37 protein-coding genes, 2 pseudogenes and 1 riboswitch are annotated in these 57,671 nt (G+C 72.5%); of the genes and pseudogenes, 20 read left to right on the forward strand and 19 right to left on the reverse strand.

Translation table 11 applies throughout. From position 1 onward, the window contains the following. Positions 1-182: 182 nt before the first annotated feature. The 5 genes from AC07GB_RS00980 to AC07GB_RS01000 form a co-directional block, all read right to left on the reverse strand. Positions 183-1,955 carry an ABC transporter substrate-binding protein gene (locus tag AC07GB_RS00980; RefSeq protein WP_478841093.1) on the reverse strand — a complete coding sequence of 591 codons (1,773 nt, stop codon included), beginning with the start codon at positions 1,953-1,955 and terminating at the stop codon, positions 183-185. A 101-nt stretch (positions 1,956-2,056) separates the two neighbouring features. Then, the gene (locus AC07GB_RS00985) at positions 2,057-3,061 is read right to left on the reverse strand and encodes an ABC transporter permease (RefSeq protein WP_478841094.1); all 1,005 of its coding nucleotides are present in this window, start codon (positions 3,059-3,061) and stop codon (positions 2,057-2,059) included. A gap of 392 nt (positions 3,062-3,453) precedes the next feature. Next, a complete protein-coding gene (locus AC07GB_RS00990; protein ID WP_478841095.1) occupies positions 3,454-4,230 on the reverse strand; it encodes an enhanced serine sensitivity protein SseB C-terminal domain-containing protein in 777 nt (258 codons plus the stop codon). Positions 4,231-4,455: 225 nt separating this feature from the next. Next, positions 4,456-5,241: an enhanced serine sensitivity protein SseB gene (locus AC07GB_RS00995; protein ID WP_478841096.1), complete on the reverse strand. Its 786-nt coding sequence runs from the start codon at positions 5,239-5,241 to the stop codon at positions 4,456-4,458. 71 nt (positions 5,242-5,312) lie between these two features. After that, the gene (locus AC07GB_RS01000; protein WP_478841097.1) at positions 5,313-6,077 is read right to left on the reverse strand and encodes an AAA family ATPase; all 765 of its coding nucleotides are present in this window, start codon (positions 6,075-6,077) and stop codon (positions 5,313-5,315) included. A 134-nt stretch (positions 6,078-6,211) separates the two neighbouring features. Continuing rightward, positions 6,212-6,314: riboswitch (glycine riboswitch) on the forward strand. A gap of 175 nt (positions 6,315-6,489) precedes the next feature. Between AC07GB_RS01000 and gcvT the strand changes: the two genes are divergently transcribed. The 4 genes from gcvT to AC07GB_RS01020 all read left to right on the forward strand — a co-directional run bounded on the left by gcvT (position 6,490) and on the right by AC07GB_RS01020 (position 10,989). Beyond that, positions 6,490-7,632 (forward strand): glycine cleavage system aminomethyltransferase GcvT, encoded by a 1,143-nt coding sequence (gene gcvT, locus AC07GB_RS01005; RefSeq protein ID WP_478841098.1) that lies wholly within the window; start codon positions 6,490-6,492, stop codon positions 7,630-7,632. Positions 7,633-7,768: 136 nt separating this feature from the next. Beyond that, positions 7,769-8,146, forward strand: coding sequence for a glycine cleavage system protein GcvH (gene gcvH, locus AC07GB_RS01010; protein ID WP_478841099.1), 378 nt, complete (start codon positions 7,769-7,771; stop codon positions 8,144-8,146). 25 nt (positions 8,147-8,171) lie between these two features. Next, positions 8,172-9,434 carry a serine hydroxymethyltransferase gene (gene glyA, locus AC07GB_RS01015; protein ID WP_478841100.1) on the forward strand — a complete coding sequence of 421 codons (1,263 nt, stop codon included), beginning with the start codon at positions 8,172-8,174 and terminating at the stop codon, positions 9,432-9,434. Positions 9,435-9,618: 184 nt separating this feature from the next. After that, positions 9,619-10,989, forward strand: coding sequence for an L-serine ammonia-lyase (locus AC07GB_RS01020; RefSeq protein WP_478841101.1), 1,371 nt, complete (start codon positions 9,619-9,621; stop codon positions 10,987-10,989). A gap of 30 nt (positions 10,990-11,019) precedes the next feature. Here AC07GB_RS01020 and AC07GB_RS01025 read toward each other — a convergent pair whose 3' ends face one another. Then, positions 11,020-11,895 (reverse strand): phosphatidylinositol-specific phospholipase C, encoded by an 876-nt coding sequence (locus AC07GB_RS01025; RefSeq protein WP_478841102.1) that lies wholly within the window; start codon positions 11,893-11,895, stop codon positions 11,020-11,022. A gap of 230 nt (positions 11,896-12,125) precedes the next feature. On the opposite strand from AC07GB_RS01025, the gene AC07GB_RS01030 reads away from it, so the two are divergent. After that, positions 12,126-12,677, forward strand: coding sequence for a glycoside hydrolase family 25 protein (locus tag AC07GB_RS01030; RefSeq protein ID WP_478841103.1), 552 nt, complete (start codon positions 12,126-12,128; stop codon positions 12,675-12,677). A 64-nt stretch (positions 12,678-12,741) separates the two neighbouring features. Here AC07GB_RS01030 and AC07GB_RS01035 read toward each other — a convergent pair whose 3' ends face one another. Then, entirely contained in the window at positions 12,742-12,957 is a 216-nt protein-coding gene (locus AC07GB_RS01035) for an EF-hand domain-containing protein (RefSeq protein WP_478841104.1), read from the reverse strand. Between the two features lie 81 nt (positions 12,958-13,038). Between AC07GB_RS01035 and AC07GB_RS01040 the strand changes: the two genes are divergently transcribed. Next, positions 13,039-13,698, forward strand: coding sequence for a GNAT family N-acetyltransferase (locus AC07GB_RS01040; protein ID WP_478841105.1), 660 nt, complete (start codon positions 13,039-13,041; stop codon positions 13,696-13,698). A 56-nt stretch (positions 13,699-13,754) separates the two neighbouring features. Here AC07GB_RS01040 and AC07GB_RS01045 read toward each other — a convergent pair whose 3' ends face one another. From AC07GB_RS01045 to AC07GB_RS01070, 6 genes are all read right to left on the reverse strand, one after another. Next, positions 13,755-14,942, reverse strand: coding sequence for a YncE family protein (locus AC07GB_RS01045; protein ID WP_478841106.1), 1,188 nt, complete (start codon positions 14,940-14,942; stop codon positions 13,755-13,757). Then, positions 14,942-15,721 (reverse strand): polysaccharide deacetylase family protein, encoded by a 780-nt coding sequence (locus tag AC07GB_RS01050; protein WP_478841107.1) that lies wholly within the window; start codon positions 15,719-15,721, stop codon positions 14,942-14,944. Before AC07GB_RS01050 ends, AC07GB_RS01045 begins: the two co-directional genes overlap by 1 nt. 567 nt (positions 15,722-16,288) lie before the next feature. Further along, the gene (locus tag AC07GB_RS01055; protein WP_030676216.1) at positions 16,289-16,792 is read right to left on the reverse strand and encodes an ATP-binding protein; all 504 of its coding nucleotides are present in this window, start codon (positions 16,790-16,792) and stop codon (positions 16,289-16,291) included. 264 nt (positions 16,793-17,056) lie between these two features. Continuing rightward, on the reverse strand, positions 17,057-17,827 hold the full coding sequence (locus AC07GB_RS01060) for an enoyl-CoA hydratase/isomerase family protein (RefSeq protein WP_478841108.1): 771 nt from the start codon (positions 17,825-17,827) through the stop codon (positions 17,057-17,059). Positions 17,828-17,972: 145 nt separating this feature from the next. After that, positions 17,973-19,214: a L,D-transpeptidase gene (locus tag AC07GB_RS01065; RefSeq protein ID WP_478841109.1), complete on the reverse strand. Its 1,242-nt coding sequence runs from the start codon at positions 19,212-19,214 to the stop codon at positions 17,973-17,975. A gap of 177 nt (positions 19,215-19,391) precedes the next feature. Then, entirely contained in the window at positions 19,392-20,663 is a 1,272-nt protein-coding gene (locus tag AC07GB_RS01070; RefSeq protein ID WP_478841110.1) for a L,D-transpeptidase, read from the reverse strand. A gap of 154 nt (positions 20,664-20,817) precedes the next feature. Between AC07GB_RS01070 and glgX the strand changes: the two genes are divergently transcribed. From glgX to AC07GB_RS01105, 7 genes and pseudogenes are all read left to right on the forward strand, one after another. Then, positions 20,818-23,130 carry a glycogen debranching protein GlgX gene (gene glgX, locus AC07GB_RS01075; protein WP_478841111.1) on the forward strand — a complete coding sequence of 771 codons (2,313 nt, stop codon included), beginning with the start codon at positions 20,818-20,820 and terminating at the stop codon, positions 23,128-23,130. 102 nt (positions 23,131-23,232) lie between these two features. Further along, positions 23,233-24,186, forward strand: a complete 954-nt coding sequence (locus AC07GB_RS01080; protein ID WP_478841112.1) for a LysR family transcriptional regulator — start codon at positions 23,233-23,235, stop codon at positions 24,184-24,186. A 193-nt stretch (positions 24,187-24,379) separates the two neighbouring features. Next, positions 24,380-25,768 (forward strand): carbohydrate-binding protein, encoded by a 1,389-nt coding sequence (locus AC07GB_RS01085; RefSeq protein WP_478841113.1) that lies wholly within the window; start codon positions 24,380-24,382, stop codon positions 25,766-25,768. 348 nt (positions 25,769-26,116) lie between these two features. Further along, positions 26,117-27,904, forward strand: coding sequence for an ABC transporter ATP-binding protein (locus AC07GB_RS01090; protein WP_478841114.1), 1,788 nt, complete (start codon positions 26,117-26,119; stop codon positions 27,902-27,904). Continuing rightward, positions 27,877-29,724: an ABC transporter ATP-binding protein gene (locus AC07GB_RS01095; protein WP_478841115.1), complete on the forward strand. Its 1,848-nt coding sequence runs from the start codon at positions 27,877-27,879 to the stop codon at positions 29,722-29,724. Before AC07GB_RS01090 ends, AC07GB_RS01095 begins: the two co-directional genes overlap by 28 nt. A gap of 373 nt (positions 29,725-30,097) precedes the next feature. Further along, positions 30,098-31,783: pseudogene (locus tag AC07GB_RS01100) on the forward strand (M4 family metallopeptidase); the annotation flags it as partial. A 290-nt stretch (positions 31,784-32,073) separates the two neighbouring features. Further along, on the forward strand, positions 32,074-33,720 hold the full coding sequence (locus tag AC07GB_RS01105; RefSeq protein ID WP_478841116.1) for a M4 family metallopeptidase: 1,647 nt from the start codon (positions 32,074-32,076) through the stop codon (positions 33,718-33,720). Positions 33,721-33,781: 61 nt separating this feature from the next. Here the strand turns inward: AC07GB_RS01105 and glgP are convergent, their stop codons facing one another. From glgP to AC07GB_RS01130, 5 genes are all read right to left on the reverse strand, one after another. Further along, positions 33,782-36,424 (reverse strand): alpha-glucan family phosphorylase, encoded by a 2,643-nt coding sequence (glgP, locus tag AC07GB_RS01110; protein WP_478841117.1) that lies wholly within the window; start codon positions 36,422-36,424, stop codon positions 33,782-33,784. Positions 36,425-36,548: 124 nt separating this feature from the next. Then, positions 36,549-38,903 carry a protein kinase domain-containing protein gene (locus tag AC07GB_RS01115; RefSeq protein ID WP_478841118.1) on the reverse strand — a complete coding sequence of 785 codons (2,355 nt, stop codon included), beginning with the start codon at positions 38,901-38,903 and terminating at the stop codon, positions 36,549-36,551. 45 nt (positions 38,904-38,948) lie between these two features. Then, a complete protein-coding gene (locus tag AC07GB_RS01120; protein WP_478841119.1) occupies positions 38,949-41,639 on the reverse strand; it encodes a serine/threonine-protein kinase in 2,691 nt (896 codons plus the stop codon). Between the two features lie 89 nt (positions 41,640-41,728). Beyond that, entirely contained in the window at positions 41,729-42,238 is a 510-nt protein-coding gene (locus AC07GB_RS01125) for a hemerythrin domain-containing protein (protein ID WP_478841120.1), read from the reverse strand. Positions 42,239-42,574: 336 nt separating this feature from the next. Continuing rightward, the gene (locus AC07GB_RS01130; RefSeq protein ID WP_478841121.1) at positions 42,575-43,033 is read right to left on the reverse strand and encodes a nuclear transport factor 2 family protein; all 459 of its coding nucleotides are present in this window, start codon (positions 43,031-43,033) and stop codon (positions 42,575-42,577) included. A 395-nt stretch (positions 43,034-43,428) separates the two neighbouring features. Between AC07GB_RS01130 and AC07GB_RS01135 the strand changes: the two genes are divergently transcribed. The 7 genes and pseudogenes from AC07GB_RS01135 (at position 43,429) to AC07GB_RS01165 (ending at position 55,220) form a co-directional block, all read left to right on the forward strand. Beyond that, complete coding sequence (locus tag AC07GB_RS01135; RefSeq protein ID WP_478841122.1) at positions 43,429-44,625, forward strand: S8 family peptidase; 1,197 nt, start codon at positions 43,429-43,431, stop codon at positions 44,623-44,625. Positions 44,626-44,934: 309 nt separating this feature from the next. After that, a complete protein-coding gene (locus AC07GB_RS01140) occupies positions 44,935-46,104 on the forward strand; it encodes a S8 family peptidase (protein WP_478841123.1) in 1,170 nt (389 codons plus the stop codon). 279 nt (positions 46,105-46,383) lie between these two features. Then, positions 46,384-48,422, forward strand: a pseudogene (locus AC07GB_RS01145) (alpha-1,4-glucan--maltose-1-phosphate maltosyltransferase); the annotation flags it as partial. A gap of 1 nt (position 48,423) precedes the next feature. Then, positions 48,424-50,160, forward strand: a complete 1,737-nt coding sequence (treS, locus tag AC07GB_RS01150) for a maltose alpha-D-glucosyltransferase (RefSeq protein ID WP_478841124.1) — start codon at positions 48,424-48,426, stop codon at positions 50,158-50,160. Positions 50,161-50,306: 146 nt separating this feature from the next. Further along, positions 50,307-51,758 (forward strand): maltokinase N-terminal cap-like domain-containing protein, encoded by a 1,452-nt coding sequence (locus AC07GB_RS01155; RefSeq protein ID WP_478841125.1) that lies wholly within the window; start codon positions 50,307-50,309, stop codon positions 51,756-51,758. Between the two features lie 37 nt (positions 51,759-51,795). Then, entirely contained in the window at positions 51,796-54,201 is a 2,406-nt protein-coding gene (glgB, locus tag AC07GB_RS01160; RefSeq protein ID WP_478841126.1) for a 1,4-alpha-glucan branching enzyme, read from the forward strand. Between the two features lie 92 nt (positions 54,202-54,293). Then, positions 54,294-55,220: a PIG-L deacetylase family protein gene (locus tag AC07GB_RS01165; protein WP_478841127.1), complete on the forward strand. Its 927-nt coding sequence runs from the start codon at positions 54,294-54,296 to the stop codon at positions 55,218-55,220. 55 nt (positions 55,221-55,275) lie between these two features. Here the strand turns inward: AC07GB_RS01165 and AC07GB_RS01170 are convergent, their stop codons facing one another. Beyond that, positions 55,276-57,528, reverse strand: coding sequence for a HelD family protein (locus AC07GB_RS01170; RefSeq protein WP_478841128.1), 2,253 nt, complete (start codon positions 57,526-57,528; stop codon positions 55,276-55,278). Positions 57,529-57,671 lie beyond the last annotated feature (143 nt).

Below are 57,671 nucleotides of genomic sequence, written 5' to 3' on the forward strand. Positions count from 1 at the left end.
AGAACAACAAAACCCCCCCCCCCCCCCCCCCTGCCCCCCCCCCCCCCCCCCCCCCGCCGCCCCCCCCCCCCCCCCGCCCGGGGCCATCACCTGCCCTTCGGACTGGCGGATATCGGCGGCGGTGTGACGATCGATCGACTACGGGTGCCACGGCGGGGGACGCCCGCCGTGGCGGTGCGGCGCTACTTGCTGCTGACGCCGAGCGACACGTAGTCGTACCGGCCGTTGTAGGCGTCGGACATGTAGGCGTTGGTCAGCCGCGGTCCGCGCCAGGTGATGTTCTTCTCGTACAGGAACGGCATCCAGTCGGCGTCGTCCAGGATGCGCTTGTCGAGCTGCTTGTAGATCTCACCGGCCTTGACCGGGTCGGTCTCCGCGATCGCCTTGTCGAAGAGCCCGTCGATCTTCTTGTCCTTGATCTGCGACTCGTTGTAGTTGCCGTTCTCGACCAGGAAGCGGGAGTCGAACAGCGGCTGCGCGTAGCCCTGGCCGGACGGGAAGTCGGGGCCCCAGCCGGACATCTGCATGCTGTAGCCGCGCTTCTTCACCACGGAGGGCGAACCGGTGATGCTGGCCGAGTCGGCGCCGTCGAGGGACTCGACCTCGACGTTGATGTTGGCCTTCTTCAGCTGGGCCTGGAGGGCCTCGGCGGTGTCGACCTCACCCGGGTTGTTGTTGCGGGCGGTCAGCTTGGCGCTGAAGCCGTTCGGCTTGTCGCACTTCTTCAGCTCGTCCTTGGCCTTGGCCAGGTCCGGCTTGCCCTTGCGCGCGAGGACGCCGTACGGGTCGTAGTCGCTGTAGCCCGGGATCGCCTTGGGGAAGGTGCTGTTGGCGATGTCACCGGCGGCGAGCTTGCCGCCGCGGGTCTGCTGGAGGCTCGCGAAGTCCGTGGCGTAGAAGACGGCCTTGCGGCAGTGGACGTTGTCGAACGGCTTCGCGGTGTGGATCAGGGCGACGTAGCGCACGAAGGACGTGTGCATGTTGTCGACGCTGTCGCGGTGCTTCTGGACGGCGGTGACGCGACCGGACTGGGTCATGCCGGTGCCGTTGAGGTCGACGTCGTAGTCGCCGGCCATCAGGCGCTTGTCGTTCTCCTCCAGGTTGGCGGAGATGGTGACGTCGATCTTGTCCGGGAGCGCCGGGCGGATCGGGTCCGAGTCCTTCTTCCACTTGTCGTTGCGCACGAGCACGATCTTCTTGCCGGGCTTGTACGAGTCGAACTTGTACGGGCCCGAGGAGAACGGCCGCGAGGTGTACTTCGCCTTGGTGTCCTTCGCCGCCTTCACCGGGGAGCCGGAGGGCATCGCGAGGAACTGCTCGAAGTCACCGTTGCGCTTGGGCAGCTTGAAGATGATGGTCTTGTCGTTCGGCGTCTCGATCGCCTTCAGACCGAGCTTGTCCTTCGACTTGTCCTTGTACGGGCCCGGGTACTCGCCCTTGGGGTCGAGCGCCTGGCGCAGATAGCCGGGGCCACCGGTGATGGTGTCCTTGGCCCAGATGCGCTCGATCCCGTACTTGATGTCCTTGGAGGTCAGCGGCGAGCCGTCCTCCCAGGTGAGGCCGTCACGCAGCTCGTACGTGTAGGTCTTGCCGTCGTCCGAGATCTTCGCGGTGGCCTTGGCGAGGTCCGGCACCAGCTTCGTGCCCGCCTTGCCCGGCTTGGTGTCGTACGACACCAGCTGGCGCGTGTAGAAGCGCATGAAGTCCCAGGACATGCCGTAGTACGCGCGCTGCGGGTCCGCCGAGTCCAGGTCCTGCTTGCCGACCATGCGCAGGGTGCCGCCGGTCTTCTTGGACGGCTTGGCGACCTTGTTCAGGGCGGCGTTGTAGCCCGCGCCCTTGCCGTCGCCGTCGCCGTCACCGTCGCCACCGCCGCAGGCCGTGGTGGTCACCAGGGCCGCGACGACGAGGGCCGCGCCCGCGGCGAGCCGCCTTTTCGGGGGAAGTGTGGGCATTTTCTCGCAACCTTCCAGATTCGCGGTCCCTGGCTTATCGCTGCCGAAGAACCATGGAAAGAGCCACCTGACCAGCGGCAGGGGCAAGTCAGTGGGGACTGCTAGCGGGTTCCCTTGGGGTCGAGCGCGTCGCGCAGTCCGTCCCCGAAGAGGTTGAAGGCGAGCACGGTGATGAAGATCGTGACACCGGGGAAGACCATGAACATCGGGTCGTGCTCGTACGTTTCGAGGGCGTCCCGCAGCATGCCGCCCCAGGAGGCGGTCGGCGGCTTGACACCCGCGCCCAGGAAGCTGAGGGCGGCCTCCGTGAGGATGTTCGTGGGGATCATCAGCGTCGCGTAGACGGTGATGGGGGCCACGAGGTTCGGCAGCAGCTCACGGAACAGGATGTGGCGCCGGCCGCCGCCGAGGCTCTTGGCGGCCTCCACGTACTCGCGCTCCCTGAGCGAGAGCGTCTGGCCGCGCACGATGCGCCCGATGTACGGCCAGCCGAAGAAGCCGATGACCAGGACGAGGATCGCGACGCGCACGCTCGTCCCCTCGAGCCCGAGGAAGTCGTCGGGAAGGACCGAGACCAGGGAGATGATGAACAGCAGCTGCGGGAAGGAGAGCAGCACGTCCATCACGCGGCTGATCAGGGCGTCGACCCAGCCGCCGAAGTAGCCGGCGATGATCCCGAAGAGGGTGCCGAGGACGACGGCGACGATCGCGGCGAGGAAGGCCACGAGCAGCGAGATGCGCGCTCCGTAGACGATCCGGCTGAACACGTCGCGGCCCTTGTTCGGCTCGACCCCGAAGAGGTAGTCGCTGCTCACGCCGCCGAACGAGCCCTGGGGCAGGTTGGTCAGCGGGTCCAGCTTCTCCTGGTGGAAGTCGTTCGGCGGGTGTCCGAGCACGCTGACGATCAGGGGTGCGAAGACCGCCACGAGGACCAGGAGGACCACCGTGATGCCGCCCGCGAGGGCGACCTTGTCGCGCTTGAGCCGGTTCCAGGCGATCTGTGTGAGGGACCGCCCTTCGACCTTCTTCCCCCCTGCACCAGCTGCGGGGGCGACTTCCTCCGTGGGTTTCGCGTCCGCAGGTGTGTCATGCAATGGCGCCGTCATCGTGGCAGGGACCCCTCTCAACCGGCGGTGACCGGCCCGCACTTGCCGCTGTAGCGACGTGATCAGTCCGTCGTACACAGGGGCGAAGGCCCCTTGGAGCGGGAGTCTTCAACGGGGTCGTGATCTGTTACCAGACTTGTCGGGGAATGGATGCGCAACCGTGATGCTGATCGAGGTGTTCCGTTATCCGGACGTCACTGAACGCCGGGCGAACACGGGGCAGTTGGGGGCACAGGCACCACGCACGTCCATACGTTCACTCCTGCCCCAGAAGGGGACATCGCGCACGTCGACGCTGTTCAGGCCACCGACGGGAAGCGGAATCCGGCCACCGTCTTGATCATGGGAGAGGGGTGCGGGGCGGGATTGCTACGCCTTTTGCACGAGATGTGTCAGTATGCGGCCGGATAGCCGTATCCGCCCGCGGCGGGAGCCGGGGCCCCCTGCGCGTCGCGGTCGTAGAACGGCCGGGCGTTGGCACGCAGCCACAGCGCCACCGGGTCGTGCGGGTCGGCCATCGCGACGGTCGACACGGGCAGGCCCTCGGGGACGGCCCCGATGGACTGCTGCATCATCGCGCGCACCGAGTCGACGGACGCGGGCGACGTGTCGTACACGTCCAGGCCGATGGCCAGGTAGGGCGCGCCGAGCACGGGCTGCACCCAGGCTCTGCGCAGCGCGCGGACGGCCGGGGTGCGGTGCGCGTTCTGGGTCAGCAACGCGTAGAACTGCGGGAGTTCGATGGCCGGTTCGGCGAGGCGCAGCGGGCCCGCGGGCTGGGTGGCGAGGCCGCTCGCGATGCGCCGCAGATCGAGCCAGGGGACGCCGACGCCGCCGCCCGGGGCGTGCGGGTTGAGCCACAGGCCGTAGTGGTCCGGGTACAGCGAGCGGGCCACGTCGAGGCCGCCCACCACTTCGTAGCCCCGGTTCCAGCCGCTCGCGGACAGCTCCTGGGCCGAGGTCACGCACGGCGCGTAGCCGTACCCCTCCACCTCCATGTTTCCGTACTGGGCGTCGGGGGATCCGGCCTGGCCGTGCCAGAGCAGCATCCACACCTTGCCGTCGGCGAGGGCGTGCAGGAGCGCCTCGTACGCGTCATAGCGCCCCGGCGTCACCTGGCGCAGCGTGTGCTCGACCTGTCCGGCCGCAGCGGTGCCCGACGCGCTCACCCGTAACCGCCCCTTCGCGACGTGCCCTGCGCGGTCGTCACCCCGACCGCGTCACCGGGCACCAGCTTAAGCGGGGCGTGGCGACTTAGCGCTTGAACAGGTTTGCCTTGCTGGGCCTTGCTGTGCCGTCTGGTGTCTGCGGGCTTCGTTGTGGCTGGTCGCGCAGTTCCCCGCGCCCCTTCGGGGCGCTGGTCCCTCGGGGCGCTGGTCCCTCGGAGCGCTGTTCTAGTGGGCGGTGAAGAACGGGCGGAGTCTGGTCTTCATCCAGTCGCCCACCGGGTCCTGGGCCACGTCCAGGAGGACCAGGTTCACCGGCCACGGCACGGGGGCGAGGCCGAGGGCGCGACCGAGGGCCTGCATGGGCAGGTCGCGGGCGTCGCCCTCCCAGGAGGCCAGCTCGACACCGACGAAGAGGGTGGGGGCCTCGGTCTCGACGGCGGCGAGGCAGCGCCGCGCGCTGAGCACCGCGCCCGTGGCCTCGAACTCCCGGGACGCGGCGGTCAGGAAGTCCACCGGGTCGTCCTGCCAGTCGGGCTCGAAGAGCCGGACCCGGCCGCCGCTCGCGGGCCCGTCCAGCTCCGTCCGCCCCACCTGGCAAAGGGCGGCCACCGCGGCGGGCGGCAGCGGCACCGCCACCGTGCCCTCCGGGTTCAGCGCGATGCCCAGCTCCGGCGCCAGGCCGCGCGCGAACTCCACCGCGGGCGCCACCGTGCAGCTCATCCGCCCGCCCGTGGCCTGCTGGAACTCCTGCTCCGACGTGAAGACGGGCACGAACGCCTGCCCGTCAAGCTCCAGGGTCGGCAGGTCGAGCGTGGCGCTCTCGGGCCCGCCCCCGTTCGGCAGCGGGATCCACAGCCTGCTGCGGCCGAGCACCTCCACTATGCGGGCGCCCGTCGCCTCCGACGGCGGCGCTCCGAGCGAGGCGGCGAGCACCTCCTCCAGTTCGTTGGCGGGCCAGCCGCCGTAGGGATGGGCGTGCGCCTGTACCGGTACGTCCCCCGGAAAGTCCATCTGTCTCGACCCCTGCTCTGCGTGCTGTCCTGCGGCCCGACCCTAACGCCGCCCGGCAGGCGCGCCCCGCCCTACCCGTCCAGAGCCTCGAAGCCCAGCTCACGCAGGGCTCCCGCCGCCTCCCGGTCGAGCAGCACCGCCGAGCCGCAGCCGCGCGGCAGGAGCCCGCTCTCGGCGTCCCGGACCAGGCGCCCGACCGTCCTGCGGTGCCGCGCGAAGGCGTACCGGGAGACGCCGCGGCCGCGGGCGCGCTGGCCGTCGAGGGCGAGGGGCGCGGGCACGTCGAGGAGCAGCAGGTGCAGCGTGGCCCCGCGGCGGGCGGCCGCGCGGGCGAGCCAGCGGCGCACCCACGGCTGCGTGCCGCAGTCGTGGACGACGACGCCGGTGCCCGCGCGCAGCGTCCGGCGCAGGTGGGCGTAGTGCGCGAGGCGGACCAAGGGGCGGTAGAGCGCGTACGGGACGCGGCGCGGCACGCGGGCCGCCCAGCGGTCGCGGGTGTCCTGGGAGTCCACGCGCGGGCCCGCGACGGCGCGCCGCATCAGCGTGGACTTGCCGCTGCCGGGAAGCCCGGAGACCACCACGACGTCACCGGCGGCGAACATCAGGCGGCGCGGACCGGGCCGCGGCCGGTCCCTGAGGTCGCGCACCACGGCGCGGGGGACGCCGGTGACGGCCTCCCGCGCCGGACCGGCCGGGGCGCCCGGCTGCGGCGGCAGCGCGACGCCCGCGCCGGGCAGCACTGCCCCCGCCTTGGGCAGCGAGACACCCGTGGTCGTCGCATAAGCACTGCTCCTGCGCACCGTGATCGGCCTCCCCATGCTCATCACGTCACTCATCCCCAGTACTTCTCCGTCGAGTGTAAAGAGAAGGTAATGCCCTACGAAGACGACGGCGGGGGACTCCCTGGTTGCGGCTGTTGTGAAGCGGGGGCGCGTGCAATGATGTGCGCGCCAACTCCATACCGGCCGCTTGAATCCGCGCGGGAGAGTCCCCGGCGGCGCGTGAGCGTCGCGGGGCGCCGAAGGAGCAAGTTCCTCCCTTGAATCTCTCAGGCCCCGTACCGCGCGGGCGAGGCACATCTGAAAAGCGAGCCGCTCCCCCGGCAGGGCCGTCCGGCCCGATCAGCGGGGCGGCTCCACCCAAGGTGCAAGTCATGCTCCGTTATACGCGCGGTGCGTGGTGAACCTCTCAGGTTTATGACAGATGGGGAGGACAGACCTCGCCCGTCATGCCCTGGAGCCAGTACTGATGAGTCAGACCGCAAGCGCCCCACGTCAGACCGCCCTCGACGCCCTGCACCGCTCGCTGGGCGCCACCATGACCGACTTCGCGGGCTGGGACATGCCGCTGCGGTACGGCAGCGAGCGCGACGAGCACAACGCCGTGCGCACCAAGGCCGGCCTCTTCGACCTCTCCCACATGGGCGAGATCACCGTGACCGGCGCCCAGGCCGTGGACCTGCTGAACTTCGCACTGGTCGGCAACATCGGCTCCGTCTCCGTGGGCCGCGCCCGGTACACCATGATCTGCCGGCCGGACGGCGGGATCCTGGACGACCTGATCGTCTACCGCCTGGCCGAGACCGAGTACATGGTCGTGGCCAACGCCTCCAACGCCCAGACGGTCCTGGACGCCCTCACCGAGCGCGCCGCCGGCTTCGACGCCGAGGTCCGTGACGACCGCGACGCCTACGCCCTGATCGCGGTGCAGGGCCCGGAGTCCCCCGGCATCCTGAAGTCGCTCACGGACGCCGACCTGGACGGCCTGAAGTACTACGCGGGCCTGCCGGGCACCGTGGCGGGCGTGCCCGCCCTGATCGCCCGCACGGGCTACACCGGCGAGGACGGCTTCGAGCTGTTCGTGGAGCCGCAGCACGCCGAGAAGCTCTGGCGGGCGCTCACCGACGCGGGTACCCCCGTCGGGCTCGTGCCATGCGGCCTGTCCTGCCGCGACACGCTCCGCCTGGAGGCGGGCATGCCGCTGTACGGCAACGAGCTGACGACGTCGCTCACCCCCTTCGACGCGGGCCTGGGCCGGGTCGTGAAGTTCGACAAGACGAGTCACGCGGACGATTTCGTGGGCCGTGACGCCCTGAAGGCCGCCGCCGAGCGGGCCGAGAGCGCGCCGCCGCGCAAGCTCGTCGGCCTGGTCGCCGAGGGCCGCAGGGTCCCGCGCGCGGGCATGGACGTCGTGGCGAACGGCCAGGTCATCGGCCAGGTCACCTCCGGCGCCCCGTCGCCGACGCTCGGCAAGCCGATCGCGATGGCGTACGTCGACCCGGCCCACGCCGAGCCGGGCACCGCTTCGTCGACGGGGGTGGGCGTGGACATCCGCGGTACCCACGAGCCGTACGAGGTCGTGGCGCTGCCCTTCTACAAGCGCCAGAAGTAGACGCGCGCACCGGGCCGGGAGCGGACGCGCCGGGGTCCGGTCCGTCCGGCGGCGCCCCGTCCGTCCCGTCTCACTCCGTAAGACTGCACATCCCCGCGTTCATCAGCACACGCCCGCGTACAGGAGAATTCACGCCATGAGCAACCCCCAGCAGCTGCGTTACAGCAAGGAGCACGAGTGGCTGTCGGCCACCGAGGACGGTGTGGCGAAGGTCGGCATCACCGAGTTCGCGGCCAACGCGCTCGGTGACGTCGTCTACGCCGACCTGCCGTCGGTCGGCGACTCCGTCACCGCGGGTGAGACCTGCGGTGAGCTGGAGTCGACGAAGTCGGTCAGCGACCTGTACTCGCCGGTTTCCGGTGAGGTCGTCGAGGCCAACCAGGACGTGGTGGACGACCCGTCCCTGGTGAACTCGGCCCCCTTCGAGGGCGGCTGGCTGTTCAAGGTGCGCGTCGCCGAGGAGCCGGGCGACCTGCTCTCCGCCGACGAGTACACCGCGTTCGCAGGCAGCTGACCACGGCGTAAGGACTGATCTTCCGATGTCGCTTCTGAACACCCCCCTCCACCAGCTCGACCCGGACGTCGCCGCGGCCGTCGACGCCGAGCTGAACCGCCAGCAGTCCACCCTGGAAATGATCGCCTCGGAGAACTTCGCTCCGGTCGCCGTCATGGAGGCCCAGGGCACGGTCCTCACCAACAAGTACGCCGAGGGCTACCCCGGCCGCCGCTACTACGGCGGCTGCGAGCACGTCGACGTGGCCGAGCAGATCGCGATCGACCGGGTCAAGGAGCTGTTCGGCGCCGAGTACGCCAACGTCCAGCCGCACTCCGGCGCCTCCGCCAACCAGGCCGCGCTCTTCGCCATCGCCAAGCCCGGCGACACGATCCTCGGCCTGGACCTGGCGCACGGCGGCCACCTCACCCACGGCATGCGCCTGAACTTCTCCGGCAAGCAGTTCAACGTGGTCCCGTACCACGTGGACGAGGCCGGCCTGGTCGACATGGCCGAGGTCGAGCGCCTGGCCAAGGAGAACAGCCCCAAGGTGATCATCGCGGGCTGGTCGGCCTACCCGCGTCAGCTGGACTTCGCCGAGTTCCGCCGGATCGCCGACGAGGTCGGCGCGTACCTGTGGGTCGACATGGCGCACTTCGCCGGCCTCGTCGCCGCGGGCCTGCACCCGAACCCGGTGCCGTTCGCGGACGTGGTGACCTCCACCACGCACAAGACGCTCGGCGGCCCGCGCGGCGGCATCATCCTGGCCCGCAGCAAGGACTTCGCGAAGAAGCTGAACTCCGCGGTCTTCCCCGGTTTCCAGGGCGGCCCCCTGGAGCACGTGATCGCGGCCAAGGCCGTCTCCTTCAAGGTCGCGGCGTCGGAGGAGTTCAAGGAGCGCCAGCAGCGGACCCTGGACGGCGCCCGCATCCTGGCCGAGCGCCTGGTCCAGGAGGACGCCAAGGCCGTCGGCGTGGACGTCCTCTCGGGCGGCACGGACGTGCACCTGGTCCTGGTGGACCTGCGCAACTCCGAGCTGGACGGCCAGCAGGCCGAGGACCGCCTCCACGAGGTCGGCATCACGGTCAACCGCAACGCGGTCCCGAACGACCCGCGCCCGCCGATGGTCACCTCCGGCCTGCGCATCGGCACCCCGGCCCTGGCCACCCGCGGCTTCGGCGCCGAGGACTTCCGCGAGGTCGCCGACGTCATCGCGGAGGCGCTGAAGCCCGGCTTCGACGCCGAGTCCCTGCGGGGCCGCGTGTCCGCTCTGGCCGCGAAGCACCCGCTGTACCCCGGCCTGAAGTAGTTTCGTACGCTTTTATTGGCACGGACTTCCGGGGCACCGCGCACACTGGACATGAGGACGGTGTACGCGGTGCCCCGCACCGCGTCCCCGACCAGCAGTCCCGTAAGCCCGCCGAGCCCGCGCAGCACCGCCCTCGCACGACCGGCAGACAACGGCGTCTACCACCCACCATTGGAGTTCTCTCGTGGCCATCTCGGTCTTCGACCTGTTCTCGATCGGCATCGGCCCGTCCAGCTCCCACACGGTCGGCCCGATGCGCGCGGCGCGCATGTTCGCCCGCCGCCTCAAGAACGAGGGCCTGCTGGCCCACACCACGGCCGTACGCGCCGAGCTGTACGGCTCCCTCGGCGCCACGGGCCACGGCCACGGCACGCCCAAGGCCGTCCTGCTCGGCCTGGAGGGCGAGTCCCCGCGCACGGTGAACGTGGAGACGGCCGACGACCGCGTCGAGGAGATCAAGACCTCGCGGCGCCTGAACGTCCTCGGCATGCACGAGATCGACTTCGACTTCGACGAGGACCTGGTCCTGCACCGCCGCAAGGCGCTGCCGTACCACGCGAACGGCATGACGATCTTCGCGTACGACCGCGAGGGCGGCCTCGTCCTGGAGAAGACGTACTACTCGGTCGGCGGCGGCTTCGTCGTCGACGAGGCGGCCGTCGAGGGCCAGAACCCGATCGTGCCCGACGACACGGTCCTGAAGTACCCCTTCCGCACCGGTGACGAGCTGCTCCGCCTCTCCGCCGAGACCGGCCTCTCCATCTCCGCGATGATGCTGGAGAACGAGAAGGCCTGGCGCACCGAGGACGAGATCCGCGAGGGCCTGCTCGACATCTGGCGCGTGATGCAGGCCTGCGTCTCGCGCGGCATGTCCCGCGAGGGCATCCTGCCCGGCGGCCTGAAGGTCCGCCGCCGCGCCGCCCACTCCGCGCGCCAGCTGCGCGCCGAGGGCGACCCGCAGGCCCGCGCGATGGAGTGGATCACGCTGTACGCGATGGCGGTGAACGAGGAGAACGCCGCGGGCGGCCGCGTCGTGACCGCCCCGACGAACGGCGCCGCGGGCATCATCCCCGCGGTCCTGCACTACTACATGAACTTCGTGCCCGGCGCCGACGAGGAGGGCGTGGTCCGCTTCCTGCTCGCGGCCGGCGCGATCGGCATGCTCTTCAAGGAGAACGCCTCGATCTCCGGCGCCGAGGTCGGCTGCCAGGGCGAGGTCGGCTCCGCCTGCTCGATGGCGGCGGGCGCCCTCGCCGAGGTCCTCGGCGGCTCCCCGGAGCAGGTGGAGAACGCCGCCGAGATCGGCATGGAGCACAACCTGGGCCTGACCTGCGACCCGGTCGGCGGCCTCGTCCAGATCCCGTGCATCGAGCGCAACGGCATGGCCGCGGTGAAGGCCGTCACCGCCGCCCGCATGGCCATGCGCGGCGACGGCTCCCACAAGGTGTCCCTCGACAAGGTCATCAAGACCATGAAGGAGACCGGCGCCGACATGAGCGTGAAGTACAAGGAGACGGCACGCGGCGGCCTCGCCGTGAACATCATCGAGTGCTGAGCCCGGAGCCCCTCCGGAGCCCCTCCGGGCTCAGTTGTGGGCGATGAGTGACTCCACCAGGCCGGCGCGGGTGTTCGGGTAGTCCATCGGGACGATCCCGAGCCCGCGCCAGGCCCGCCCCTCGGCACTGTCGAGGACGGCGTGCGCCCGGGGGTTCAGGCCGTCGGAGTTCCAGCGCGGCGGAAGCCCGGCCGCCGTGCTCACGAAGTTGACGTACTGCTTGCCGGGCTGGGCCACCGCCTTGCGGAAGTGGGCCTCGATCTTCGGGTACTTCGCGGCCGGGGCGGCGTTCCAGTCGTCCTGGATGTCGAAGGTCCCCGTGTCCCCCCAGCGGATGCCGCCGGGAAGCCCGCCGTTGTCGGCGATGAGGACGACGCGGCCGCGGACGTCGCCGAGGCGCGGCCAGGTCTGCCCGATGTGGAAGAGGGACCGCCAGCCCCGTCGGCCCAGATAATCGTCGAAGATCGCGCGGAACGCGCTGTCGCTCTCCTGCGAGTACTCCTGCTTGACCCGCATCAGGACGGTCTCCGACGGCCGGGCGGCGAGGAGGTCCCGGCAGGCACCGAGCACGTCGTCGAAGTTCAGATTCTGGTAGAACGCCGCGTGGTGGATGGTGAAGGAGCCCTCGAAGGCCCGGCACCGGATGTCCAGGAACCGTATGCCGGACGCCAGTTGCTGCCCGAGCGTGGTGTTCTGGCACTCCACCCACCAGCCGCCGAACCGGGCGCCGGAGTCGTGCGTACCGGGAATCGTGAGGCGCTCAAGGGGCGTCGAGGCGTCGATCCCCGCCAGCCAGTCGCGGCCGTCGAGGGGGCGGGCGACGGCCCGTGCGGCGGACGTGCCGACGAGGGCGGCGGAGGCGGTGGCGCCCGCGGCGGTGAGGAAGGTGCGACGGCTGAGGGCCATGTGGGTTCCCGTGGGGGTGGGGGGTGTGGGAAGGGCCCTCAGTATGGATGGGAACGCCTGTAGCGGGGAACGGTCAATCCACAGTCAACAGTTCACGTTTCACTGACCGCCGGGGCGAACCCCCCACGCCCCTCGTTCCCCGGCAGCGACCCGCCTCGTCTCCCCTCTCTTCCTCTCCCTTGCTCTCCCTTGCTCTCCCTTCCTCCCTCCCCTACGCCCGGAGGTCATCCATGCTGCGCGGCATCGACGTCAGTTCCCACCAGTCGTCCTTCTCGACCGAAGGCGTCTCCTTCGTGATCGTGAAGGCCACCGAGGGCCGCTCCTACATCAACCCACGCCTGTCGGCCCAGACGGGACAGGCCCGGGACGCCGGCTGCGTCGTGGGCTTCTACCACTTCCTCTGGCCGGGCAACATCACGGCCCAGGCGGAGTACTTCGTCGCCAAGGCCCCGGAGAGAGCGGGCGAGTTCCTGGCCGTGGACTGGGAGTGGACCGGTGACCACACGGCGGCGACGAACGCGGAGAAGGACCGCTTCATCAAGGAGGTGAAACGCCTGCGCCCGCACCACCGGACCCTGCTGTACACCAACCGCGACTTCTGGCTGAACCGGGACACGACGTCGTACGCGGGCGACGGCCTCTGGATCGCCGACTACGTGACGGCGGGCAAGCCCCGCATCCGCGCCACGTGGCGCATCCACCAGTACACCTCGACCCCGCTGGACAAGAACGTGGCGGACTTCCCCGACAAGGCCGCGATGCGGGCCTGGGCCACGCCCTAGCGCGGGGCGGTGGAACGGCGGACGGGCCAGGGGAGCCCTGGCCCGTCCGGTGGTCCGGGTGCGCTCAGGCGCGGTTCAGGCTCGCCCAGAACTCGTCGAAGGAGAGCAGCTTGTCGCCGTTCTGATCCTTGGACTTGATGATGGCCTCGGCCACCGACTCGGTGACGTTCCAGTCCCCCATCTGTGCCATGGCGGTCTTGTACTCCGCCGCCGTGATGTAGCCGTCGCCGTCCGCGTCGAACCGGTCGAACTGCTTGCGTGCTTCCTCGATGTCCGCCACCGGGTCCGCCCCTTCTTCGTGTCCTACTGACGGGGGTTAGGGTAACGGCCGGTCCGGGTGACGATTGCAGGGAGTACGGCCATGGCCAGCGCATCGACGACGCTCGACGGCATTCTCGCCTCCGCCGCCCGCGGGGTGTTCCCGCCCCCGGACGGCAGCACCACTGTCGTACCGCAGCCGTCGCCGCGCGACGCCGGGGTGATGTCGTTCACAGCGCACTCCGTCGTCTTCACGGACGAGGACCCGGAGTGGGTACGTGCCGCCGTGGCCGGGGCGGGCTGCGACCCGCTGGCCGCGACGATGAGCCCGGGCTTCCTCGCCGCCTTCGGGCAGCGGACCGGGCTCGCCGTGGACACCATCGACCTCGTCACCGTGGCGTCCGCCGTGCCCGGCCCGCCCGATGCGGCCCTCGGCCTGCGCGAGTTGACCGACCCCGACCACCCCCGGGTGGCCCGGGCCCTCAAGCGGCGCGACGACGTGCGGGTGTGGGCGTCCGGCGGGGGCGGCGTCGTCGTCCTCGGGCGCGGGGTCGCGGGGCGCTGGGAGGTGTCCGTGGAGGTCGACGAGCCGGCGCGCCACCGGGGGCTCGGGCGTGCGCTCGCCTCGGCGGCCCGGGCCCTCGTGCCGGGCGGCGCCATGGTGTGGGCCCAGCAGGCCCCGGGCAACGCCCGCAGCGTCCGGGCCTTCCAGGCGGCGGGGTTCCGCCCCGTGGGCGCGGAGGCCCTCTTCCACGCCCGCTGAAAGGTCACCGCCCGCGCGCCGTCGTCACCCGCCCGCCTGCCCGGAGCAGGCGCGGGTCAGCGGAAGATGCCGGTGTGCCCCAGCGAGTAGCGGCCCGGCTGGGGGTAGACGGCCAGGCCGTGGGGGCCTCCGCCGACGGGGATGCGGGCGACCTGGACGCCGGTCCGGGTGTCGATCGCGTAGACCTCGGAGTCGTACCGGCCGGAGAGCCACAGCGTGTGGCCGTCGGCGGAGACGCCGCCCATGTCGGGGCTGCCGCCGTCGGGCAGGCGCCACTTCTTGGTGAGCTTGTCCCGGTGGAAGTCGAAGACGGAGACCGTGCCCTCGCCCCGGTTCGACACGTACATCTCGCGGGAGTCGCGGCTGACGTACAGGCCGTGGCAGCCCTTGCCGGTGGGCAGGAGCTTCGGCTTGTCGAACTTGTCGCCGTCCAGGACCCACATGCCGTCGGCCATCATGTCGGCGACGTAGAACTTCTTGCCGTCGGGCGACACCTTCACGTCCTGCGGCATGGCCCCGTCGAAGGGCAGCTTCTGCTGGCCGACGACCTTCATGTCCTCCGTGTCGACCTTCAGCAGCTCACCGCTGAACTCGCAGGAGACGATGAAGTAGCGGCCGTCGAGGGAGAAGTCGGCGTGGTTGACGCCGTAACAGGTCACCGGGACGGTCTTCTTCCGCTTCATGGTGTGCGGATCGCGGAAGACCAGCTCGCGGTCCATGGAGGCCATGACCACGGCGTACTTGCCGTGGGGCGTGAAGTAGAGGTTGTACGGGTCGTGGACCTCGACCGGCTTGCCCGCGTCGCCGGTCTTGGGGTCGATGGGCGTCAGGGTGTGGCCGCGGTTGTTGTTGACCCAGAGCGTCTTCATGTCCCAGGAGGGGACGACGTGCTGGGGCTGGACGCCGACCGGGATCGTGTCGATGACCTTGTACGTCGCCGGGTCGATCACGGAGACCGTGTTGGAGTTGGTGTTGGGGACGTACACGCGGGACGGGAAGTCCTTGACGGCCGGGGAGAGCTTGTTCGGGCGGTCGGCGGCGTAGACGTCCTGGGGGTCGAGGACGGGCGGCATCCCGGGCAGGCCCTTGACCTGCTTCGGCTCGGCGGGCCTGACGGGCGCCTTGCTCGCGAGGGCTTTGTTCTCGCGGCCCCCGCGCTCGGTGCCGCAGCCCGCGAGGGCGGTGAGGACGGCCGCGCTCGCGAGCAGGGCGGCGGCGCGCGTGGCCAGGGTCAGGTTGCGCATCAGGTGAGCAGCTCCGTGGTCGTGACGGCGCGCAGGCCGCGGCGGTGGAGTTCGTCCAGGACGGCGGGGAGCGCGGCGACCGTGTCCGCGTACCCGAAGTGCAGGCTCACCACGGAGCCCGCACGGACCTCGGCGGCGACCTTACGAGTGACGGCCCGGGCGCCGGGCGAGGTGAAGTCGAGGGAGTCGACGTCGTACGACAGGACGTGCGGGTAGCCCGCGCGGCGGGCCAGACGGGCGACGAGCGGGGTCGCGCGCACGGCCCGCGAGGGGCGGAACCAGTTGCCGATCCCGCCGGTGAGGCGGCGGAGCCGGTCCGCGCAGCCGGTGATCTCGGCGTAGGCCTCGGCTTCGGGGAGGCTGTTGATGCCGCGGTGGTTCAGGGTGTGGTTGCCCAGGTCGTGGCCGCCGTCGAGGACGCGCCGTGCCAGGGCGGGGTGCTCGTCGAGCCAGGTGCCCACGGCGAGGACGGTGACGCGGGCGCCGGCCCGCTCGGCCTCGCCGAGCAGCGCGCGGGCGGTGGCGGGATCGCCCTGGCCGTGGAAGGTGAGCGCGACCTCGCGCCGTCCGCGCGGGCTGTGCGCGATCTGCGCGGGCAGTCCGGGAAAGGCGCGGGGCCCGGGCGCGGGCGCCCGGTGGGAGGGGTGCGCGGGGCGGTGGGCGGGGCGGGACTCCCGGCCCGCCGACGTGGCGCACCCCGTGGAGAGGGTGAGGGCGAGGGCGAGCCCGGCGCCGGCGCGCAGCGCACCGCGGCGGTCGGTCGAAGTCACGCGACCCATTTATAGGGCGGCGACCCCCGAAAGCGGTTGATTGACATGACGGGCGGCGCTGATTGACATGCCGGGTGGTACCGATTGGCATGACGGGCGGTAGCGATTTCCATGACGGGCGGTACCGATGTACACGACGGGCGGTCCAGACCAACGGACACTCCCCCGCCCCGCCGAAGACCCCCCACAGGTGCCGTTTAACCATCGTTTACAAGGCGAGTGCTCTAACTCACCAAGGATTCACCTCTAAACTGTCCAAGAATGACCGCATATGCCCGGTTAGTGACTTTTGGATCGGAGGCCCCCGTCTGCCATAGTCGACGACAGCGACACTCATTGACCCGAGCACGTCGTTCTTCGCGGTCGCGAGCCACACCCACTCCGGTTCGCACCGCCGCTCGAAGGCCCCCGACAGCGCCGCCACCCAACGGCCCCGGGGGCTTTCGCGTACTCAGCGGTCATGCCCAAGTCCGCTGCGGCCCGGGGGCGCCCCGAAGGGGCGCGGGGAACTGCGCGACCAGCCACGACGGACCCGCAGGCGGTCGACGGCTCATCGCGGTAATTGCAGCGAAGCGCTCAGCGGTCGGTGATGCGCATCTCGAACCACGTCGTCTTGCCGCGCGGCAACAGGTCCACACCCCAGCGATCGGCGAGCTTGTCGACGAGGAACAGGCCGCGTCCGCTGATGTCCAGCTCATGGACGGGCATCAGGCACGGCAGGCCGCGCGAGGGGTCGCGGACCTCGACCCGGATCCAGCCGCGCCGCCGGTGCGTGCGCAGGCCGAAGACGCGGGCGCCGGTGTGCCGCACGGCGTTGCCGACCAGCTCGGAGACGAGGAGCACCACGTCCTCGGTGAGCTTGGGCGAAAGGCCCCAGTGGCGCAGGACGACGACCTGGGCGAGGCGGCGGGCGATGGCGGCGGACTCGGGGCGGGACGGCAGCTGGACCTCGGCGTCGGTGGGGTTGCCGAACAACTCCAGGGCCTTCAGGGCGTGTTCGTCCTCGACCGCGGGCGACCAGCGCGCCGCGGTGGCGCCCGCGCGCCGCCGCGACTGTTCAAAGCCCTCCTGCCCCGCCATGCCCCCCATCATGGCCGCCTCCGGACCCCATTGGGGCCGTTCCGGCGGAATGAGCCCCCCGGAAGCTTCCGTTCCAGGGGGCGGGCAGGTCATATGCCATGGGCAGTTAGAGGCCCCGCACAGCATGGCTGACCTGCGGTGACTTCTCGCTCACGGGAGATCACCGAGCGCGGCGGACGCGGTCGGCTTAAGGCTCTCTTAAGCCTGTGATAATCCGCCCCTTCGGGGGAAACTTTGGCTGACGAGACCTCAACTGGCCGGATATCAGAGGAACTTCGCCTTGCCAGGGCCGTCCTCCACGAAGCTGCGCATGCCGCGCTCGCGGTCCTCGGTGGCGAAGAGGCCGGCGAACCAGGTGCGTTCCACGGCGAGCCCGGTGTCGATGCCCGTCTCCAGGCCCTGGTCGATCGCCTCCTTCGCGGCGCGCAGCGCGAGCGCGGGACCGCGCGCGAGCCGCGCCGCCCACGCGTGGGCCTCCGTGTACACGTCGGCGGCGGGCACCACGCGGTCCACCAGGCCGATGGCGAGGGCCTCGTCGGCCTTGACCTGACGGCCGGTGAAGATGAGGTCCTTCGCCGTGGAGGGGCCGACCAGGCGCGGCAGGCGCTGGGTGCCGCCCGCGCCCGGGATCAGGCCGAGCAGGATCTCCGGCTGGCCGAGCTTGGCGTTGTCGGCGGCGACGCGGAAGTCGGCGCAGAGCGCCAGCTCGCAGCCGCCGCCGAGGGCGTAGCCGGTGACGGCGGCGACGACGGGCTTGGGGATGCGGCTCACCGCGGTGAAGGCGTCCTGGAGGGCCTGGGAGCGCAGCACCATGGCCCGGTGGTCCATGTCCTGCATCTCCTTGATGTCCGCGCCGGCCGCGAACACCTTCTCGCCGCCGTAGAGGACGACGGCCCGTACGTCGTCGCGGCCGGTGGCCTCGGCCGCGAGGTCCTTCAGGCGGTCCTGGAGCTCGATGTCCAGGGCGTTCATCGGCGGGCGGTCGAGGCGGATCGTACCGACGCCTTCGGCGACTTCGAGATGCACAGTTGTCATGACGGGCACGTTAGCGCTCGTTCATGCAAAAGGGAGGGGCGGCCCGGAGGGCCTTCCTCGGAAGGGCGGTGGCGGGTGACGGGCGGGCTCGGTGCACTTGGTCACAGCGTGCACCGAGCCCTTCCGGGAGCAAGGGGTGTCCGGCTCAGGCCTTCCACTTCTCCCAGGACATGTTCCAGCCGCTGTAGCCGTTGTCCGGCGCGATGACCTTGTCGTTGGAGTTCTTGACGACCACCACGTCACCGACCATCGAGCGGTCGAAGAACCAGGCCGCGGAGACGTTCTTGTCGTAGCCGCCGCGCACGTCGCGCAGGCCGATGCAGCCGTGCGAGGCGTTGTAGTTGCCGAAGGCGCCGCCGCCCCAGTAGTTGCCGTGGATGAAGGTGCCGGAGGTGGACAGGCGCTGGGCGTGCGGCACGTCCTTGATGTCGTACTCGCCGCCGTAGCCCACCGTCTCGCCGTTCATGCGGGTGACCTTGAGGCGCTCGCTGATGACCATCTGGCCGTTCCACGTCTCGTACCCGGGCTTGCCGGTGGTGACGGGGATCTTCTTGATGACCTTGCCGTCGCGCTTGACGGTCATCTGCTTGGTCTTGACGTCGACGACGGAGACCTGGCTGCGGCCGATCTCGAAGCGCAGGGTCTTGGCCTGCTTGCCGTAGACGCCCGGGCGCCCCTCCACCCCGTCGAGGTTCAGCTTGACGGTGACCTTGGTGCCCGGCTTCCAGTATTTCTCCGGGCGGAAGTCCAGGCGGTCGTTGCCGAACCAGTGGCCCTCGACCGGGACCGACGGCTCGGTCTTGATGTCGATGGCCTTCTCCACGGCGTCCGGCGCGGTGATGCCGCGCGTGAAGCGCACCGAGAACGGCATGCCGACGCCGACCTTCGTGCCGTCCTCCGGCGTGAACTGGCCGACGAAGGTGTTCTTCGGCACGAGCGTCGTGAACGACGAGTCCTTGGCCGCGACGCGTCCGTCGGCGTCCTTCGCGATCGCGTGGACCTTGTACTTGGTGCCGGACGCGAGATGCCGTTCGGGGGACCATTTCGAGCCACCCGCAACGATCCTTCCGGGCACCGGCTTGCCCTTGGGGTCCTTGACCGTGACGTCGGTCAGCTTGCCCTTGGCGGCCGTTATCCGCAGCGCCCCGTCGGTCGCCACGGCGTCCGCGCCGTCCTTGGGGGCGATGGTCACGACGGCCCGGGACGGCTTGTCCGCGTCCGCGCCGCCCTTGCCGCCGCCCTTGTCCCCCGAGTCCGAGCCGCCTCCGCAGGCGGCCACGAGCAGCAGCGTCGCCCCCGACGCCACCGCGGTCAGTCCTCTGGCGCCCCGCCGCCCCGCGCGCTTTCGCGCATGGGCCGACGCCCCCGATATCGGTCGCCCGTTCACGATGTTTCTCCCCTCGCACGGCCCCGACAGGCCCGCACTCATCCGTCGCCGCGCGACCGGGAATGACCATCCGTCTCGCGCACTGCGCTAGATAACCACACGGCCCGCACCGATGACTCCCCGCCAAATGTCACCGTTCAGTTCCAACTACGACCTTCGTGCGGGCCGGTGGTGGCATCAGCGGCTTGAGCGCTCCTTCTTGTCCGCCTTGGTGGGCTTATGCACCTGCCCTGGCTTCTTCCCGGTCCGCCATTCCTCCCACCCCATGTTCCAGCCTCCGAGGCCGTTGTCAGGAGCGACTTTCTTGTCATGGCTGTTGACGACCTCGACGACGTCGCCGATGAGGCTGCGGTCGAAGAACCAGCCCGCCGGGGTCTTGGAGCTGCCGCCCTTCACGTCGCGCAGGCCCACGCAGCCGTGGCTGACGTTGGTGTTGCCGGGCGCGTCCGGCGCCCAGTAGTTGCCGTGCAGGAAGGTGCCCGAGGTGGTCAGGCGCATGGCGTGCGGCACGTCCGGGATGTCGTACTCGCCGCCGAAGCCGACCGTGCGGCTGTTCATGCGGGTCACCTCCAGCATCTCGGTGATGACCATCTTGCCGTTGTACGTCGTGGTCTTCGGGGCGCCCGCGGTGATCGGCACGGTGGAGATCAGCTTCCCGTCGCGGCGCACCTGCATGGTGTGCGCGGCGGCGTCGACGAGGCTCACCTGGCTGCGGCCCACGGTGAAGGAGAAGGACTTCTCCTGGAGGCCGTAGACGCCGGGCGCGGCCTCGACGTCACGCAGCCGCAGGGCGACGGTGACCTTGGTGCCGGGCTTCCAGTAGTGCTCGGGGCGGAAGTCGACGCGCGTGGTGCCGAACCAGTGCGGGCGGATCTCCACGGCGGGTTCGGCCGTGACGCGGATGGCGCGCTGCACGGCGGCCCGGTCGGTGATCTCGCGGTTGAACTCCAGGGAGACGATCATGCCGGTGCCGACCGTGGAGCGGTGCTCCGGCGTGACGTACCCGATGAAGCGCTCCTCGGGGACGTACGTGGTGAACGTGGTGTGGCGGGCGGAGCGGCGGCCGTGGCCGTCGAGCGCGACGGCGTCCACCGTGTACTTGGCGGCGAGCGCCAGCTTCCTGTCCCCTCCCAGGGGGCGCCAGCTCGTGCCGTCGGCCGACATACGGCCCTTCACCTCGGTCTCCTGGGCGTCCTGGGACTTGACCACGCGCACCGACTCCAGGCGTCCGTCCGGCACCTCCACCTCGAGGTCCTTCTCGGGCCTCACCCCCTTCTTCCCGTCGCCGGGGGTGATCCGGATCGCGTCGGCGGGCGAGCGGGGGCGGCCCAGCACCCCGTCGAGCGCCGTGCCGGAGCAGCCCGTGGCCGCGCATACCAGTCCGGTCCATGCCACCGCGAGCCTCAGCGCGGTCCGTGCGCGCCGAGCGCGCCTCGTTGCCTGTCTCACGTCGGGCCCAACGAGGCTGCCCCGTCCCGGGAAACGTGAGTGCGACGCGCCCGCTGGGCAGAACAGGGGGAAGGACGTCGGCCGGGGAGCCGCGGCCGGGACGCCGCATGCCCCGACCGCACGCCGACGGGGCCGAGCCGCGGGAGGCTGACAGGTGTCGAGTGCACCCGAGCAGGGGGCGGTCAAGGGGGCGCGTGCCGTGGACCGGGTCCGGCCCGGCGGCGCGGCGGCCGAGCGCAACGGCGGGCGCGGCGGCAGGGTCCGCCCCGCCCCCACGCGCCCGGTGTGGCCGGGGGCGCCGACGCCGCTCGGCGCCCGCTTCCGGGTGGGTCCGGACGGGGTCGCGGGCACGAACTTCGCGCTGTGGGCGGGCGGCGCCGACGCTGTGGACCTGTGCCTCTTCGACGCGGACGGCACCGAGACGCGCTGCCCGCTGACCGAGCTGACGCACGAGATCTGGCACGGCTTCGTGCCCGGCGCGCTCCCCGGGCAGCGGTACGGCTACCGCGTGCACGGCCGCTGGGACCCGTGGACGGGCGCCCGCTTCAACCCGGCGAAGCTGCTCCTCGACCCGTACGCGCGCGCGGTCGACGCGGGCCCCGGCCAGGACTACGGTTCGCTGCCGCCCGAGGTGTACGGCCATGTGCGGGACTGGCCGCAGCAGCACGTGGCGGACACCGTGCGCGACGAGCGGGACTCGGCGCCGTTCGTGCCGAAGGGCGTCGTCGTGCACGACGACGCCCCGGACGACGAGTGGGCCGACGACCGCCGCCCCAAGACCCCGTGGGCGGACTCCGTCATCTACGAACTGCACGTGCGCGGCTTCACCATGCGCCACCCGGACGTGCCGGAGCGGCTGCGCGGCACCTACGCGGGGCTCGCGCACCCGGCGGCCATAGACCACCTCGTACGCCTGGGGGTGACGGCGGTCGAGCTGCTTCCGGTGCACCAGTTCGCGCACGAGGACCACCTGCTGCGGCGGGGCCTGCGCAACTACTGGGGGTACAACTCGATCGGCTACTTCGCCCCGCACGCGGCGTACGCGGCGTCCGGCACCACCGGGCAGCAGGTCGGCGAGTTCCGGGGGATGGTGCGGGCACTGCACGAGGCCGGGATCGAGGTGATCCTGGACGTCGTCTACAACCACACGGCGGAAGCCGGCGAGATGGGCCCGACGCTCTCCCTCAAGGGCGTCGACAACCACGCCTACTACCACCTCCAGCAGGACGCCCGGCGGTACGCCGACTACACCGGCTGCGGCAACACCCTGCACGTGGTGCGGCCGCAGGTCCTCAGGCTCATCACGGACTCGCTGCGCTACTGGGTGAGCGAGATGGGCGTGGACGGCTTCCGCTTCGACCTGGCGGCGGCGCTCGCGCGCTCCTTCCACGACGTCGACATGCTCTCGCCGTTCCTCGCGGTGATCGCGCAGGACCCGGTGCTCCGGCGCGTGAAGCTGATCGCCGAGCCGTGGGACGTGGGCTCGGGCGGCTATCAGGTCGGGGCGTTCCCCCCGCTGTGGACCGAGTGGAACGACCGCTACCGGGACGCAGTGCGGGACTTCTGGCGGGGCGCCCTGCCGGACGTGCGGGACCTCGGCTACCGCCTGTCCGGGTCGAGCGACCTGTACGCGTGGGGCGGGCGGCGCCCGTACGCGTCGGTGAACTTCGTGACCGCCCACGACGGCTTCACGCTCCGGGACCTGGTGAGCTACGAGCGCAAGCACAACGAGGCCAACGGCGAGGGCAACCGCGACGGCGCGGACGACAACCGCGCGTGGAACTGCGGCGCCGAGGGCGAGACGGACGACCCGGACGTGCGAGCCCTGCGCCTGCGCCAGCTGCGCAACCTGCTGACCACGCTGCTGCTCTCCACCGGCGTGCCGATGCTGGTCGCGGGCGACGAGATGGGCCGCACCCAGGGCGGCAACAACAACGCGTACTGCCAGGACAACGAGATCAGCTGGGTGGACTGGGAGCTGCGCGACGACCCCGGCTGGGGCGGGCTCCTCGCGCTCGCGCGCCGCCTCATCGCGCTGCGCCACCGGCACCCGGTCCTCAGGCGCCGCGCCTTCTTCTCCGGCCGTGCCCACTCGGCGGACGGCCTGCGGGACCTGGCGTGGTTCACCGCGCGCGGCACGGAGATGACGGAGGCCGACTGGTACGCGCCCGCGGCGACGCTCGGCATGTATCTGTCGGGGCGCGACATACCGGGCCGGGACGCGCGCGGGGCGCAGGTGAGGGACGACAGCTTCCTCGCGGTCCTGCACGGCGCGGACCGGGCGGTGGGCTTCACCCTGCCGGGGCCGCCGTGGGCGGACGCGTACGAGGTGGTGGTGGACACCGCGCGCGAGGAGCAGCGCGAGGCCCCGGGCACGCTGCTCGCCGCGGGCACGGAGGTGACCGTGGAGGCGCGCTCCGCGCTGCTGCTCAGGGCGGTGCCCGCGCCCGGCGCGGGGCAGGCCTGAGCGGGCCCCCCGCCAACGTGCCTGCTGTCGGCGGGCCGTGACGGTGCTTCAGGTCCGTACCAAAGTATTGCCCCAGGCCCGGAGGCCGACGAAGCTCACCGCATGGACCTGGAGTTGCGGCACCTGAAGACGATCCGGGCGATCGCCGACGCGGGCAGCCTGACCAAGGCCGCCACCGCGCTCGGCCTCGCGCAGCCCGCGCTCAGCGCCCAGCTGAAGCGGATCGAAAGGGCCCTGGGCGGCGCGCTGTTCGAGCGCGGCAGGTCCGGGGTGCGGCCCACTCCCCTCGGTGAGTTCGTGCTCGCGCGCGCCCGGATCGTGCTGCCCGCCGTCAGCGAACTCCAGGAGGAGGCCGAGCGGTTCACCCGCGGCTGGCAGGACCGGCGCGGCTTCCGGCTCGGCGGCACCCACGGGCCGCTGCTCGGCGGCCTGGTGGACCGGCTCGCCGCCGCGCACCCCGAGCAGTCCGTGTCCACGTACACCTCCTGGTCCGAGCGGGAGATCGCCGCGCAGGTCGCCGACGGGCGCCTTGACTTCGCGCTCGTCGGCACGTGCGGGGCGGCCGCGCCGCCGGAGCGGGAGCGGCTCGTGTGGCGGGAGGTGGCGCGGGACCCGGTGTTCGTCATGCTCGCCACCGAGCACCGGCTCGCCGGGGAGCCGCAGATCGACCTCGCGGACCTCGCGGACGAGGCGTGGACGGACGTGCCGGGGGACGGCTGCTTCGGGGACTGCTTCACCGCGGCGTGCGCGCGGGCGGGGTTCACGCCGTCGTCGGTGTACGAGACCGACACCGCGTCGTGCGTGCACCTGGTGCAGGTGGGGCGGGCCGTCGGGCTGTGCCGCGCGACGTTCCCGCCGACGGGCGGGATGGTGACCCGCCCCCTCGCGGGCACGCCGCTGTACTGGCGGCATCTGCTGGGGTGGCACCCCGAGACGTACGCGCACGACACCGCGGCGGCGGTGTTCGCGCACGCGCGGGCCGCGCACGCGGAGGCCGCCGCGCGCAGCGAGAGCTACTCGGCGTGGCTGGCCTCGCCCGGGGCGGACGTGGGCTAGCCGCTCCCGGCCGCGTCGGGCCGGTCCTGATGAACGGCAGGTGGCGGGGGCCATAACGCGGGGCCAGGGGGGTAACTGGCATCTATTGGGCGCCTGTTGAGGCTTCTACGGTGTGGGCGACCGGAGAGAGGGCGGATCCCGCTTCCCCGCTCTACGGATCCCCCCTCCCCGATGACACACCGAGGAGACCCCCATGCAGCTCAAAGATGCCTCCCCGTTCCCCAGGAAACGTCCCGAACGCCGCGGCCTGGCCGCGGCCGGCGCCGCGTTCGTGGCCACCGGCGCCCTCGTCTTCGCCTCGATCCCCGGCTCCGCCCACGCCGACTCCCCGTCCCCCGCCGACACCGCCGCCGTGGCCGAGACGTCGCCCGCGGTGCTCAAGGCGATGCAGCGCGACCTCGGCCTCACCCCCGCCCAGGCCGAGGCGCGGCTCGTCAACGAGGCGGAGGCCGGCGCCGTCGCGGGCTCGCTGCGCAACGCTCTCGGCCGTGACTTCGCGGGCGCCTGGGTCCAGGGCGCCACCTCGGGCACGCTCACGGTCGCGACGACCGACGAGAAGGACGTCCCCGTCATCACCGCCAAGGGCGCGAAGGCCCGGGTCGTCGACCACGCCGTCGCCCGGCTCGACGCGGCCAAGGCGGCCCTCGACCGGGCCGCGAAGAAGGCGAAGAAGACCACGACGCGGGACGCCCCGGTCTGGTACGTCGACGTCAGGACCAACGCGGTCGTGGTGAACGCCGTGCACGCCTCCGCCGCCCACGAGCTGGTGGCCGCCGCCGGCGTGGACCGCGACCTGGTGCGCGTGGTGAAGACCAAGGACCGGCCGAAGCCGCTGTACGACATCGTCGGCGGCGACGCGTACTACATGGGCGGCCGCTGCTCGGTCGGCTTCTCGGTCACGCAGGGTTCGACGCAGGGCTTCGCCACGGCGGGCCACTGCGGTCGCGTCGGCACGGCCACGCAGGGCTACAACCGGGTCGCCCAGGGCACCTTCCGCGGCTCGATCTTCCCGGGCCGCGACATGGCGTGGGTGGCCACGAACGCACAGTGGACGGCGACCCCGTACGTCAAGGGCCAGGGCGGCACGCGCGTGGGCGTCGCGGGCTCGACGCAGTCGCCGGTGGGCGCCTCCATCTGCCGCTCCGGCTCGACCACCGGATGGCACTGCGGCACGATCTCGCAGCACAACACCAGCGTCACCTACCCCGAGGGCACCATCAACGGCGTGACCCGCACGACGGTGTGCGCCGAGCCCGGCGACTCCGGCGGCTCGTACATCTCCGGCAGCCAGGCGCAGGGCGTCACCTCGGGCGGTTCTGGCAACTGCCGCTCCGGCGGCACCACGTTCCACCAGCCGATCAATCCGCTGCTCCAGCAGTTCCAGCTGACGCTGCGGACCACGGGCGGCGAGGACCCGGGGCCCGGCCCCGGCGACCCGAACGGCAGCTGGGCGGCGGGCTCCGTGTACGAGACCGGTGACACGGTCACGTACGGCGGCGAGACCTTCCGCTGCCTCCAGCCGCACCAGGCACAGGAGGGCTGGGAGCCCCCGAACACCCCCGCGTTGTGGGAGCGCGGGTAAGGACCCAGGGCTGAGCGGGCCGCGCCCCGGGGGGTGCGCGGCCGGCGAGGACCGGATTCCGGTCCCGGCGGGTCCCGTGCTACGGGGGGCCCGCCGAGGGTGCCGCGGCGGTGCGCCTCCGATACGGCCGCGGCCCGGTCCTCGACGCCCGACTTGCCGGACATCCAGGTGAGATGGGTCTTGTGCCCCCGGTGACGAGTACGAGCGCTTCCCGTTCGCGGGAGCGCGGCGGCTCGTCACCGGGGGCACGTGCGCGTGCCGCCGAGCGGGACCTAGGACCAGCGGAGGACGGCGTACGGGACGAAACTCGGTGGGCCCTGTCAGTGGTGAAACGTAGGCTCGCCCCTGATGTCCACCACACTCGAATCCGCCGGCGGCGGCCGGTCGGCCGTCCGGACGCTCACGCGCCTGTGGCCGTACGTCCGCCCTGTCCGAAAGCGCCTGTTCTGGGCGGCCCTTGTGGCCGTCGTGGCCTCCTGTACGAGCCTCGTCTTCCCGCTGATCCTGAAGTGGATGGTGGACGGGCCGGTGGCCGACGGGGACACGGCGGGGGTCTGGCTCGGGGCGCTGCTCCTGCTCGGCCTCGGCGTGGCGGAGGCGCTGCTCTTCGGCTTCCGGCGGTGGCTGGTGGCGCGGCCGCTCGCGGGTGTCGAGGCGTCGATGCGGGCGGACCTTTTCCGGCACCTCCAGCGGCTGCCGGTGGCGTTCCACGACCGGTGGGCCTCGGGCCAGCTGCTCTCGCGCGGCACGACGGACCTGATGCTGATCCGCCTGTTCCTCGCCTTCCCGCTGACCTTCATGGTGGTGAACGGCGCGACGATTCTCGTGGGTGTCGCCCTCCTCCTCGCCCAGGACTGGTCGCTCGGCCTGGTGCTGCTCGCGCCGGTGGTACCGCTGGTGGTCCTGGTGTCGTACTGCGAGTCGCGGTTCGCCGACGTGGCGCGGCGCGCGCAGGACCAGGTCGGGGATCTGACGACGGTCGTCGAGGAGAGCGTGCTCGGCATCCGCATCATCAAGGGCTTCGGCCGGCACCGCAGCCAGGCGCGGGCCTTCCGCGAGCTTTCGCGGACCCTGCGCGGCACGGAGCTGGCCAAGGCACGCCTTCTCGCCGCGATCTGGGGGATCATCACGACCCTGCCGGAGCTGGCCATCGGGGCGGCGCTCGTGCTCGGCTCCGTGCAGGTCGCCGACGGCGGCCTGTCGGCGGGCACGCTCGTGGCGTTCCTGTCCACGGCGCTCGCGCTGCGCTGGCCGGTGGAGTCGATGGGCTTCCTGCTCGCGATGAGCCAGGAGGCGGCCACGGCGACGGAGCGGTACTTCGAAGTGCTCGACGCGGCGCCGGAGTCCGACGCGGGGGCCGCGTCCGGGAGCGGCCCTGAGGCAGCCGACGGGATGCGCTCCGACGGGATGCGCTTCGAGGGGGTGTCCTTCCGCTACCCCGACGCGGACGACGACACGCCCGCGATCCTGTCCGGCATCGACCTGCACATCCGTACGGGCGAGACGATGGCCCTGGTGGGCGCCACCGGCAGCGGCAAGACGACGCTCACCGCCCTGGTGCCCCGGCTGCACGACGTCAGCGGCGGCCGCATCACGCTCGACGGCGAGGACATCGCGGCCCTGCCCCGGCAGCGGGTGCGGGAGCTGGTCGCGGTGGCCTTCGAGGAGCCCACCCTGTTCTCGGCGTCCGTCGGGGAGAACGTCCTCATGGGGGCGGGCCCGGACGCCGGGGAGCGGGAGCTGGACCACGCCCTGTCGGTCGCGCAGGCCGGCTTCGTGCACGAGCTGCCGCAGGGCGCGGACACCCAGGTCGGCGAGCAGGGCCTGAGCCTGTCCGGCGGCCAGCGGCAGCGGCTCGCCCTCGCCCGCGCGGTGGTGGGGCGGCCGAGGTTCCTCGTCCTGGACGACCCGCTGTCGGCCCTTGACGTCCACACGGAGGCCATGGTCGAGGCGGCGCTGCGGCGGGTCCTGAAGGACACCACGGCCCTCGTGGTGGCCCACCGCCCCTCGACGGTGCTGCTCGCCGACCGCGTCGCCCTGCTCTCCGGGGGCCGCATCGCCGCCGTGGGCACACACCAGGAACTGCTGCGGGACAACGCGGAGTACGCGTGGCTGATGTCGGGGGGATCCCAGTGAGTACGCAAAGCCCCGCCGGCCGCGACGACTTCGACCAGGACACGCTGCCCACGGCGCCCGGCGCGACCCGGCGGCTGCTGCGGTCGCTGCTCGCGCCACGGCGCGGCCGGGTCACGCTGGCCGCCGTGCTGCTGCTCCTCCAGCAGGCCGCGGTCCAGGCGGGCCCGCTGCTCGCGGCGTACGCCATCGACTCGGCCGTGCCCGCCGTGCGGAAGGACGACTACGGCCCGCTGATCGCCGTGGGTGTCGGCTACGCGCTCTCGGCGGCGCTGTCCGGCGCGCTCCAGTACGCCTTCATCCTGGCCTCGGCGCGCGTCAACCAGGACGTGCTGCTCGACCTGCGCGGGCGGATCTTCCGGCACGCGCAGGCGCTCAGCGTGGACTTCCACGAGCGGTACACCTCGGGGCGGCTGATCTCCCGGTCCACCACGGACGTCGAGTCGCTGCGCGAGCTGCTCAGCGAGGGCCTCCAGGAACTGCTCACGGTCATCCTGTCGTTCGTGTACATCGCGGCGCTGCTGCTCTGGCTCGACCTGGGCCTCGGCGGGGTCGCGGTGGCGTCGTTCGTGCCGCTGTACCTGCTGATCCGGCTCTTCCAGCGCCGCGCGGCCAAGGTGTACCGGGTGCGCTCCACGGCCATCGCCGCCGTGATCGTGAAGTTCACGGAGACGATGAACGGCATCCGCCCGGTGCGGGCGTTCCGGCGCGAGCGGGCCAACGACGAGCGCTTCGCCGCCCTGAACCGCGAGCACGAGCGCGTGAACGGCGACGCGCTCCTGGAGATGGCCCGGTACGTGGTGGGCTCGCGGCTCGTCGCGAACACCTCGGTGGCCGGAATCGTCCTGTGGGGTGCCCACCGCGTCGCGGAGGGCACCCTCGCCCTCGGTGTCCTCGCGGCGGCCGTGCTGTATCTGCGGCGCCTGTACGACCCGATCGACCGGCTCGGGATGTTCCTGAACTCGTACCAGTCGGCGGCGGCCTCCCTGGAGAAGATCGCGGGGCTGCTCGCGCAGACGCCGACCGTGCCGGAGCCGGAGCAGTCCGCCGCGCGCCCGCTGCCGGAACTGGCCTCCGAGCACCCGGGCCGCACGGTCGTCTTCGACGGCGTGCGGTTCGCGTACCGGACGGGCGGCGAGGTCCTGCCGCGCTTCGACCTCACACTGCCCGCCGGGCAGACCGTCGCCGTCGTCGGCTCCACGGGCGCGGGCAAGTCGACGCTCGCCAAGCTCCTCGCCCGGTTCTACGACCCCACGGAGGGCCGCGTCCTGCTCGACGGCGTCGACCTGCGCGAGCTTGCGACGGCCGACCTCAGACGCGGCGTCGTGATGGTCACCCAGGAGGCCTTCCTGTTCTCCGGCACGGTCGCGGAGAACATCGCGATCGGCCGCCCGGAGGCCACCCGCGAGGAGATCGAAAGGGCCGCGAAGGCGATCGGCGCCCATGACTTCATCGCGTCCCTGCCCGACGGCTACGACACGGACGTGCGCAAGCGCGGCGGGCGCATCTCGGCAGGGCAGCGCCAACTGGTGGCGTTCGCCCGCGCGCTGCTCGCCGACCCGGCGGTGCTGATCCTGGACGAGGCCACCAGCTCCCTGGACATCCCCGGGGAGCGGGCCGTGCAGCGCGCGATGGACACGGTGCTGCGCGGCCGCACGGCGGTCGTGATCGCCCACCGCCTGTCCACGGTGGAGATCGCCGACCGGGTCCTGGTCATGGAGCACGGCCGGATCGTCGAGGACGGCACCCCCACCGACCTGATCGCGACCACAGGCCCCTACGCCCAACTCCACAAGGCCTGGCGATCCAGCGTAGTGAGCTGAGCCGCACGGGGGGCGGCCCCGCCCGGGGGCGCCCCAAAGGGGCGCGGGGAACTGCGCGCCCAGCCCCCGACAACGGGCAGGTAAACAATCAACGGCAACCCCCCGATGCGCCGCATAACGGACGCCCGAACCCCCGCAGCGGACGTATTCCAGCCAAAGTACGCCAACTGAATGACATGTACCTGTCTCGAATGGCACTCTTCCCCTCACCAGTCGCCCAGGGGCCCAACCCCCGGCGGCTCCCGCGCGCGGCACGCGGCCAAGGCGGCGCGGCGCGCGCCAGGCACCACGTACTGCCCTGCTCTGCCCGGCCGGTCACCCGCCGCCGGGTCGCCACAGGCCGCGCACCCCCGCGGCCGCGCAGAAGGAGTCCGTGTTGAGCACATCCCCCACATCCCCCACAGCACGCAGAACCCCTGCCCGTAGGCGCGCCACCGCCGTCGGAGCCTTCGTCGCCGCCGCGGCGCTGCTCGGCGTGACCGTCCAGGCCACCACCGCGTCGGCCGACCCGGGGACGGTCGGCACCAAGGCCGACGCGGGCGCCCTGCCGCAGCAGCTCTCCCCCTCGCAGCGGGCCGAGCTGATCCGCGCGGCGGACGCCTCCACCGCCGCCACCGCCGAGCGCATCGGCCTGGGCGCGAAGGAGAAGCTGGTCGTCCGCGACGTCATCAAGGACCGGGACGGCACCACGCACACGCGCTACGAGCGCACCTACGCGGGCCTCCCCGTCCTCGGCGGCGACCTCGTCGTCGCCACCGACAAGGCAGGCCGGGTCACGGACGTCAACCGTGCCTCCAAGGCCCGCCTCACGGGCACCGGCACGAGCGCCGACGTCAAGGCGGCGAGCGCCGAGAAGCAGGCGCTGAGCGCGTCGAAGGCGGACGGCTCCACCAAGCTCAAGGCCCAGAAGCCGCGCAAGGTCGTCTGGCTCGCCGACAGCAAGGGCGGCGCCCCGAAGCTCGCGTACGAGACGGTGGTCGGCGGCCTCCAGGAGGACGGCACGCCGAACGAGCTGCACGTGGTGACCGACGCAAGGACCGGCAAGAAGCTCGGCGAGTGGCAGGGCGTCCACGAGGGCACCGGCAACACGCAGTACAGCGGCCAGGTCCCGCTCACCACACAGCAGTCGGGCTCGCAGTACACGCTCACCGACACCGCGCGCGGCAACCACCAGACGCGCAACCTGAACCGCGGCACCTCCGGCTCGGGCACCCTCTTCACGGGCCCGGACGACGTCTGGGGCAACGGCCAGGCCTCCAACGCCGAGACCGCGGGCGCGGACGCCCACTACGGCGCGGCCCTGACCTGGGACTACTACAAGAACGTGCACGGCCGCAACGGCATCAGGAACGACGGCCGCGGCGCCACCTCACGCGTGCACTACGGCAACAACTACGTCAACGCGTTCTGGCAGGACTCCTGCTTCTGCATGACGTACGGCGACGGCTCGGGCAACGCCAAGCCGCTGACGTCCATCGACGTGGCCGCCCACGAGATGACCCACGGCGTCACCTCCGCGACCGGCAACATGACGTACAGCCGCGAGCCCGGCGGCCTGAACGAGGCGACCAGCGATATCTTCGCCGCCGCCGTCGAGTTCAACGCCAAGAACGCGAACGACGTGGGCGACTACCTCGTCGGCGAGAAGATCGACATCCGCGGCAACGGCACCCCGCTGCGCTACATGGACAAGCCCTCCAAGGACGGCTCGTCCCTCGACTACTGGCGCAGCACCGCCGGGAACGTGGACGTCCACTACTCCTCCGGCATCGCCAACCACTTCTTCTACCTGCTGAGCGAGGGCAGCGGCGCGAAGGTCATCAACGGCGTCTCGTACAACTCGCCGACGTATGACAACAAGCCCGTGACCGGAATCGGTATCGACAAGGCCGCCAAGATCTGGTTCCGGGCCCTCACCACGAAGTTCACCACGACCACGAACTACGCGGCGGCGCGCACCGGCACGCTGGCCGCCGCCGGCGAGCTGTACGGCACCACGAGCGCCGAGTACACCGCGGTCGCCAACGCCTGGGCGGCCGTCAACGTCGGCGCACGCCCCTAGCCGGCGCCGACCGGCGCCGCTCCGGGAGCCCGGAACCGCCAACCCCCGGGGCGGCGCCACCGTTCACCGCGTGATCGACTTCGGCCCTTCCGTTCACACGGTGTTCGCATGACGGACCTTGACCATCGGCCAACGGACGCAATCTGGCCAACATTCAATCAAGGTCCTGACATGTACCTGGCTCAAATGGCACGCTGCTCACGCACGGCACACAAGTTCTCCCGCACAGCACCAGTTCGGCCCGGGTGGTCCCCCATGCCATCCGGGCCTTCACACAAGGAGCATGCGTGACCCCCCACATATCGAAGCGTTCCACCCTGGCCATCGCCACCGCCGTCGCCGCCGGAGCGCTGCTCACCGCCGGAATGACCACCGGCGCATCCGCACAGCCCGACACCAACAGATCCGCCGCCCCGGCCGCCGCCCCCGCCGCGGCGCCCGCCCCGCTCTCCGCCTCCGCCCGCGCCGGCCTGCTCCAGGGCGCAGCGGACAAGGCCGCGGCGACCGCCGACCGCATCGGCCTCGGCGCCAAGGAGAAGCTCGTCGTCCGTGACGTCGTCAAGGACCGGGACGGCACCACGCACACGCGTTACGAGCGCACCTACGCCGGCCTTCCCGTCCTCGGCGGCGACCTCGTCGTGCACACGGCGAAGGACGGCTCGGTCAGCGGCGTCAGCAAGGCGACCAAGGCCACCATCAAGGTCGCCTCGACCGACGCGAAGCTGGCCCCGAAGGCCGTGGCCGCCGCCGCCAAGTCGACGGCCGCGAAGACCGGCGACACCGCGAAGGCCGACCCGCGCGCGCCGCGCAAGGTCGTCTGGGCCGCCGAGGGCAAGCCCACCCTCGCCTACGAAACCGTCGTCACCGGCGTGCAGAAGGACGGCACGCCGAGCGAGCTGCACGTCATCACCGACGCGGCCACCGGCGAGAAGCTGTACCAGCACCAGGCCGTCGAGACCGGCACCGGCAACAGCCAGTACAGCGGCAAGGTCACGGTCGGCTCCGTCAAGAGCGGCAGCACCTACCAGCTGACCGACTCCGGGCGCGGCAACCACAAGACGGTCGACCTGAACCACGGCTCCAGCGGCGGCAAGCTCTACACCGACGCCGACGACGTCTGGGGCACCGGCAAGCCCACCAACACCCAGACCGCCGCCGTCGACGCCGCCTACGGCGCGGGCCTGACCTGGGACTACTACAAGAACGTGCACGGCCGCAGCGGCATCAAGGGCGACGGCAAGGGCGCCACGTCCCGCGTGCACTACGGCAACGCCTACGTCAACGCCTTCTGGCAGGACTCCTGCTTCTGCATGACCTACGGCGACGGCGAGGGCAACGCCAAGCCCCTCACTTCCATCGACGTGGCCGCCCACGAGATGACCCACGGCGTCACCTCGGCCACCGGCAACATGGAGTACAGCGGTGAGTCCGGCGGCCTGAACGAGGCCACCAGCGATATCTTCGCCGCCGCCGTCGAGTTCAAGGCCAACAACGGCCTGGACAAGGGCGACTACCTCGTCGGCGAGAAGATCGACATCAACGGCGACGGCACCCCGCTGCGCTACATGGACAAGCCCTCCAAGGACGGCTCGTCCCTCGACTACTGGAGCAGCAACGCCGGCAACGTCGACGTCCACTACTCCTCCGGCATCGCCAACCACTTCTTCTACCTGCTGAGCGAGGGCAGCGGCAAGAAGACGATCAACGGTGTGGCGTACGACAGCCCGACCAAGGACGGCTCCAAGGTCACCGGCATCGGGCGCGACAAGGCCGAGAAGATCTGGTTCAAGGCCCTCACGTCGTACTTCACCTCGACGACGAACTACGCGCAGGCCCGCAAGGACACGGTGAAGGCTGCCACCGACCTCTACGGCGCCAACTCCGCCGAGGCGAAGGCGGTTGCCGCCGCCTGGACCGGTGTGAACGTCAAGTAACCCGCTGAACCGGGCGGCACTCGGGGAGACCCCCCGGGTGCCGCCCGCACCACGTCCGGGGCTAGCGCATCAGGACCCCCGCCGCCTCCCCCGTCGCCTCCGAAGGCACTGCCACCAGGCCCAGTTCCGCGCCGTTCGCCAAGAGGCGGTGGGCGGGCAGGACGCGGACGGTGTAGCCGAAGGGGCCGGTGCGGTCCAGGGCCAGGGGGCCTTCGTAGCGGAGGCGGCCCTCGCCGTCCGGGGGTCCTGCGGGCTTCAGCGGCACCGGCGTGGCGTCGGTGATGTGGTCCTCGGGGTCGACGCGGCCCGCGATGGCCTGCACCTCGACGTCGTCGCAGGACAGCTCGCCGAGCCGTACGCGCACCCGCAGGGCGAGGGTCGCGCCCAGCTCCGCGGTGGTGCCCACGGCCGTGGCCTCGACGTGGTCGACGGCGACGCCCTGCCAGGCCGCGCGGACGCGGTTCTTCCACGCGGCGAACCCCGTGGCGGCGTCCGCGGTGAGCACCCGGTGGGAGCGCGCGGCGGGCACGTACAGGCGCTCCACGTACTCCCGCACCATGCGCCCGGCCAGGACCTTCGGGCCGAGCCGGGTCAGGGTGCGCCGGACCATCTCGATCCACCGGTCGGGCAGCCCTTCGGGCCCGTTCTCGTAGAAGCGCGGGGTGACGCGCCGCTCCAGGAGGTCGTACAGGGCGGCCGCCTCCAGCTCGTCGCGGCGGTGGTCGTCGGTGGCCGCGCCGTCGGCCGTGGGGATCGCCCAGCCGAAGTCCGGCTCGAACCATTCGTCCCACCAGCCGTCAAGGACCGACAGGTTGAGGCAGCCGTTCAGCGCGGCCTTCATGCCGGAGGTGCCGCACGCCTCCAGGGGGCGCAGCGGGTTGTTCAGCCATACGTCGCAGCCCGCGTACAGCTTCTGGGCCATCGCCATGCCGTAGTCGGGCAGGAACACGATCCGGTGCCGCACCCGCGGGTCGTCGGTGAAGCGCACCAGGTCCTGGATGAGCCGCTTGCCGCCGTCGTCGGCCGGGTGCGCCTTGCCGGCGACGACGATCTGCACGGGCCGCTCGGGGTGCGTGAGCAGCTCCAGGAGCCGGTCCTGGTCGCGCAGCATCAGCGTCAGTCGCTTGTACGAGGGCACGCGCCGGGCGAAGCCGATGGTGAGGACGTCCGGGTCGAGGACCTCGTCGATCCAGCCCAGCTCGGCGGTGGCGGCGCCGCGCTGCCGCCAGGACACGTGCAGCCGGCTGCGCACCTCGCGCACCAGCTGGGCGCGCAGCTCGCGGCGCAGCTGCCAGATGTCGGAGTCCTGGATGTCGGCGACGGCGTCCCAGCGCTCGGAGCCGCCGACGGACAGGGCGCGGTCGGTGCGGCGCTCGCCGATCTGCCGGGCGCCGAGCCGGAACACCTCGGGGGCCACCCACGTGGGCGCGTGCACGCCGTTGGTGACGGAGGTGATCGGCACCTCCTCGGGGTCGAACCCGGGCCACAGGCCCTGGAACATCTCCCGGCTGACCTTGCCGTGCAGCGTGGACACGCCGTTGGCGCCGCGGGCCAGGCGCAGGCCCATCACGGCCATGTTGAACACGTTGGCGTCGCCGCCCGGGTAGGTCTCCATGCCGAGGCGCAGGATCAGCTCCACGTCGATGCCGGGCAGTTCGGCGTCGGGGCCGAAGTGGTGGGCGACCAGCTCGCGGTCGAAGCGGTCGATCCCGGCGGGCACCGGCGTGTGCGTGGTGAAGACGGTGCCGCCGCGCACCGACTCCAGGGCGCCCTCGAAGTCGAGCCCGCCCTGGACCAGTTCGTGGACGCGCTCCAGGCCGAGGAAGCCCGCGTGACCCTCGTTGGTGTGGAAGACCTCGGGGGCGGGGTGCCCGGTCAGGCGGCAGTAGGCGCGCACGGCACGGACACCGCCGATGCCGAGCAGCATCTCCTGGAGGAGCCGGTGCTCGCTGCCGCCGCCGTAGAGCCGGTCGGTGACCTCGCGGGCGCCGGGGTCGTTCTCCTCGACGTCGGAGTCCAGCATAAGGAGCGGCACCCGGCCGATCTGCGCCTGCCAGACGTGGGCGCGCAGGGCCCGGCCGCCGGGCAGCGCGAGCCGCACCAGGGCGGGGGTGCCGTCGTGTTCCCGCAGCAGGGTCAGGGGCAGCTCGTTCGGGTCGAGCAGGGGGTAGTGCTCCTGCTGCCAGCCGTCGCGGGTGAGGGACTGGCGGAAGTAGCCGTGCCGGTAGAGCAGTCCGACGCCGACGAGGGGCACGCCCAGGTCGCTGGCCGCCTTCAGGTGGTCGCCCGCGAGGATGCCGAGGCCTCCGGAGTACTGCGGGAGGGCGGCCGTGACGCCGAACTCGGGCGAGAAGTAGGCGACGGCGGCAGGCAGGTCGGAGCCGGGGGCGCCGGGCGGCTCGGCCTGCCGCTCCTGGTACCAGCGGCGGCCGGTGACGTACTCGCGCAGGTCGTCGGCGCACTCGCCGAGACGGCGCAGGAAGTCCTCGTCGGCGGCCAGCTCGGCGAGGCGGGCCGCGGGCACGGAGCCGAGCAGACGCACGGGGTCGCCGCCCGAGGCGTCCCACAGGACCGGGTCGACGTCGCGGAAGAGGTCACGGGTCCCGGCGTGCCAGGACCAGCGCAGATTGCGGGAGAGTTCGCTGAGCGGGGCGAGGGCGGCGGGCAGGACGGGACGTACGGTGAAACGACGGATGGCTTTCACGGCGGCACCTCTGTCGGAGGACGTACGTGACGCATCGACGGTAGGGGGTCGGGCCGCCCCGCCACCACGGGGCACTGAACTCGCCCAGCACATAGGCAAGTTGTGGCCCCTGCGAAAGCCGAGGTCAGGGCGCGTGCCCGGAGACGACCTTCCCCTCGGCGGTCGTGGTGAAGACGGCTCCCCCGGCGTAGAGCGGCTGCCCGAACGTGGCGACGGGATCCGTGCTCCCGGTGGGGCCCGCCTTCGGGATCTCCTTGGTACGCAGGGTGTCGACGTCCCCGTCGACGCGCAGGCCGCGGATCTCATAGGCGCCCGTGGACAGCACCCGGTCGCCCGCGAGCGCCAGGGTGGCCAGGTCGTTCGGCGCGCCGTAGCGCCAGCGGCGCTCGCCGGTGCGCCAGTCGTAGGCGCTCAGCTCGTGCTCGATGACGGCGCCCGGGTCGGGGCTGTCGCTCGCCACGACGAGCACGCCCCCGGCGCCCAGCACCGGGCGCGGTCCCGAGGGGCGCACGCCGGGCGCGAGGACGCGCCGGGTGCGCAGGGTGGCGGGGTCGAGGTCGCGCACGCCCTGGTGCCCACGGCTCCAGCACACCAGCGAGGACCGGGCGCGCAGCATGAGGTCGTCGCAGGGCACGGAGGCGGTACGGGCGGTGGCGCCGGTCCTCGCGTCCAGGCGGACGACACCGCCCTTCTCCAGGGCCGTGAACACCCGGCCGCCGTCGACGACGAGCGGCCCCGCCGCCTTGGGCAGCGGCTTCGACCGCCACAGCTCGCGGCCGTCGGACGCGGCGCGCGCCCGTACGACGCTGCTGCCCGGCGCGTCGCCCGGTGCGGAGCCGCCGAGGCGGAACTCGACGACGTACACGACGTCCTGCGCGTACGCGACGCCCAGGGTGCCCGAGCCCGTGGGCGCGGGCGCGCGCCAGCGCTCCTTGCCGGACGCCACGTCGACCCTGGTGACGCCGAGTTCGCTCGGTACGTAGACGGCACGGCCCTCGGTGTCGGCCTCGGGCGGCACCGCCTGGATCCCGGTCAGCTCCCCGGCGCGGCCGGGGAAGCCGCGCGTCGTCCACCGGTGCCGGCCGCTCGCCGCGTCGAAGCCCGCCGCGGCGCCCTTGCCGTCGCGGCACACCAGCGTGGCGCCGGCCAGGACGCAGCCGTCTCCCCGGTCGTCGAGGCCCTCGGGGCGGGCCACGGACCAGGGCTTCCAGCCCCGGGGGCGGGCGGCGGCGCGCAGAGCGTCGGGGCCGTGGTCGCCGGTGCGGTGCGCGTCGCCGTACTCGGACACGACGAGCGGGCGCGGCTTCCCGCCGCCGCGCGGACCGGCCGGGGCGGCGGAGCCGCCCGCCCCGCCGGAGGCACCGGCCTCCCGGCCACCGCCCTCACCGCCCTCGCCGCCGCCTCCGCCGCCGCCCGGCAGCAGGACGGCGGTGAGCGTCACGGCGGACACGGCGAGCGCGGCGCCGGCGATCCACAGCCACCGCCGGCGCGCGGCCACGGGTACGGCCTCCGGAGAGGCGGGGGCCCGGCCCGGATTCGCCGCGCCGCCGGTCACCGTGTCCGCCGCCGCGAACTCCGCGTCCCCCGCGGCCCGTTCACAGCGCTCCACGGCCTCGCGGTGCTCGGCGAAGAGGGACAGGACCCCGGCCGGCCAGGGCACCGCGGGCGCCGGGCCTTCCAGGCGGCCCGCCAGCTCCGCGGCGCTCGGCCGGTCCTCGGGCGCGGGCGCCAGGCAGGCCGCCACGGTCTCCCGCAGGCCGTCGTCCTCCGGCACCCCGGACAGGTCGGCGTCGCCCTGCGTGACGCGGAAGATGACGGAGGCGATCTCCTGGTCGTCGAAGGGGCCGCGCCCGCTCGCCGCGTACGCGAGCACCGCGCCGAGCGCGAACACGTCGGACGCCGGCACCACCGCGTGGCTGCCCAGGAGTTGCTCGGGCGCCAGGTAGCCGGGCGTGCCCACGATCATGCCCGCGGTGGTGAGCGCCGTCGCGTCGAAGGCCTGCGCGATGCCGAAGTCGATGAGCCGCGGCCCGTCCGGGGCGAGCAGGACGTTACCGGGCTTGAGGTCGCGGTGCAGGACCTGGGCGAGGTGCACGGTGCCGAGGGCGTGCGCCAGCCGGGCGCCGAGCGCGCGCACCGTGCCCGCGGGCAGCGGGCCGCACCGCCGCACGGCCTGCCCGAGGGCGGGCCCGGCCACGTACTCCGTGGCCAGCCACGGCACATCGGCGGCAGCGTCGCCGTCGAGGAGCGCGGCGGTGCCGGGCCCGGACACCGCGCGGGCGGCGGCGATCTCCCGGCGGAAGCGGACCCGGAACTCGTGGTCGATGTCGAGGTCGGACCGCACGGTCTTCACGGCGACGAGCGGCGTGCCCGGGCCCGAGCGCGCGAGGAAGACCTCCCCCATGCCGCCCGCGCCGACGCGGGCGAGCAGCCGGTACGGGCCGACGTGGCGCGGCGGCCCGGTCAGCGGTTCGAGCACGGGGACTCCTCGGGATCAGTCCTGTGGCGGGCGGAACGGTGGGGTTCAGGAGGGGATGCGGACGGAGACGACCGTGCCCTGGTCGTACACGATCGTCGCGACCCCGCCGAGCGGCAGGACCGTCGGCGGACGCAGGTGGTCGGCGACGACGGCGCCGAGGTCGTCGCCCTGCTTCGGCTCGCGGTCGCCCGGCGCGCCCGGCACCCGCAGGGCGCGCGCCTCGCCGGAGGCGGTGAGCGGCACCGTGCGCAGGGTGGTGTTGTCGGCGAGGAGCGCGCGGTCGCCGATGAGCAACGGCGCCGAGGAGATCATCCGCTTGACCTGGTCGTCGGCCACGGTCAGCGGCTCCTCGCGGGTGACCCGCCCCTTCTTCGCCTCGGCGACGAGGAGCTTCGCCGCCTCGGTGTCGTAGGCGAGGGCGTCGCCGGGGCCGACGGCGGTGACGACGACGTCCGGCGCCACCTTCCCGTCCGGCCGCACCCCCGGCGCCTTGAAAGCGAACGCACCCTCGGCCTTCAGGGTGCGGGCGTCGAGCCGGGTCACCCGGGTCCCGGCCTCCTCGGTGGCGTCGTCGAAGCCGGAGCGGCCGGTCACCACGGCCGCGCACAGGATCTGCTCGCCCACGGCCATCACGCTGAGGCACTGCTCGCCGTCGTAGGCCTTGCCGCGACGTGCGCCGGTCCTGGCGTCGAGGGCGACCAGGCCCTCTTTGGCCCAGGCGTAGACGCGGCCGTGCCGGGCGACCTCGGCGCCGTACATGCCGTTCTGCTCGGCGCCCGACAGCTCGTCGGTGCTGAGCGGCACGGTCCAGCGGGGCTCGCCGCCGCCCAGCGGGTAGGCCAGGAGCGTCGCGCCCTTGGGGCCGCCGTCGCCGTACGGCTTGGCCTCGGCGGTGACGAGGAGCAGGCCGTCGCCGAGCAGCGCGCGGGTGAAGAACCTGCCCTCCGGCGGGCGCGCGGACCAGCGCACGTCGCCGGACGCGGAGTCGCGCACCTGGAGGCGTCCCTCGTGGGCGATGACGGAGGTCCCGCCGCGCACCACCGGGTCCAGGCTGTCGCCGGGCATGAACAGCTTCCCGGACGGGCTGATGTAGGCCTCGCCCCCGGAGGCCCCGCTGCCCCCGCCGGCCCCACCGGCCCGGTCGTCCGCCGAGCGGCCGTCGGACGTCCACAGGCGCTTGCCGTCGGCCGCGCCGATGGATTCGTACGTGCCGTTGGTGAGCAGGCAGACGACGGCCCGGGTGTCGGCGGCGCAGTTCATGGGCGCGTGCGAGAACGAGCCGCGCCACGGCTTCCAGCCCTTGGGGCGCTGCGCCGCGTGCTGCGGGACGAGGCCGCTGCGGTCGTCGGTGCCGTTCTTGTCCACGCCCGCGGCGGCGATCAGCGCGGCGGGAGGGAGGGTGCGGGACGGGGCGCCGCCGGGGCGCTCCGCGCCGCCCTTCGCACCGCCCTTCGCGCCGCCGGAGCCGGAGTCGGGCCCGAGCAGCGCGAGCAGGGCGCCGGTGGCGCCGCCGGCCACCGCGACGGCGGCGACGACGGCGAACGCGGTACGGCGGCGTCGCCGCCGGGAGGCGCCGGGCGCGGTGGCCGCCGCGGGCGCGGCGGCGCCCATCGTGGGCACCTCGTGGACGGCACCCGAAGTGCCCGGCGCGGCCGGGGCGTTCAGGGCGGTGGGCGACCACGTGGGCGTCGGCTCCCCGCCGGGCGGCGCGGCGGGCGGCGCGGGCAGGGGCAGCAGCGGCCGCCCCACGGCGCACAGGTGCTCGACGTCCTGCCGCACCTCGCCGATGGCCTCCAGGACGGGCGCGGGCCACGCGAAGCCGGAGCCGTCCCCTCCGGCGAGGCCCGCGAGACGCCCGGCGAGCACCTCGGGGCCGGGCCGCTCGGCCGGGTCCACGACCAGGCAGGCCGCGAGGACGTCCCGCAACTCCGCCGGTATGGCGTCCAGTTCGGCCTCGGCGCGCGAGACCCGGTACAGGACGGCGGCCACGGGCCCGTCGCCGAACGGGTCGCGCCCCACGGCCGCGTACACGAGCACGGAGGCGAGGCAGAAGACGTCGGACGCGGCCACCACGTGCCGGCCGCCCGCGACGTGTTCGGGCGACATGAAGCCGGGGGTGCCGACGAGAAGGCCGGTGGCGGTCATCGTGGTGGCGCCGGGCGTGCGGGCCACGCCGAAGTCGATGAGCTTGGGCCCCTCGGGGCCGATGAGGACGTTGGCGGGCTTCAGGTCGCGGTGCAGCGCCCCGGCGGCGTGCACGGCGGTGAGGGCCCGGGCCATGGCGGCGCCGAGCGCGGCGACGGCGGGCACGGGCAGCGGCCCGTGCCGCCGCACCGCATCGGCGAGGGTGGGCCCGGGCACGTACTCCGTGGCGAGCCAGGGCTGTTCGGCGTCGGCGTCCCCGTCGACGAGCCGGGCGACGCAGGGGCTGGTGACGGAACGGGCCACCGCGATCTCGCGCCGGAAGCGGGCCCGGAAGGCGGGCTCGTCCGCGACGTCGCGCCGCACGACCTTGACGGCGACGAGCCCGTCCGGGTCGTACGGGGCGCGGGAGCCGTCGGGGGCGGCGGACGAGTCCGGGGCGCCGGGCACACCGGGGGCACCGGGCACACCGGGCACGTCTTGCGGCACGGGCACGTCTCGCGGCACGGCGAGGAAGACCTCGCCCATGCCGCCGGCGCCGAGCCGGGCGACGGTCTCGTACGGGCCCGTCCTGCGTGGGGACGTGTCCCTCAACCGACCGATCATCCCGCGCCGCCCCCCGTGTACGCCGTCACCTCATGAAACGCCCCGGCAGATTACTCGGTTCACCGAGGCGGCGGCAGTCAGGAGGGCGGCCCGGGCGGGAACGGCACCTCGGCGAGGACCGGCACCAGCCAGCCCTCCTCCTGCTCCAGGTGGGCGGTGAGGAGACCCGCCAGGGCGTCGAACTCCCCGAGGAACTCCTCGGCATCGGCGGTCGCGAGGTCGTCGAGCAGGGCGAGGACGCGCTCCTTGAGGCGGGCGATCTCGCGGTGCTCCGCGGCCAGGCGGGCGAGGGGTTCGCGCAGGCCGGGGTGGTGCGTGGCGACGCCGGGGAAGACGTGCTCGTCCTCGCCGGTGTGGTGGAAGGTGAGCGCGTCGCAGAACTCCAGGCAGCGCCGGCGGATCTGGAGGCCGAGGCACGGCGCGGGCGGTTCGCCCGGGCCCTGGTGGGCGGCGCGCGCGGCGAGGTGCGCCGCGGCCTCGGCGCGGAGGTGACCGAGCTGCTCGCGCAGCCAGTCATGGACCTCCAGGAGCTTGTCGGCGAGGGTGCGGACCTCGCGGGGCCGCGGGGTTCCGGTGGTCGTGGGCATGGGGGAGGGATCTCCAGACAGGGATGCGCGTCCGCGCGTACGTGACGGACCGACGGACGCGGTGAAAGGAAAGGGGAAGCAGAGTGCTGCACGGGCGCCCCGGGGCCCATGGAGGGCGGGGGACGCGGGCGCGGCTACGTCAGCCGACGCGGCGCCGCGCTGCGAGATGAACGCAAGGTCATGTCCCTTGGTGAAGGTGCTCGCCCGGTCGAAGGCCCGCCCACTGCTCTTTGGCCCAAGCCACGCGGCACGCGCACCATTACAGACACCGGTCCCGCGCCCTGTCAACGCGGGACCGGTGTGCCGTGCGGCACCCGGCGGCAGGCGTCCGCTCGCTCAGCGGCAGGCCGCCGCGATCGCCGCCGTGTCCCAGTAGAACGGCCGCACCTCGCGGATCCTGCCCTCCTCGACCGTGACGCTCTGGAGGAGCGGGAAGGCGAGCGAGCGCCCGGTGGCCCGGGCGCGGGCGCGGATCTCGCTGTGCACGGCGACCGTCTGCCGCGCGCCGGTGGCGGCGTCCCCGAGGAACTCCTGGCGGACGATGTCGAACTCCGCCCAGGTGCCGGCCATCGCGAGGAAGAACCGCTCTAGGCCCTCGTGCCCGCGCCAGGTGCCGCCGTACGGCAGGGAGTCGGCCTGGTGCAGGACGACGTCGGGCGCGAAGTAGGGGGCGAGCGGGGCGAAGGAGGCGCGGCCGGGCCCGCCCGCGGCCAGATAGCGGGTCTCGGCGGCGTACATGGCGGTCAGCACGGAACGGGCGTCCGTACGGGCGTCGGGGTGCGGCGTGGTGGTCATGCGGCGAGGGTGGCCGGTGGCGGCGGCGCGCGCTGGCGGTCTTCGGACGTCCACCTCGGCTCGCGGTGGGCGGTGGGCGGTGGGCGGACGGGTGGGTCGGCACCCGCCCGCCCCCACCGGTGTCCGGACTCCGGTGAAGGGCGGGGCGGGTTGCCGCCCTGGGCCCTCACTGATCATCGGGGAAGCGGAAAATCCAAGTCAATCCTCGGATTTACTAGCATGATTCCAAGTCAGAGCTTGGGTTGAGCCGTAACCAGCCAAAAGCCGGGCGGTATGACCGATTCCGCCCCACTTTCCGGCTTGTGACCGTTCGCCCGCACACGAGACCCTGCCAAGCGCGCCCGCGACCGCGCGGCGCGCACAGGGTGTCGTTTCCAGGGGAGGGAACGCAGTACATGGAAATGCAACGCACCAGAGGCCGGCGTCGGGCGGGGGCCGTCGCGGCCGTCGCCACGGTGGGCCTGCTCGCCGCAGTGACCCCGCCGTCGCACGCCGCACCGGACTCCGGGGGCGAGAGCCGCACCGGCACGTACATCGTGACGCTGAAGCCGGGCACGAAGTCCATGTCCGGCGCGGGCAAGGACATCGCCGAGAAGTACGACGCGCGCATCCAGCACACCTACACCACCGCCCTCAACGGCTACGCCGTGCGGGCCACCGCCACCGAGGCGCGCCGGCTCGCGGCCGACCCGTCGGTCGCCGGCGTGGTCGCGGACCGCAAGATCCGGGTGGACCTGGGGGCGCGGGCCGCGGCGCGGCAGCCGAACCCGCCGTCGTGGGGCCTGGACCGCGTCGACCAGAAGAACCTGCCGCTCGACAAGTCGTACACCTCGCCGCGGTCGAAGGGCTCCGGCGTCACCGTCTACGTCATCGACACCGGCGTGCGCACCTCGCACAAGGACTTCGGCGGGCGCGCCCGCTCCGGCTGGGACTTCATCCAGAACGACGCCGTCGCCCAGGACGCCAACGGCCACGGCACGCACGTGGCGGGAACGGTCGCGGGCACGAAGTACGGCGTGGCCAAGAAGGCCAAGATCGTCGCCGTGCGCGTGCTCGACTCGGAGGGCGGCGGCACGCTCGGCGGGATCATCGCGGGCGTCGACTGGGTGACCAGGAACGCCCGCAAGCCCGCCGTCGCCAACATGAGCATCGGCACCCCGGCCTTCGCCCCGCTGGACGCGGCGGTGCGCAAGTCCATCGCGTCCGGCGTCACGTACTCGGTGGCGGCGGGCAACGAGAGCGAGTCCGCGACGCGCTCCTCGCCCGCCCGCGTCAAGGAGGCCCTGACGGTCGGGGCGTCCGACCGGCGTGACAGGCGCCCCTCGTTCTCCAACTACGGCTCGCGCCTGGACCTGTTCGCGCCGGGCGTGGCGATCAAGTCCGCGTCCAACAGGAGCAACACGTCCACGGCGACCTACGACGGCACGTCGATGGCGGCGCCGCACGTCGCCGGTGTCGCCGCGCTCTACCTCGCCGACCACCGCACGGCCAAGCCCGCCAAGGTCGGCAAGTGGATCACCGACCGGTCGGCCAAGAACAAGCTGTCGGGCGTGGGTTCCGGTTCGCCGAACCGACTGCTCCAAGTTAAGTAGCCCGTACCAGCGGCCCCCGGCGGGAGCCCTCAGCCCCGCCGGGGGTCCCAGGTCGTCACTCTGCGGACCCGGCACCCAAGTGTCCCCTTGGCTCTCAGCCGCCCCTCCACGCTTTCGCTCAAGTTGCACGTGTATGCCTTCGGCAGGGCTCGGCCCTTCGCTCAAATCGCGCCACCCCTCCTGTCGTACAGGCTTGTTGTGGTTCACCCGGGCAGGTCACTCTTCCTGGGAAACGCGACCTGACGCGGCCCGGTACGTGGCCGCTGCCCAGGGGAGGGAAGGTCGCGTCCAAGGGGAGGGAACCAGCACATGCAGTCGTCACACACGCGCCGGATACGGCGGATCTCGGCCGTCACGGCCGTCGCCCTCGCGGGCGGCCTCGCCGTCGCCGTGCCGCCGTCGCAGGCCGCGTCCGACACCGCCGAGCACGGCTACGTCGTCACCCTGAAGGCGGACACCCGCGCGGCGTCCGCGGAGGGCAGGGACATCGCGGACGAGTACGGCGTGAAGATCAGCCACACCTACCGCTCGGCCCTGAACGGCTTCGCGGTCAAGGCCAGCGCCGCCGAGGCGCGGCGGCTCGCCGCGGACCCGTCGGTCAGCGCGGTCAGCCGGGACATCACGCTCCACACGGTCGGGCGCCAGGTCAACCCGCCGTCCTGGGGCGAGGACCGCATCGACCAGGCCAAGCTGCCGCTCGACCGGACGTTCCGCTATCCGAACTCGGCGGGCGCGGGCGTCACCGTGTACGTCATCGACACCGGCGTGCGCACCACGCACAGGGACTTCGGCGGGCGCGCCCGCTCCGGGTTCGACTTCGTCGACAACGACCCGATCGCCGAGGACGGCAACGGGCACGGCACGCACGTGGCCGGGACCGTCGCGGGCGCGAAGTACGGCGTCGCCAAGAAGGCCAGGGTCGTGGGCGTGCGCGTGCTCAACAACCAGGGCTCCGGCACGCTGTCCGGCGTCATCGCGGGCATCGACTTCGTGACCAGGAACGCGCGCAAGCCCGCCGTGGCGAACATGAGCCTCGGCGGCGCCGCCAACGCCCAGCTCGACCAGGCCGTGCGCAACTCCATCAGGTCCGGCGTGACGTATGCGATCGCGGCCGGGAACTCGGGGCAGCCCGCGAGCGGCACCTCGCCCGCGCGCGTCGCCGAGGCGCTCACGGTCGCGGCCTCCGACCGCGGCGACGCGCGGCCCGCGTTCTCAAACTACGGCCTGAGTGTCGACATGTTCGCGCCCGGCGTCGGCATCAAGTCGGCGGGCATCGCCGACGACAACGCCTCCGCGACGCTCTCCGGCACCTCGATGGCGGCACCGCACGTCGCCGGGGCCGCGGCCCTGTACCTCGCCGACAAGCGCTCGGCGCCGCCGTCCGAGGTGATGCGGATGCTCGTGAACCGGACCGCGAAGAACCGGCTCACCAACGTGGGCCCCGGCTCGCCCAACCGGCTGCTCCAGGTCAAGTCGTGACCCTCGCGTAGTCGGCGCGGCACCGCCGCACCGTCGCCCCCGGCAGGCGCACCCCGCCTGCCGGGGGTTCGTCGTGCCGGGGAGGGCTGCCGGTGGCCGGTCTTGTGCGTGCCGTTACGCGCGAGTAGTTAACAAAGCGCCGGATTGCCCACCCGAGAAGCGTGGGAAGGCTCCACCGGTACGCGCGTGCACGCGCCCGGCGCCCCAGAAGTGCACACGCACCCGCGGAACCCCTCCACAGCCGGAATCCGCCCACGCGCACGCGGAACAGGAGCGGTCATGCCCGAACCCCGCCAAGATGTAAGGGAGTTCATATCCGTGCCGGTCACCGGAAGGATCCCCATCCTCGCCGTCGAGCCCGTGGTGCTCGGCGGCCGACGCCCCGCCAAGGCCGTCGTCGGCGAGACGTTCCAGGTCAGCGCCACCGTCTTCCGCGAAGGCCACGACGCGGTCGCCGCGAACGTGGTGCTGCGGGACCCGGCCGGGCGCGCGGGCCCCTGGACCCCGATGCGCGAGCTGGCGCCGGGCACCGACCGGTGGGGCGCCGACGTCACCCCGGACGGGCAGGGCGACTGGACCTTCGCCGTGCAGGCGTGGAGCGACCCCCTGGCGACCTGGCGGCACCACGCGGAGATCAAGATCCCCGCGGGCATCGACACCGACCTGGTCCTGCTCGAAGGCTCCCGGCTCTACGAGCGCGCCGCCGCCGGGGTCCCCGCCGAGCTGCGCGCCCCCGTGCGGGCCGCCGTCCAGGCGCTGACCGACACCTCCCGCGCGCCCTCCGCCCGCCTCGCCGGGGCGCTCACGCCGGAAGCGGACGCCGTGCTCGCCGCCCATCCGCTGCGCGAACTGGTCACCTCCACCGAGGAGTTCCCGCTGCGGGTGGACCGCGAGCGCGCCCTCTTCGGCTCCTGGTACGAGTTCTTCCCGCGCTCGGAGGGCGCCGTGGTCCGCCCGGGCCAGCCGCCCGTCTCGGGCACGTTCCGCACGGCCGCGCGGCGGCTCCCGGCGATCGCCGGCATGGGCTTCGACATCGTCTACCTGCCGCCCGTCCACCCCATCGGCACCACCTACCGCAAGGGCGCGAACAACTCCCTGTCGGCCGGGCCGCACGACGTCGGCGTGCCCTGGGCGATCGGCTCCCCCGAGGGCGGCCACGACGCCGTGCACCCGGACCTCGGCACGCTCGACGACTTCGACGCGTTCGTGCGCGAGGCGGGCCGCCACGGGCTCGAAGTCGCGCTCGACTTCGCCCTCCAGTGCTCCCCCGACCACCCGTGGGTGGAGAAGCACCCCGACTGGTTCGCCCACCGCGCCGACGGCTCCATCGCGTACGCGGAGAACCCGCCGAAGAAGTACCAGGACATCTACCCCCTCCACTTCGACCGCGACCGCGCGGGCATCACCGCCGAGACCATCCGCCTGCTGCGCTTCTGGATGGGGCACGGGGTGCGCGTCTTCCGCGTCGACAACCCGCACACCAAGCCCGTCGCCTTCTGGGAGGAGGTCCTCGCCGACATCCACCGCACGGACCCCGACGTCCTCTTCCTCGCCGAGGCGTTCACACGGCCCGCGATGCTGCGGACCCTCGCCGCGATCGGCTTCCACCAGTCGTACACGTACTTCACCTGGCGCAACGACAAGCGGGAACTCACCGACTACCTCACCGAACTGTCAGCCGAGACCGCGCACTACCTGCGGCCCAACTTCTTCGTGAACACGCCGGACATCCTGCACGCCTACCTCCAGGACGGCGGGCCGCCCGCCTTCGCGGTGCGCGCGGTGCTCGCCGCGACGCTGTCGCCGACCTGGGGCGTGTACAGCGGCTTCGAGCTGTACGAGAACACGCCGCTGCGCCCCGGCAGCGAGGAGTACCTGCACTCGGAGAAGTACGAGCTGCGACCGCGCGACTGGGCCGCGGCCGAGCGCGAGGGCCGCACCCTCGCTCCCCTCATCACCCGCCTCAACGCGGCACGGCGCGCCAACGCGGCCCTCGGCCAGCTGCGCGACCTGCACTTCCACGAAGCGGACAACGACGCGGTGCTCGCCTATTCCAAGACCGTGCGGCACCCCGGCGGCTCGAACACGGTTCTGGTGGTCGTGAACCTCGACCCCCACCACACCCAGGAAGCCACGGTCTCGTTGAACATGCCACGGCTCGGCCTCGACTGGCACGAGTCGGTGCCGGTGTGCGATCAGCTCACCGGTGAGACCTACCACTGGGGCAGGGCCAACTACGTGCGCCTGGATCCGGGCGTCACGCCCGCGCACGTTCTCGTCCTGCGACCGTCCTACCGCTGATCGGAGGGTCACCCACACATGATCGTCAACGAGCCCGTCCCGGACACCTTCGAGGACACCCCCGCGAAGGACCGCGACCCGGAGTGGTTCAAGCGCGCCGTCTTCTACGAGGTCCTGGTCCGCTCCTTCCAGGACAGCAACGGCGACGGCGTCGGGGACCTCAAGGGCCTCACCGCCAAACTCGACTACCTCCAGTGGCTGGGCGTCGACTGCCTGTGGCTGCCACCGTTCTTCAAGTCGCCGCTGCGCGACGGCGGTTACGACGTGTCGGACTACACGGCGGTCCTGCCCGAGTTCGGCGACCTCGCGGACTTCGTGGAGTTCGTGGACTGCGCCCACCAGCGGGGCATGCGCGTGATCATCGACTTCGTGATGAACCACACCAGCGACCAGCACCCGTGGTTCCAGGCCTCGCGCAACGACCCCGAGGGCCCCTACGGCGACTACTACGTCTGGGCGGACGACGACAAGCAGTACCAGGACGCCCGGATCATCTTCGTCGACACCGAGGCCTCCAACTGGACCTTCGACCCGGTGCGCAAGCAGTACTACTGGCACCGCTTCTTCTCCCACCAGCCGGACCTCAACTTCGAGAACCCGGCCGTGCAGGAGGAGATCATCTCCGCGCTCAGGTTCTGGCTCGACCTCGGCATCGACGGCTTCCGGCTCGACGCGGTGCCGTACCTGTACGCGGAGGAGGGCACCAACTGCGAGAACCTCCCCCGCACCCACGAGCTGCTCAAGCGGGTGCGCGCCGAGATCGACGCCCACTACCCGGACACCGTCCTCCTCGCCGAGGCCAACCAGTGGCCCGAGGACGTCGTGGACTACTTCGGCGACTTCGAGCACGGCGGCGACGAGTGCCACATGGCCTTCCACTTCCCGGTGATGCCGCGCATCTTCATGGCCGTCCGCCGCGAGTCGCGCTACCCCGTCTCGGAGATCCTCGCCAAGACGCCGCGCATCCCCTCGGGCTGTCAGTGGGGCATCTTCCTGCGCAACCACGACGAGCTGACCCTGGAGATGGTCACCGACGAGGAGCGCGACTACATGTACGCGGAGTACGCCAAGGACCCGCGCATGCGCGCCAACATCGGCATCCGCCGCCGCCTCGCGCCCCTCCTCGACAACGACCGCAACCAGATCGAGCTGTTCACCGCCCTGCTGCTCTCCCTGCCCGGCTCACCGATCCTGTACTACGGCGACGAGATCGGCATGGGCGACAACATCTGGCTCGGCGACCGCGACGCCGTGCGCACCCCCATGCAGTGGACGCCCGACCGCAACGCGGGCTTCTCGTCCTGCGACCCGGGCCGCCTCTATCTGCCCACGATCATGGATCCGGTCTACGGCTACCAGGTCACGAACGTCGAGGCGTCCATGTCCTCGCCGTCCTCGCTCCTGCACTGGACCCGCCGGATGATCGAGATCCGCAAGCAGAACCCGGCGTTCGGCCTCGGCTCCTACACCGAACTGCCCTCGTCGAATCCGGCCGTTCTCGCCTTCCTGCGGGAGGCGCCGTCCACCGGCGAGGAGGGCGCGGGCGGTGACGGCGCGGACGACCTCGTGCTGTGCGTGCACAACTTCTCCCGCTTCGCCCAGCCGACCGAGCTGGATCTGCGGGTCTTCAACGGCCGCCATCCGGTCGAGCTGATCGGCGGGGTGCGCTTTCCGGCCATCGGTGAACTGCCGTACCTCCTCACCCTCGCGGGGCACGGCTTCTACTGGTTCCGGCTGCGTGAGGACCCGGCGTAAGGTCGCCGTGACAGTGCCGTGAAGCCGCCCGCGGCAGGCGTGAGGCGCGCCGCACCGGGCACTCGCCCACGGCACGGCCCTTGCCCGGCACCCCCGGCACCTCCCCTTGACACCCCCCGTCGAGGGCGCGGAAAGGACACGACGCCATGTCGGAAGCCGCCACCCGCCCCAGTGCCCACGCCGGCGCGCTGATCGCGTCGCTCGACCCGCTGCTTCGCGGCTGGCTGCCGCGCCAGCGGTGGTTCGCGGGCAAGGGCCGCCCCGTCACGGGCTTCGAGCTGGTGGCGGCGACGGAACTCCTGCCGCCCGGGGCGGACCCCGGCCTGCTGCACCTGCTGATCCGGGTGCGCCAGCCGCTGCTCGCCGGGCCGGACACGGCGGCCGACCACGAGCTGCCCGCCGACTGCTACCAGCTCCTGCTCGGGGTGCGGGACGAGCTGCCGCCGCCGCTCGCGCCCGCCCTCATCGGCCACGTCACCCAGGGCGCGCTCGCGGGCAGGACCGTCTACGAGGCGCTGCTCGACCCGCGCCTGACCGGGCTGCTCCTGGAGCGCCTGCGGCTGCCCGGGCGGCTCGGCGTGCTGCGCTTCGCCCGCGCCGAGCACACCGACATACCGCCCTCGCTCGCCCCGCGCACGTGCGGCGTCGAGCAGTCCAACTCCTCGCTGGTGTACGGCGACGCGCTGATACTCAAGCTCTTCCGCCGGGTGGTGCCCGGCGTCAACCCCGACCTGGAACTGCCGCTCGCCCTGGCCCGGCAGGGCTGCGCCCGCGTGCCCGCGCCCGCCGCCTGGCTGACGGCCGACTCCGCCGACGAGCCGCTGGTGCTCGGTGTCCTCCAGCCGTACGTGCGCGGCGCCTGCGACGGCTGGGAGCTGGCCCTGCAAGCCCTCGCCAAGGGCGAGGACTTCGGCGCCGAGGCCCGGGCGCTCGGCCGCGCCACCGCCGAGGTGCACGCGGCCCTCGCCGCGGCCCTGCCCACCGTGTCGCTCGGCCGCGCCCAGGTGGAGCTGCTCGCCCGCGGCATGACCGAGCGCCTGGAGGCCGCCGCCCGCGCGGTGCCCGCCCTGCGCCCGTACGAGCCCGCGCTGCGCACCGCGTACCAGGCGCTCGCCGATCTCGGCACCCACAGCGGCACCGCGTGGACGGCCCAGCGCGTCCACGGCGATCTGCACCTGGGCCAGTGCCTGCGGGCGCCGTCGGGCTTCTGGTCCCTCATCGACTTCGAGGGCGAGCCCGCGCGGCCGCTCGCCGAGCGCCGCATGCCGCAGCCCGCCGCCCGCGACGTGGCGGGCATGCTGCGCTCCTTCGACTACGCCGCCCGCTCCTTCCGCCCGTGGGCCCCCCGCTGGGCGGACGCCTGCCGGGCCGCGTACTGCACGGGCTACGCCGACGTCGCGGGCCGCGACCCGCGCACCGAGCCGGTGCTCCTGCGCGCCCACGAGACCGACAAGGCGGTCTACGAGGCGGTGTACGAGGCCCGCCACCGCCCCGACTGGCTGCCGGTCCCCCTCGCCGCCCTCGACCAGCTCGCCGCGGACGCCGCGGGCCCGCGCCGGAGCACCGGCGCGTCCTGCCGCCCCGACGACGCCCGCTGACCCGCTTCCCACGCCCTTCGGACAGGAGGCCGCCTCCGTGACCCGCCGTCCCCCCTCCTCAGCCCCGCAGAACGAACCCGACCCCGAGGTCACACCACCGCGCCAGCCTGCCGCCAAGCGGACCAGGAAGAAGACGGCCGCCGTCAAGAAGACGGCCGCCGCGAAGAAGGCCCCGGCGAAGCGGAAGGCCGCGGCGAAGGCGCCTGCGCAGCCGGTGGCACCGCCCCCCGGGAAGACCGCGCAGCCACCGGCCCCCTCCCCCGTGCCCGAGGCCGACCGCGTCCGGCTCCTGACCGGCACGCACCACGATCCGCACGGGGTGCTCGGCGCGCACGCCGTGCCCGGTGGGGTGGCGTTCCGCGCCCTGCGGCCCCACGCACGCGCCGTGACCGCCGTCATCGGGGACGTACGCGCCGAACTGCTCGACGACGGCGACGGCTTCTTCTCGGCCGTCCTACCGCTGCGCGAGGTCCCCCAGGACTACCGCCTGCACATCACGTACGACGGGACGGAGTGGGACACCCACGACGCGTACCGGTTCCTGCCCGCGCTCGGCGAACTCGACCTGCACCTGATCGGCGAGGGCCGGCACGAGCAGCTGTGGGAGGCGCTCGGTGCGCACCCGATGACGCACCAGGGCGTCATCGGTACCCGCTTCACGGTGTGGGCGCCGAACGCGCTCGGCGTGCGCGTCGTCGGGAACTTCAACTACTGGGACGGCACGGGCTCCTCGATGCGGTCGCTCGGCGGCAGCGGGGTGTGGGAGCTGTTCGTGCCGTCGGTCGGCGAGGGCGAGCTGTACAAGTTCCAGATCACCCGGCCCGACGGCAGCATGACCTTCCGCGCCGACCCGCTGGCCCGCCGCACGGAGGTGCCCCCGGCCAACTCCTCCGTCGTGCACGCCTCGCACCACGTGTGGCGGGACGAGGAGTGGCTGCGGCGCCGGCAGGAGACGCCCGCGCACCGGGCGCCGTTCTCCGTGTACGAGGTGCACCTGCCGTCCTGGCGGCCCGGCCTCACCTACCGCCGGCTGGCCGAGCAACTCCCGGCCTACGTCCGCGACCTGGGCTTCACGCACGTGGAGCTGATGCCGGTCGCCGAGCACCCCTTCGGCGGGTCCTGGGGCTACCAGGTCACCGGCTTCTACGCGCCGACGGCCCGGCTCGGCACACCCGACGACTTCAAGTACCTGGTGGACGCGCTGCACCGGGCCGGGATCGGCGTGCTCATGGACTGGGTGCCCGCGCACTTCCCGCGCGACGACTGGGCACTCGCCGAGTTCGACGGGCGGCCGCTGTACGAGCACGAGGACCCGTTGCGGGCGGCCCACCCCGACTGGGGCACGCTGGAGTTCGACTACGGCAGGGCCGAGGTGCGCAACTTCCTCGTCGCCAACGCCAGTTACTGGTGCGAGGAGTACCACATCGACGGCCTGCGCGTGGACGCCGTCGCGTCCATGCTGTACCTCGACTACTCGCGCGAGCACGGCCAGTGGACGCCGAACGCCCACGGCGGCCGCGAGAACCTGGACGCGGTGGCCTTCCTCCAGGAGATGAACGCCACCGTGTACCGCCGCTCGCCCGGCGTGGTCACGATCGCCGAGGAGTCCACCGCGTGGGACGGCGTGACCCGCGCGACCCACCACGCGGGACCCGGCGGCTTCGGCGGCCTCGGCTTCGGCCTGAAGTGGAACATGGGCTGGATGCACGACTCGCTGGGCTACATGGCCAAGGACCCCGTCCACCGCAAGCACCACCACCACGAGATGACGTTCTCGATGGTGTACGCCTACAGCGAGAACTACGTCCTTCCCATCTCGCACGACGAGGTCGTGCACGGCAAGCGGTCCCTGGTGTCGAAGATGCCGGGCGACTGGTGGCGGCAGCGCGCGAACCACCGGGCGTACCTGGCCTTCATGTGGGCCCACCCCGGCAAGCAGCTCCTCTTCATGGGGCAGGAGTTCGCGCAGGGCGCGGAGTGGTCGGAGAGCCACGGCCCCGACTGGTGGCTGCTCGATCCGGCGTACGGGGCGGAGGCGGACCACCGGGGCGTGCGGGACCTGGTCCGCGACCTCAACACCCGCTACCGCGCCGAGCCCGCCCTGTGGCAGCGCGACACGGAGCCCGAGGGCTTCGCCTGGGTGGTGGGTGACGCCGCCGAGGACAACGTCTTCGCCTTCCTCCGCTTCGGCGCGGCGGGCACCTCTCCCCTGCTGTCCGTCTCCCACTTCTCCCCCGTGGTCCGGCACGAGTACCGCGTCGGGGTACCGGACGACGTCACGGCGTGGGTGGAGGTCCTCAACACGGACGCGGAGCGATACGGCGGCGCCGACACCCTCAACCCCGACCCCCTCAAGCCCACCCCCACCCCGTCCCACGACCACCCCGCCTCCCTCCTCCTCTCCCTCCCGCCCCTTTCCACGATCTGGCTCCGCCCGGCCTGAACCCCGCGTCAGCGAGACGTCAGCGGGACGTGAGCGGCCCCTGTAAGCGTGGTGACACACACAGCAGCCGCGTCCACAGCAGGAGTCACCGCATGACCGTCCCTCACCACCACGGCGCCGACCCGGCCGGCCCCTCCCGCAGGTCGGTGCTGGCCGCCGCGGGCCTGACGGCCGCGGGCCTCGCCTTCCAGGGGTCCCTGGGTGCCGCGAGCGCCTCGGCGGCCGCGGCCCCCGCGATCTTCTACTCGCCGCACCAGGACGACGAGGCGATCGGGATGGCCGGCTCCATCCTGGAGCACAAGGCCGCGGGGCGACCGGTCTACCTGGTGCTCGTGTCCCGGGGCGAGAACGGCGGCATCGCGGAGTACCTCAACCGGCCCCGGTGCGTCCTGGGCGACAAGTGCTCGGCCCCCGGCCACACCCACGAGCTGGGGTGGCAGGAGGCCTGGCCGACGCCCGAGGTGGTCTCGGCCCGCACGTCCGAGTTCCACCTGTCCGCCAAGGCCCTCGGCGTCGACAAGGTCATCAACTTCAAGCTCTCCGACACCGCCTACGGCACCGACAGCGAGTACGACGCCTTCGTCCGGCAGATCATGGACAAGGTCCGCGGGCTCGCCCGGAAGTACCCGGGCGCCTCGCACAAGTTCGCCGCGGGGTGGCTCGACACCACCGACCCGCGCCAGCCCACGAACGCCACGCACAAGGCGTGCAGCGACGCCGCGTACTGGCTGATGAAGAACGGCGAACTGAAGGACGTGCGCTTCAACCACATCTACACGTACGAGGCGTTCGGCCGCGACCAGCGCGACCGCGGCGCGGACCACGTGCTCCACATCCCGTCCGCGCACATGGCGAAGAAGCGGGCCGCGATCCTCGCGTACAACACCTGGGACCCGAACCGGAACCTCTACACCGCCGGGTACCACAGCGTGCCCACCATGCTGGAGCAGGCCTACAGCGACCCGAGGGAGTTCGTGTACGCGCTGCCGTCCCGCTACAAGCCCGGCCGGGGCAAGTAGCGCGCGGGCCGCGTGCCGGGCCCGGCCCCGGGGAGGGCGGGCCCGGCCGGCGGGGTCAGCCGGCGGCGAGGTCCGGCGGCAGCGTCTCCGGGAGCGGTGCCGTGTGCAGCAGGGCCAGGCGCTGGGTGGACCTGGTCAGGGCGACGTACAGGTCGCTGGTGTCAAAGCGGGACGGCTCGACGACAAAGACCGTGTCGAATTCGAGCCCCTTGGCCTGCCGGGGATCGAGCAGGACGAGGGAGCGGGTGAGGTCGGGCACCTCCCCCGCGGTGACGCCCGGCAGCTCCGGGGCCAGCTCCGCGTGCAGGTCACGGGGGGCGATGACCGCGAGCCGCCCCTCGCGTGGAGCCTCCGCGACGGCCCGCGCGACGGCGTCCGCGAGGTCGCCGTCCGGCACGTGCCGCGCCCAGGGCTCGACGCCGGTGGACCTGACGGACCGGGGCGGCTCGAAGCCGGGCCGCCCCGCCCTGCGGGGCACCTCCGCCGCGAGGGCCATGATCTCCGCGGGGGTCCGGTAGTTGACGCCGAGCCGCGCGAACTCCCACCGGTCCTCGACGTACGGCGCGAGGATGTCCGCCCAGGAGCCGACGCCCCCGGCCTCCGCCGTCTGCGCGGGATCGCCGACCAGCGTCATGGAGCGCGTCGGGGAGCGCCGCATGAGCAGTCGCCAGGCCATCGCGGACAGCTCCTGCGCCTCGTCGACGATGATGTGCCCGAACGCCCAGGTGCGGTCGGCGGCGGCCCGCTCGGCCGCGCTGCGGTGGTCGGCCTCCTCGTGCCGCTCGGCCATCCGCTCGGCGTCGATGATGTCGTGCGCGAGCAGGACCTCGGCGTCCTCCTCGTCCTTGTCCTCGAATTCGTACGTACGCGAGGCGTACGACACGTCGAGCACGCCCTGCGCGTACGCGACCTGCCGCTGCCGCTCCGCCTCCGCGCGGGCAAGGGCAGCGCTGTCGTCCTTGCCGAGCAGCTCGGCGGCCTCGTCGAGCAGCGGCACGTCGGCGGGCGTCCAGGCCGCGCCGGGGGCCCGGCGCACGGCGGCGGCGTCCGCCTCGGACAGGTGGACGGGCTCCTCCAGATAGTCGGCGACGAACCGCTGCGGGGTGAGCGCGGGCCACAGCTCCTCGATCGCCGCGTGCACCTCGGCGCTGGCCGCGATGCCCTTGCCGAGCTGGGCGATGTCGTCGGGCCCGAGGAAGTTGGGCCCGCCGTACGGGTCGTGGCCGATGCGCTCGGCGAGCTGCGCGGTGAGCGCGTCGATGACGTGGAAGGCGAACGTGGGCCGCGCGAGGTTGTGCGGCAGGTCGGCCGCGCGGGCCGCGGCCCGTGCCTCGTAGGCGATCTCCCAGTCGAGGACGAGGTCACCGTCGTCGTGCTCGATGATCAGCGGCGCCCCGGGTTCGGGCAGCCGCTGCCGGTCCTCCAGGGCCCGCTTCAGCACGTCGGCCATCGCGGCGCGGCCCTTTACCTCGGCCGCCGCGGGCGTGTCCGTGCCGGTCGCCGTGACGCCGGGGAACAACTCGCCGAGGGAGGCGAGCAGCACTCCGGTCTCGCCGAGCGCGGGCAGCACGTCGCTGATGTAGCCGAGGAAGGCCGGGTTGGGCCCGACGATCAGGACGGCCCGCTTGGCCAGCAGCTCGCGGTGCGCGTACAGCAGGTACGCGGCGCGGTGCAGCGCGACGACGGTCTTGCCGGTGCCGGGGCCGCCCTCGACGACGAGGACGCCCCGGTGCGGGGCGCGGATGATGCGGTCCTGCTCGGCCTGGATGGTCCGCACGATGTCCTGCATGCGCCCGGTGCGCGCGGAGCCCAGCGCGGCCAGCAGCACCTCGTCGGCGTCGGCGCTCTCGTGCCCGGTGCGCGTGGCGTCGCCGAGGTCGAGGATCTCGTCGTGCAGACCGGTGACCTCGCGGCCCCGGGTGGTGATGTGCCGCCGCCTGCGCAGCCCCATCGGGGTGTGGCCGGTGGCGAGGTAGAAGGGGCGCGCGACGTCCGCGCGCCAGTCGACGACGAGCGGCGTGCGCTCCGTGTCGGAGGCGCGGATGCCGATCCGCCCGATGTGGTGGTCGCGGCCGTCGCGGAACGCGAGCCGCCCGAAACACAGGCCGTTCTCACTGGAGTCGAGCGCGGCGAGCAGCCCGGAGCGCTCGGCCACCAGTACGTCGCGCTCCAGGCGCGCCTGGAGGCCGTTGCCGACCTGCTGGAGCGACGCGCGCACGGCAGACTCGGCCTCCTCGCGCAGCGCGTCGAGGCGCGCGTACAGCCCGGAGACGAATTGCTGCTCTTCCCGCAATTCCTCGGTTGACAATTCAGCCCCTCGCCAGATACAGTGTCGTTATACAGATTCCCGCAATACTCGTGCGCCCAAATGCGCAGAGCAATGCGAAAGAATCCACTATACGCAGAGAAAAGCCCCGCGCGTCAATGACGCCCGGGGCTTGTCTCTTGTTC

Source organism: Streptomyces sp. NPDC045778 (genome assembly GCF_056431945.1).

Excerpts from the sequence above, each read along its gene's own strand:
- AC07GB_RS00995 (WP_478841096.1), bottom strand. The coding sequence starts at position 5,241 with ATGGACTTTCCGGGGGACGTACCGGTACAGGCGCACGCCCATCCCTAC.
- gcvT (WP_478841098.1), top strand. The coding sequence starts at position 6,490 with ATGAGTCAGACCGCAAGCGCCCCACGTCAGACCGCCCTCGACGCCCTG.
- AC07GB_RS00980 (WP_478841093.1), bottom strand. The coding sequence starts at position 1,955 with ATGCCCACACTTCCCCCGAAAAGGCGGCTCGCCGCGGGCGCGGCCCTC.
- AC07GB_RS00985 (WP_478841094.1), bottom strand. The coding sequence starts at position 3,061 with ATGACGGCGCCATTGCATGACACACCTGCGGACGCGAAACCCACGGAG.
- AC07GB_RS01055 (WP_030676216.1), bottom strand. The coding sequence starts at position 16,792 with ATGGCGGGGCAGGAGGGCTTTGAACAGTCGCGGCGGCGCGCGGGCGCC.
- AC07GB_RS01125 (WP_478841120.1), bottom strand. The coding sequence starts at position 42,238 with ATGCCCACGACCACCGGAACCCCGCGGCCCCGCGAGGTCCGCACCCTC.
- AC07GB_RS01080 (WP_478841112.1), top strand. The coding sequence starts at position 23,233 with ATGGACCTGGAGTTGCGGCACCTGAAGACGATCCGGGCGATCGCCGAC.
- AC07GB_RS01090 (WP_478841114.1), top strand. The coding sequence starts at position 26,117 with ATGTCCACCACACTCGAATCCGCCGGCGGCGGCCGGTCGGCCGTCCGG.
- AC07GB_RS01135 (WP_478841122.1), top strand. The coding sequence starts at position 43,429 with ATGGAAATGCAACGCACCAGAGGCCGGCGTCGGGCGGGGGCCGTCGCG.
- AC07GB_RS01050 (WP_478841107.1), bottom strand. The coding sequence starts at position 15,721 with ATGGGTCGCGTGACTTCGACCGACCGCCGCGGTGCGCTGCGCGCCGGC.
- AC07GB_RS01165 (WP_478841127.1), top strand. The coding sequence starts at position 54,294 with ATGACCGTCCCTCACCACCACGGCGCCGACCCGGCCGGCCCCTCCCGC.
- AC07GB_RS01060 (WP_478841108.1), bottom strand. The coding sequence starts at position 17,827 with ATGACAACTGTGCATCTCGAAGTCGCCGAAGGCGTCGGTACGATCCGC.
- glyA (WP_478841100.1), top strand. The coding sequence starts at position 8,172 with ATGTCGCTTCTGAACACCCCCCTCCACCAGCTCGACCCGGACGTCGCC.
- AC07GB_RS01130 (WP_478841121.1), bottom strand. The coding sequence starts at position 43,033 with ATGACCACCACGCCGCACCCCGACGCCCGTACGGACGCCCGTTCCGTG.
- AC07GB_RS01140 (WP_478841123.1), top strand. The coding sequence starts at position 44,935 with ATGCAGTCGTCACACACGCGCCGGATACGGCGGATCTCGGCCGTCACG.
- gcvH (WP_478841099.1), top strand. The coding sequence starts at position 7,769 with ATGAGCAACCCCCAGCAGCTGCGTTACAGCAAGGAGCACGAGTGGCTG.
- AC07GB_RS01040 (WP_478841105.1), top strand. The coding sequence starts at position 13,039 with ATGGCCAGCGCATCGACGACGCTCGACGGCATTCTCGCCTCCGCCGCC.
- AC07GB_RS01000 (WP_478841097.1), bottom strand. The coding sequence starts at position 6,077 with ATGAGTGACGTGATGAGCATGGGGAGGCCGATCACGGTGCGCAGGAGC.
- AC07GB_RS01085 (WP_478841113.1), top strand. The coding sequence starts at position 24,380 with ATGCAGCTCAAAGATGCCTCCCCGTTCCCCAGGAAACGTCCCGAACGC.
- treS (WP_478841124.1), top strand. The coding sequence starts at position 48,424 with ATGATCGTCAACGAGCCCGTCCCGGACACCTTCGAGGACACCCCCGCG.
- AC07GB_RS01025 (WP_478841102.1), bottom strand. The coding sequence starts at position 11,895 with ATGGCCCTCAGCCGTCGCACCTTCCTCACCGCCGCGGGCGCCACCGCC.
- AC07GB_RS01030 (WP_478841103.1), top strand. The coding sequence starts at position 12,126 with ATGCTGCGCGGCATCGACGTCAGTTCCCACCAGTCGTCCTTCTCGACC.
- AC07GB_RS01155 (WP_478841125.1), top strand. The coding sequence starts at position 50,307 with ATGTCGGAAGCCGCCACCCGCCCCAGTGCCCACGCCGGCGCGCTGATC.
- AC07GB_RS01045 (WP_478841106.1), bottom strand. The coding sequence starts at position 14,942 with ATGCGCAACCTGACCCTGGCCACGCGCGCCGCCGCCCTGCTCGCGAGC.